Below are 57671 nucleotides of genomic sequence, written 5' to 3'. Positions count from 1 at the left end.
CGTCCGAACGAACCCTGTCGTCGCTGACGGGAGCAGCTGGCGGGGCAGCAGCGGCGGAAATATGTGCATCGCGGTCCTTGATCGTCTGCCGGTGCGCCAACTGCTCTTCGCGCCACAGTCGCTTATATTTACCTCTGCCGCTGATCATCAGACCGAGCACCAGCCCGAAGAACAGAGCGATGACGATGAGTAAAATCTCATTGAGAGTAAAAGCCATGCCCGACCTCCTTTCCCCATCGTAACGAGCCGCACAGTGGAAAAGTTGCCGGGATCGGTCGTGCTCCGGAGTGCGCGTAAAAAAAGTGAGAAAGGGGGTTGCCCAATCATCCGACCCCCTCTATCTGCCGCTCCACAACGCGCCCGTAGCTCAGCTGGATAGAGCATCAGACTACGAATCTGAGGGTCGGACGTTCGAATCGTTCCGGGCGCACCATTTTCCTTATGTAGGAAAATCAGTCACTTGCTGTTGGATATGAATGACATGTCCTAATGGACCGCAGCAGATAGCGGGTCCCGTGCAGCAGGGGCAATCATCCCCGTTAGCCGGTCGGACTTTTCGCCAGCCTGATGATCGCGTCGATGTCGACATGCTGCTCCAGCTGTGCGGCGATTTCATCGAGCGCACGTTCGACTGACGCGTCATAGTCGCCCAAGGATGATTGTGTGCCGAGGGTAGCCAGCAGTGTGGAACGCAACTGGGTGCTGGCGAACAGGCCATGGACATATGTGCCCATCACCCGACCGTCATCGCTGATCGCGCCGTCCCCGCGATCTCCGTTCAGCATGGCGAAGGGGCGGGCGCAGTCGGCACCATCCGTCAAGCCGACATGCATCTCATATCCGGCAAATGTGCTGCCAAGCGCTAAGCCGTTGACCCGCTCCAGCGCTTTGCTGCCGGTCAGGCGCGTTTCAATGTCCAGCAAGCCCAGCCCTTCCACTTCTTCTGGCGGTCCTTCAATGCCATCGGGATCGATGATACGCCGCCCCAGCATCTGATAGCCGCCACAAATGCCCAGCACGGCTTTGCCCTGCCGGTGGTGTGATCGGATGTCGACGTCCCAACCTTCTGATCGAAGAGAGCGCAGGTCGGCGATGGTCGCCTTTGATCCGGGCAGCACGATCAGCGTGGCTTGGGCCGGGATCGGCTGACCGGGCGGCACCATGACGAGGTCGATGTCCGGTTCGAGCTTGAACGGGTCCAGATCGTCGAAATTCGCGATCCTGGGTAGGATCGGGCAGGCAATCATCATGCGCTGGCCCTGTCCCTGGACTTTGCGTTCAAGCACTACGGCGTCCTCGCTGGGCAGGCGGGCGGTGGCATTGAGCCAGGGCACAACGCCGAAGCCGCGCCAGCCCGACAATTGCTCGATTTGGCGGTAGCCGTCTTCGAACAGGGCGGGATCGCCGCGGAATTTGTTGATCAGGAAGCCGTGGATCATCTTCGCATCATCAGGGTCGATGACAGCTTTGGTGCCGACGATCGCGGCTATGACGCCGCCTCGGTCGATATCACCGATCAGGATTACCGGGACATTGGCTGCACGTGCGAAGCCCATATTGGCGATATCGCCAGCGCGCAGGTTGATTTCGGCAGGAGATCCAGCGCCTTCCACGACAACGATGTCGCATTCCGCCTGTAGCCGTTGGTAACTTTCCAGCACGGCATCGAGCAGCTGTCCGCGCGCCGTCCTGAAATTGTTCGCGCCCAATGTGCCCCGCACCTTGCCATGCACGATCAGTTGAGAGGTGCGATCGGCCTGTGGTTTTAGCAGCACGGGGTTCATGTCGCTATGCGGGGGGACGCCCGCCGCGAGCGCCTGCAAGGCCTGCGCTCTGCCAATCTCTCCGCCATCGATGGTGACGGCGGCGTTGTTGGACATATTCTGTGGCTTGAAGGGGCGGACACTGTAGCCACGCCGCACAAGTGCCCGACACAGGCCAGCGACCAGCACCGACTTGCCTACGTCCGATCCGGTTCCCTGGAGCATGATCGCGGTCATCGCGCGCTCCTGCATGGAGGCCGGGCCGGGGTCAACGAGTCACTGTCGATCTTGTCGGGCGGTCAGGCGGAATAGCGGCGCTGAAGCTCAACCGCGTCCAATATCTTGCCGCCCGCCATGAAAACGGTTCCGGTGCAGGCCAGCGCGAGGAGATGACCGCCAGTGCCGGGATATTGCTGCAAATAGACAAGGCCGCGCTCGGTAGCGCCCAGCGCAAGCGCGTAGATGACGAGAAACGCCTCGAACTTGGTCTTGATCGTGAAAAGGCGTTTGATCCGGTCCATAACCGCCATGCTTGGTCAATATCTGACTAAGGCATTAGGTCGCCTGAAAGTTGCAGATGGTCAACAAGCGTTAACCACGATTGTTCTATCCGGGCGATCAGGCGGGTGTCGGCAAGGTCGCCCGGCGCGATTTCTTCGGGCCAATATTGGCTGATGATCGCGGCGATCTGATCCAGTTTCGCTTCGTTGACAAGGAAGCGGGGATCGACATTGGCGGGGTCGGCGACGACGCGCAGGCGAAGGCATGCAGGTCCGCCACCGTTCGCCATGGACTGATGCACATCAACGGGGATGATTTGGCGGATCGGCCCATTGCCCGCCACCAAGCCTTCCAGCCAGTTCCATACGGCAGGAACGTCCCGCGCTTCGGAAGGCAGGATCAGCGCCATGCCTCCTTCAGCTATGGTCACAAGTTGAGCGTTGAACAGATAGCTGCGGATGGCGTCGGCCAGGCTCACCGCGCTGGCTGGCACTTCGATAATCTGGACGGAAGGTAAGCGCTCCCGCAGATCCGTGTAGAAGCGATCCTTCCGTGCGAAGGCTAATTCGTGCGTGAAGAGCACGTGTTCGTTGGCGACGGCCACGACATCGTTGTGAAAGGCCCCTGCGGCGATCGCTTCTTCCGATTGCATGACGAACAATGTTTGTGCCGGGTCGAGCTGATGGAGCCGGGCGACTGCTTTGCTCGCTTCCAAATGCTGACGTGCTGGAAACTGCGCTGTTGCCGGGCCGTAGACGAATATTTCCACCCCCGGCAGGTCGTGGCTTTGGCACATCCGCATATGGTTGGCGGCCCCTTCGTCTCCGAAAGGCGGAGGGATGGGCGAATGGACGGTGAAGGCATTCTGGTCGGAAAAGGCTACGCGCAACTGCTTGAGCGTTTGCGGCCATTCATGGCTGCGATGCGGCATAGTGACCAGGTTTGCGACCGTCAGGTGAGTGCGCCCGTCAACCGTGTCGGCTGCTGGCGATACAGTCGCGGCGTTGGCTGCCCACATGGATGAAGCGGACATGGCCGCCGCGCGGATATGTGGATCGGCATTGGTGATGTCGGTGCCAAGGGCGGAAAGCCATCCCGCGTCGGGCCGCCATTGGGGTAGAAATATGCCCTGGGTCAGGCCCAGCCCGATGTTCGTCCGCATCTTTTCCACGCCCTGCAGCGCGGCGTCACGCGGCCGCGATATTTCGCCTGCATTTTTGGTCGAGGCGAGGTTGCCTATGCTAAGCCCCGCATAATTATGGCTGGGGCCGATCAGGCCGTCGAAGTTGATTTCCCTGACGGTCATGCCCGCGCCGCCATGGAGAATATATCGCCTGGCCCTATTCCCAAAATCTTTGCGCTGTTCTGGTCCAGCGAGATTGAACCATCATCCCCCTTGTTGATGAATCCGTAAGTGCAGCGATAGCTGGCCAGCCGCCCGGAGGTGACCAACATCTTTTCCCCGCCGGATTCGTGAATGGCGGACAGAGTCACGTCTTGCGCATTCACGATGGTCCTGAGCGAGTTGATCTCCCCCACCATGGTCGGGCCGCCGTCGAAAATGTCGATATAACCGGGATTGGCGAACCCTTCTGTTTCCAGCATGCGCATTGCCGCGCGGCCATTGGGGTGGGGCAAGCCGATGACCGCCCGCGCGCTATCGTTCAGCATGGCGGTATAAATGGGCGCTCGCGGCATCAGATCGGCGATGAACTGGTTGCCATGGATCGCGTTGAATTCGTCCGCTTCCTGAAAACTCATGCCAAAGAAGCGGCCTGCCAGCCCGTCCCAAAAGGGCGATCCACCTGCCTCGTCGATCACGCCTCGCAGTTCCGCGATGATGCGGTCGCCAAAGCGGGATCGGTGGTTACGGATATAGAGATAGCGGCTGCGCGCGAGCAGCAGGCCCAGCCCCTCAGCCCGTTCGCGCGGGTGCAGGAACAGGCCGCCGACTTCAGTCGCGCCTTCCAGGTCAGTGACCAGTGACAGGGTTTCGGCACGGAAAGTGCGTGACAATTCCCGGCTGTGCTGGGTCAGGGCGCCCAGCCGATAGGAATAGAAGGGCCAGTTGCGCCCGACCACAGCGAATATCTGACAAGTCCCGCGAATCTGCCCCGTCGCGCCATTTTCCAGCACCATGACGATCAATTCATCTTCGACACCGTCGCCTTCCCGCGCCAATGCCCGTTCGGTGCGTTCGAGCTTGGCGGCGAGCGCGCCACGGTCGGCTGGGAGATTGGTGAACCCTCCGCCCGTCAGCTTCGCCATCTCGTAAAGCGTCTGCAAATCGTCGGCACGCGCGGTTCGCATGAAAAAGCTCAAACCATCCCTCCTGCAGAAAAACGGCCCTGTGCGATGCGCTGCAAGGTGAGGGCGGATAGCTGAGCCCGCTCACTCAGGCTGGAGACGATCAGATATTCCGCGTCGCTGTGAATGTTTCCGCCGCGCACGCCCATCGTGTCCACGACCGGCACCCCGCAGGCGGCGATGTTATTGCCGTCGCACACGCCACCCGTGTCGCGCCAGCTGAGCGGAAGGCCCAGTTCCGCGCCGCATTCCCGCACAAGGGAAAATAAAGCGGACGCGCGCGCATCCATCGGTTTGGGCGGGCGTCCAAAACCGCCGTGAATGTGGATCGCTACGTCATGTTCCCGTGCCACCTGTTGGGCCAGTTGTTCCAGACTGTCCCTCGCATTTCGCTCATCCTGTGGTGATCGGGGGCGGAAGTTTGCCCGCAATATAGCATGGTCGGGAACGACATTATTGGGCGCGCCGCCATCGATCCTGGCCGGGTTGCAGGTAAAGCCCGTGCCACTGGCCCCTTTAAGCCGCAGCGCCAGATCCGCCGCCGCCAGCAAAGCGTTGCGTCCATCTTCGGGATTGCGACCGGCATGGGCGCTGCGCCCCGTCACGATGAAAGAGAAATTGCCGCTCCCCGCCCGCGCACCGGCCAGGGTCCCGTCGGGAAGGCATGGCTCATAGGTCAGGGCGGCCAGCTTTCCCTCAGCAGCCCGGCGCAACAACCCGGCAGAGGAGGGGCTGCCCACTTCCTCATCGCTGTTGATCACAATGTCATAGCCGATCTTTTGCGCATCGGCAGATGTCTCGAAAGCCTGCAACGCCGCCAGCATCACTGCCAGCCCACCCTTCATGTCCGCTACTCCCGGACCGTTCAGCAGATCTCTATCGATCCAGCGACAGGACTGAAACGCATGGTCGGACGGAAATACCGTATCCATATGGCCGGTCAACAGCAGCCGGACCGGCGCGTCTGGCCTCACCATCAGGTGGAGGTGACTGCCATGCTCAATCGTTTCCGCGCGACCATCGGGGGCGATGATCTCCACCGGCTCAGGGGTTATCAGTTCAATTTCGCCGGGAAGGACGGCGAAGCTATCCGCCAGCAGGCCTGCCATCGATGCCAGGCCATACAGGTTGCGCGATCCGCTGTTCACGCCCGCCCATCGCTGCACCAGCGCGAGCATGGGGAAAGCGGCGGCGCGTTCCAGAAGCTTTTGATCGGACGGCAAAAGGTCCTTCATGGTGAGAACCTATCAGACCATGGGCTGCGCCTCCAGTCTTGGGCAGCAGTCGATCCGGTCAGAAATCATAAGTCAGTGTCAGGCGGCTCAACGTATCGAAATCGCGCGCGGACAGCAGTGTTTCGGATTCATATTGGACGGTATAGGACAAGGCTGCGGACCACCGCGTGGTGACCTTTGTCTCTATCGATGTGAGAGAGTTCAGCGTGTAGACGTCCCTTTCGGCATAGCCCGAAGCCAACTGTTTCAGGGTCAGACCGGGCGCCAGTCGCCACACGACGTCCATCGATGCACGAGCGCCGAATTTGGTTTCCCGCTCGCCACTGACATATTTAGCGTGGCGCACCGATGGCCCGATATCCACCGCCAAGTCCAGCGGGTTGCTCACGATCAGCTTGTAACCCACGCCGACGGACGCTGTGTAGCGTTCGTCATAGCCGATTGATGTATCGCGTTCGAACTGCGCCAGACCATAGGAAAATCCGCGCGGGTTGAATTCGAACCGGGGTTCGTAGCTGGCGGTATAGCGTTCGCGTGACGTGACGCCGTTGGCCCGGCGATAATCCGCACTCGCGCTCAGCTTGTGCGACCATTGCAGACCGGTGCGCTTGAGCGATAAATTGGCGCTCAAGCCGATCTCACTGGTCGATCCGGTGGATCGGAAACCTCCGGCCTCCAGCCGTCCCGTCCAAAGCTCTGAAAAACGCGCTTCCCGTACGATCGCGTCGTGCGTCGTCTTGGTCCGTTCCTTCCAACTGTTGACCATGCGTTGAATTTCGTCGGCGGAAGCGGGATTTGTCTGTTTGGCGACCTTGGCGACAGTTGCGATTTCGCTTTCATTGCCGTTGGCGATGGCGGCTTCCAGCATTTCGCGCACCGAAGATGGCAGCAACGCAGGGGCATTTGCCCATGCCGGGACCGGAATGAGCAGGAGAGGCAGAATCAGACAACGGTGCATGACAAAATGAGCGCAGCCGGGAAGGCGCGCCAAATCAACCTTTCTCAGATCAACGTCCTGAATTCCTGCAGGATGTCGCGATATAGCTTGCGTTTGAACGGCACGATGATGTCGGGCAGCATTTCAGGATCGACCCACCTCCAATCCCGAAATTCGGGGTGTTTGGTCTGGATGTCGATATGGTCGTCGCTGCCCAGGAACCGGGCCAGGAACCAGACCTGTCGCTGGCCGCGAAATGCGCCGCCCCATAGCTTGCCGATCAATTCCGGCGGCAAGTCGTAGAAATGTTCATCCCGCGCCTTGGCGATAATTTCGACGTGAACGCCGTCGATGCCGGTTTCTTCTCCCAACTCACGCAGGGCGGCCGCCTTTGCATCTTCGCCGTCATCGATGCCACCCTGCGGCATCTGCCAGGCCTCGACCTTGTTATCGAGCCGTTGGCCGACGAAAACCTTGCCCTCCATATTGACCAGCATCACTCCGACGCATGGCCTATATCCCAGTTCTGAATCGTTCGGCATCGACGCCATGACGTCCCCTGATCGTTGCTTCCGGCGAAGGTCGCCCCGTCGCCATATCGTTGAATGCCGACGATAGGCGGGGAACCGCCATTCTTCCAATAGCCAAAATCTGCGTCGGCCATGTGCGGAAGGGTTTTCGCGCCGAATTGGGGAGAGGGCTGGACTTACGCGGGACAGGTGGCATCTGTGGGGGATGTCCGATCCCGTCATACTCTGGTTCCGTCAGGACCTGCGCCTGGCCGACCAGGCCGCCCTCACCGCCGCGATGGCGGAGGGGCCGGTTATCCCGGTCTATATTTTGGATGATGCAGCGCCGAAGGCATGGAAGATGGGCGGCGCGCAACGCTGGTGGTTGCATCACAGTTTGGCGAGCCTTGCGCGTGACCTGAAAGAACGCGGATCGCGGCTGATCCTGCGTCAGGGCGGAAGTGCGGACGAGTTGGAACGGCTGGCGCGGGAAACCGGGGCCCGCCGGGTTCATGCCCTGTCGCATCTGGAACCATGGTGGCGAAATGCCGAAAGGGCCGTCGCTCGCAAGCTCGATCTGGTGCTTCATGATGGGGGTTTGCTCCTGCCGCCGGATCGCCTGAAGACCGGGGGTGGCACGCCCTATCGCATCTATACCCCTTTTTCCCGCGCCTTGATGGAGCATATGCCCCCTGCCAGCCCGACACCGTCACCTTCACGGATCGACGGTCCAGCAAAATGGCCGGTCAGCGAAACACTTTCCCAATGGAAGCTGCTGCCCATCCATCCTGACTGGGCGTCAGGATTCGGCACTGAATGGACGCCCGGTGAAGCGGGGGCGGTCGATCGGCTGAATGACTTTGTGGATGAGGTCGGCGACTATGACAGGGCACGAAACCTGCCGTCCTGCGAGGGCACATCACGGCTGTCGCCCCATCTTCACTTTGGCGAAGTGTCGCCTGCCCGCACATGGCATCAGATCAGCGGCGCGAGCGGCGATGCGACGACATTCCTCAAGGAGCTGATCTGGCGGGATTATGCCCATGTGCAGATATGGGAGATGCCGGAATATGGGTCGAAAAATGCGCGGGTCCACTTCGATCGCATGCCTTGGCGTGACTTGCGTGAGGCGGGAGCGGACCTCACCGCCTGGAAACAGGGACTGACGGGATATCCCATCGTCGATGCGGGCATGCGCCAGTTGTGGGCAACCGGATGGATGCACAATCGCGTGCGGATGATCGCTGCCAGCTTCCTGATCAAGCATCTGCTGATCGACTGGCGTCATGGCGCTCGTTGGTTCTGGGATACGCTGGTGGATGCAGATTATGCCAACAACAGCGTGAACTGGCAGTGGGTTGCGGGCAGCGGCGTGGACGCGAATATCTTTTCCCGGATCATGGCGCCGCTCGTTCAGTCTCCAAAATTCGATGCGGCTGACTATATCAGGCAATGGGTGCCCGAACTGGCGCAATTGGATGACAAGGCCATTCATGATCCCGATTTCCACAATGTCCGCCCTTCGGACTATCCCCCGAAGCGCGTGGGGCACCAGGAAGCGCGCGAGCGAGCCTTGGCGGCCTATCGGAGCGTCAAGGGGTGATTGCGCGGCGGGCAGCCAGCGGGCAGAGGTGACAGGATGAACGCTATCGATCCCCGACGCGGCAGGCGCGCTTTGTCCCTCCGTCAACTTTCCGGGCAAAGGCGCGGGCGTTGGGCTGCGCGCATGGCAGGGTCGCTATTGCATCGGTTGCTGGACCGGGTTGATGCAGGGCTTGAGGCGGGCAGGATCGAAGCCGTGCTGCCTGACGGCACGGTGCGGATATTGGGGGGGCGTGGCCCTGGCCCGGCATGCGAAGTGCATCTTGTCCGTTGGCGAGCTTTACTGCGACTGGCCCTGGGCGGATCGGTGGGATGGTATCAGGCCTGGGCGGCGGGAGAGTGGACCAGTCCCGACCCCGTTCCATTGTTTGAGTTGTTCATGGTCAACGCCGTCGCGCTGGGCAATGTCGCGCGGCCACGGGGGCCGGGCCGCTGGATCGGCATGGCCGTGCATTGGGCAAGGCGCAACAGCCATAGCGGATCGCGCAAGAACATCGCCTATCATTATGATCTGGGCAATGATTTCTACCGCCTTTGGTTGGACAGAAACATGCACTATTCCAGCGCCTTGTTCATCGACCCTGACAGCCGTATCGAAAGTCTGGAGCGTGCCCAGCAGCGCAAGGTGGACGCTATTCTGGACCGATTAAACTTGCGCGACGGCGCCCGGTTACTGGAAATCGGCTGTGGCTGGGGCGGTTTGGCCGAACAGGCGATGGATCGCTACGCGATCCAGTATGACGGCGTGACATTGTCGGTGGAACAGGCGGAATATGCGCGTGATCGGTTGGGGCCGGGGGCGAATATTCTTCTGACCGATTATCGCGATGCGTCCGGCCAATATGACGCCATTGCCAGCGTGGAAATGGTAGAGGCTGTAGGCCAACGCTACTGGCCCACCTATCTGGCAGCGATCGATCGGTTGCTGAAGCCGGGCGGCAGGGCTGCGATCCAATATATTCTGATCGATGACGCGATTTTCGACCGCTATGCGCGCGGCGCCGACTTCATCCAGACCTACATCTTTCCCGGCGGCATGCTGATTTCGGAAAGCCGATTCCGCGCGCTAGCAGAGCAGAAGGGGCTTGAATGGCATGACGTTAATTATTTCGGGCTGCACTATGCCGAAACATTGAAACGCTGGCGGGACCGTTTCGACCGGGCGATCGATCAAGGGCTTTTGCCGGTCAGTTTCGACCAGCATTTTGTCGCCCTGTGGCGCTATTATCTCATGTATTGCGAAGGCGGCTTTCGTAGCGGCACCATCAATGTGGCGCAGGTGACGCTGGTCAAGCCCGGCTAACGATCAATCTAAGCGGCAGCGATAGCCGTTGGGATGATCGGCCAGTACCAAGTCGACAATCGCCTGTCCGACCACTTCGGGTCCCTTCAGCTTTGCCGGATCTTCGCCAGGATAGGCGCGCGCGCGCATTACGGTGCGCGTCGCGCCCGGATTGACGATGTGGGTGCGGATCGCGGAGATATTCTTCACCTCCTCGCCATAGGCGCTGACCAGCGTTTCAAGCGCCGCCTTAGACGCGCCATAAGCCCCCCAATAAGCGCGCGGCGCGGTGGCGACGGTGGATGTGAGCGCGACTACCCGCGCGTCGCTGCTAGCCCGCAGCATGGGGTCAAATGCCGCTATCAAAGCCTGAGGCGCTGCAATGTTGAGCGTCAGTTGCTTGGCAAATTCCTTGGTGTCGATCGCCGGGACGGCCGCCAGGCTCCCCAGCGTGGCGGCGTTCAGCACCAATATGTCAAGCGCCTGCCAGCGGCCTGAAATCGCCTGAGCCAGGCGACCGATGCTTTCGCCGTCGATCAGATCGAGTGGGGCGATGGTCGCACTGCCGCCAGCGGCGTGGATGGCCTCCTCCACTTCCTCAAGACCCCCAGCGGTGCGGGCGGTCAAGATGACATGTGCGCCCGCCGCGCCAAGCGCTTGCGCCGTCGCTGCGCCAATGCCCCGGCTGGCGCCAGTGACGAGGGCGAGCTTACCGGAAAGAGGAAGGGTGGACATGAGACATCCCTTTTACCCCTCGGCTGCCGTGGGGCCTGATCGTGAAGGTGGGAGGAAATGGCGGCCATCGTATCAGGCCGCCGTCGAGTTATCGCCGGTCAGACGACCCGTTCGGCGAGGAGTTCAAACTGGCTCTTTACCGCGACCTCGTCCTGATCGGTGAGTGTGGTTGGATAATCGCCGGTAAAGCAGGCGTCGCAATATTGCGGTCGGATGTCCGCGCGCTTGGCTTCGCCCAGAGCCTTGTACAGGCCATCGATCGAAACGAAGGACAGGCTGTCGGCGTGTATGAAATCCTGCATGCCGCCAATGTCTAGCCGATGGGCGAGCAACTTCGTGCGTTCGGGGGTATCGACCCCGTAAAAGCAGCTGTGCTTGGTCGGGGGGCTGGCGATGCGCATATGTACTTCGCTTGCGCCCGCTTCGCGCATCATCTGCACGATTTTCAGGCTGGTAGTTCCGCGCACGATCGAATCGTCGATCAATACGACACGCTTGCCCGCGATCAGCGCGCGGTTGGCGTTGTGCTTCAACTTCACGCCCAGGTGACGGACCTTGTCACCCGGCTGGATGAAGGTGCGGCCAATATAGTGCGACCGGATGATACCCAGCTCGAATGGGATGCCCGATTGTTGCGCATAGCCGATGGCCGCGGGGACGCCGCTATCGGGGACGGGAATGACCAGATCGGCATTGACCGGGTTTTCGATCGCGAGCTGTGCGCCGATGGCCTTGCGAACCGAATAGACGCTGGAACCGTCCACGATCGAATCGGGACGGCTGAAATAGACATGTTCGAAAATGCAGGGGCGGGCATGGTTTTCGCCGAAGGGACGATGGCTGCGCACTTCCCCGTCATGGGTGACGATGACCAGTTCGCCGGGGTCGATTGAACGGATATAGTCCGCACCGACCACATCGAACGCCACGGTTTCCGACGCAAAGATGGTCGTATCACCCAATTTGCCCATGACCAGCGGCCGTATGCCCAGCGGATCACGGCAGGCGATCATGCCTTCCGGGGTCATAACTATGAGCGAATAGGCGCCTTCGATCTGTTTCAGGGCGTCGATGAATTTGTCCAGCAACGTCCTGTAGGTGGACGTCGCAACCAGATGGATGATGACTTCGGTATCGGAGGTCGACTGGAATATCGAGCCGCGGCGGATGAGTTCGCGGCGCAGTTTCATCGCATTGGAAATATTGCCGTTATGAGCGATTGCGAAACCGCCGGAATTGAGTTCGGCATATAGCGGCTGCACGTTGCGAAGCGAGGTTTCGCCAGTGGTCGAATATCGCACATGGCCACAGGCCGCGCCGCCCGGGAGGCTGCGAATCACATCATCGCGGTCGAAATTGCCCGCGACATGTCCCATTGCGCGATGGGTGTGGAAATCATGTCCATCCCAGCTGGTGATTCCAGCTGCTTCCTGCCCGCGATGCTGTAGGGCGTGCAGCCCGAGGGCGGTGATGGCCGAAGCAGTTTCGGCCTGAAAGACACCAAAAATGCCGCATTCTTCACGCAGCTTGTCATCATCGAACGGGTTTGTTGTAAACATGGGTGCGAGCGGGTCCATTGCCGATCCTGACCGCAGCAACAGCGGTGTGTGGCGCGCATATAGTGACTCGATACGGATTTGTCGCCTGCCTGTCACAAAAAAGCGCCGGATGGCCGTCCAATGAATATATTTTCCACGATATGCGACGTTTGAAAGCGCCACTGGCATTGATGCCGGGGGGGCGCTAAAGAGCCTTCAAATGCATCGCTTTGCCAATCCCGCCCGGTTCCTGAACATCGCACGGCCCCTTACCGGCTGGCTTTTCTGGCTTGGCTTGATCCTGCTTTTGACCGGCGCGTTCTGTGGATTGTTTGTGACGCCGCCCGACTATCTTCAGGGCGAAACGGTGCGAATTCTCTACATCCATGTGCCCGCGGCGTGGCTGGGCATGGCCGGATGGGGAGGGATCGCCGTGGCGGCCCTCATGCAACTGGTATGGCGCCATCCCTTGGCAGCGGTCGCAGGTCAGGCCATCGCGGCACCGGGGGCGTTGTTTACGGCCATCTGCCTGGCGACCGGATCGATATGGGGACGGCCAACCTGGGGCACGTGGTGGGAATGGGATGGCCGCATGACCTCCATGCTCGTGCTGCTTTTCCTATATCTGGGTTACATCGCGCTTGCCAGCGCCAGCGCGCGACAGGCGCAGGGCGGCGTCAGCCCCACGACAGCTATTTTCGGGTTGGTGGGCGCGATCAACATCCCAATCATCAATCGGTCGGTGGTCTGGTGGAACAGCCTGCACCAGGGACCAAGTATCACCATGCGCGGGTCCAGCATCGACATGGCGCTGCTATGGCCGCTTGGCCTGACGCTGGTTGGGTTTACCCTGCTCTTTGGTGCCATTGTGCTGATGCGGATGCGTACCATCCTGGCGGAGGCCAAGGTCGAAGCCCGCATGCAACGGATGGCGCGGGGATAGCATCATGAATCAGTGGGCCTTCGTCATCGGCGCATATGCGCTGACATTTTCAGCCACATTGCTGCTGTGCCTGCGATGCTGGCGCACGATGCGCAGCGCCGAGGCGGCTGTGCAGAAATTGTCGGAGCGGTCATGAAGGCGAAGCATCAACGGTTGACTCTGGCGCTGGCCGCGCTCGTCGCATTGGTCGGCGCGGCGCTGTTGGCAGCGTCCGCCCTTCGTGACGAAGCGGCCTATTTCTACGCACCCGCAGATGTGCGGACTAAAGGTGTCGAACCTGGAAAGGCGGTCCGGCTGGGCGGCATGGTCGTGAAAGGCAGCCTCAAGCACGCTGCCGACGGCGTCACCATCCAGTTCGAAGTCACGGACGGAAAGGCGACGGTGCCCGCGTCCTTCAAGGGAATATCCCCGGATCTGTTTCGCGAAGGTTCTGGCGTCGTGGCGGAGGGGGCGTTCGATTCGGCGGGTACTTTCGTCGCAACGAACCTGCTCGCCAAGCATGACGAACGCTACATGCCTCGCGAACTGGAAGGCATGAACTATAATGAAACGACCCGTCAGATGAAGGCAGAGCAGTGAAGCTGCGTGCAGCTATTGCAGCTCGGCACGTCCGGGACCAGCGCGCATGATCGCTGAGGCGGGGCTGATCGCGCTTTGGCTGGCATTTGCGCTGGCATTGCTTCAACTGGCGCTGGTGGGTTTCGGCCTGGCGGGCGGCAAGCAGGAGCTTCTGGGTTCCGTCCGGCCGATTGCCGTGGCGCAAGGGGGGCTTATCACCTTCGCCTTTGCCCTGTTAATCGCGCTGTTCCTGCGGTCGGACATGTCGGTGTTGCTGGTTGTGAACAACAGCCATTCGATGAAGCCATGGCTCTACAAATTTGCTGGGACTTGGGGCAATCATGAAGGGTCCATGCTGCTGTGGGTGACCGTGATGGGCGTCGCGGGGGCAGCGATCGCGTTGTTCGAGCGGGCATTGCGCCAGGACACGCATATGGCGACGCTGGGCGGGCAGGCGGCGATCAGCCTTGGGTTTTACGCGTTCCTGCTGTTTGCCTCCAACCCCTTTGCCCGGGTCGATCCAGCGCCTGCTGACGGCCAGGGGCTGAACCCGCTGCTGCAGGACCCCGGTCTCGCCTTTCATCCCCCGACGCTTTACCTGGGCTATGTCGGGCTGTCGGTTGCATTTTCCTTCGCTATTGGCGCGTTGCTGACCCGACGGGTTGATGCGGCGTTCGCTCGTGCCATGCGGCCATGGGTATTGGGCGCATGGATACTCCTGACGCTGGGCATCACCGCTGGCAGCTATTGGGCCTATTATGAGCTTGGCTGGGGCGGATGGTGGTTCTGGGACCCGGTAGAGAACGCGTCGCTCATGCCATGGCTGGCCGCGACGGCTCTGCTGCACAGCGTTACGGTGCTGGCGACGCGCGACGCGTTGAGGGCGTGGACTGTGATGCTGGCGGTCATCGCCTTTTCCATGTCGATGGTTGGCACTTTTCTCGTCCGGTCGGGCATATTGACGAGTGTCCATGCGTTCGCCGTCGATCCTGAGCGTGGGACATTCATCCTCGTGCTGCTGGGTTTCTACATCGGCGGCGCGTTGGCCCTGTTCGGCTGGCGTGTGGGCGCCGTGCGGGAAGGTGCGCCGTTTGAACTGGTCAGTCGCGAAACCATGCTTGTGGTCAATAATCTGTTGCTGACGGTGATATTGGGCCTGGTCCTGATCGGCACCCTATATCCTCTGATGACCGAAGCATTTGGTCACAAGGTGTCAGTGGGCGCACCCTATTTCGACCGGATCGCCGGACCAATCGCACTTGTCCTGATGTTGGGCATGGCGGTCGGGCCGTTGACGCGATGGCGTCGGGATCAACTGGGCGCGGTTGCCCGCCGCCTGATCGTCCCGGCGGGGATTGCCATCATGGCGGTCGCGCTGTTGGCGTGGATGGCATGGGGGCGGATTGGCGTCCTGCCGTTCTTTGGACTGGTGGTCGCTCTGGCTGTCGGAGCGGGCAGCTTGGCGCCCCTATGGAAGCGTAATCTTCGTCGGACCCCGCTTTTCACCTATGGGATGGTGATGGCGCATCTCGGCTGTGCAGTCAGTCTGGCAGGCATGGCTAGCGATTCTGCCTTTACCGTCGAAAAGCTCGCTGCGGTAAAGGCCGGTGATCGCGTGCAGGCGGGCGACTGGACGCTCCGGCTCAACCGGATGTCGCCCATAGCAGGGGACAATTGGACGGCGTTGCAAGCTGATGTCAAGGCCGTGCGCGGCGGCGGCGCGCCTGTCATGCTGCATCCCCAATCTCGCTTTTTCGCCTCCGCGTCGACCACCACCACGGAAGCGGCGTTATTGACGCGTTGGAACGGCCAACTTTACGTAGTGTTGGGCCAAGAGGCGGATGATGGCCGCTGGCAGTTGCGCATCTGGTGGAAACCGTTCGTCACCCTGATCTGGCTGGGCGGCATGATGATAGCCTTGGGTGGCGCGTTGGCGCTGATCGGCCGGGAACGGCGCGGATGGCTGCTCAAATGGCGGGAAAGGGCGGCGGCGTGAGGAAGCTTTTGATCTGGCTGCCCCTTGGCCTGTTCCTGGCATTTCTCGCGCTATTTGCCAGCGGTCTTCTGAAACCGGACGATAGGGTGATCACGTCCAAGCTGGTCGGCAAGGCTCTGCCCGCATTTTCACTCCCGGCGGCGGCGAGTGACAGGCCGGGCCTTGCCAGCAGCCAGTTGGCGACGGGCCAGCCCAGACTGCTGAACATTTTCGCCAGCTGGTGCCTGCCATGCGCCGCCGAAGCGCCGCAGCTTATGGCGCTCGCCCAGCAGGGGGTAGACATAGACGCGATTGCCATTCGTGACGCGCGTCCCGATGTCGACCGCTTCCTCGCCCGTTATGGCAATCCCTATTCCCGTATCGGCCTGGACGCGCGCAGCGGTGTGCAGATCGCAATGGGATCGTCCGGCGTGCCCGAAAGCTTTGTTATCGATGGCAAGGGGCGTATCGTTTATCAGCATGTCGGCGACATACGCGCGGACGATGTCCCCATGATCCTCGAACGGCTGAGGGATGCGCGATGAGGATGCTGGCTGTCCTGATCGCGATACTGTTCAGTGTGCCGGTGCCGGTAATGGCGCAGTCGGCACTTCCGCCAGCGCCCTATGCCAATCGGCAGATCGGCGATCCGGCGCAGGAACGCAAGGCAAAGGCGCTTATGGAAACGATCCGGTGCCTTACCTGTCAGAGCCAGTCGATTGCCGACAGCGACGCCAGTATGGCTGGGGACATGCGGTCCCAGATACGCGAGCGGATCATGGCGGGTGAAGAACCAGAACATATCCGTGCTTGGCTGATCGAACGTTATGGCGATTGGGTAAGCTATGAACCAACGACCAATCCCATTCTTTGGCCACTATGGGCCGCGCCGATCCTTCTGATTGGGCTGGGCTTGTTGTTGCTGCGCGGGCGTATCAGGAGGAAACGGCAGTGACGGGATGGATCATCGCCTTTGCGCTGGCCCTGTCTTTGATGCTCATGCTCTTGGCGGTGGGACGTATGCCACGAGCTACGTGGGAAATTACCGCCGCTGTGTTGTTGCTGGGGCTAGCCGGTTATGCCTGGCAGGGAAATCCCGGTCTTGTCGGTGCCCCGCGTCATGGCGCCACTCCGGGGCCCGAAAAATTCAACGAGGAACTGGCTGAGCGGCGGCGCGGTCTGGCGGAGCGCTATGGCCCCGCTGGTCAGTGGCTGCTCTTGTCCGACGGCCTGGGCAGGCAGGGAAAAACGAAGGAGGCGGCTAATGTGCTGCTTTCGGGCCTCAGGCAGTCGCCGGATGACGCCAATCTTTGGCTAGGCCTTGGCAACGCGCTGGTGGCCCATGCCGACGGCGTGGTGTCGCCCGGTGCGGATTTTGCTTACCGCCGCGCGATGGCGATCGATCCGCAGGCACCGGGACCGCGCTATTTCTATGGCCTCGCACTTGCGGGCATGGGGGAGTTGCAGGCGGCCAAGGACATCTGGATCCCATTGGTGCAGAGCGCGCCCGATGGGTCGGGGATCAAGGCGGAACTGCAATTCGCCATCGCCCGCATCGATATCCTGCTCGCGGCCAGGCCTGCGGGCCAGTAATGGGACATATGTGCGACGTTGCACGGGCATTTTACCCATGATAGGGCGCGCCCACTTTGCGAGCTTGGCCAACGACATGGTCAACTCCTCCTCGCTCGGGTGTCGGTAGCTTATGACGGTTCGGCGTTCCCCCTATGGTTGATACGACAGTGAACGGTCCTGCGCATCCCGGGGAAGAGGATGAGCACGGGCATAGCCATGGGCATACGAAGCAAAAGGCCACGGTTAAACTGGTGGTAGGGGCCATCGGTATCGTTTTTGGCGATATCGGCACCAGCCCGCTTTACGCTTTCCGCGAAACCTTTGCCGGCCATCATCATCTGGCACTGGATGCCGACCATATTCTGGGCGTCATCAGCCTGATGTTCTGGTCGATGATGCTGGTAGTGACATTGAAATATGTCACGATCATCATGCGGGCGGACAATAAGGGCGAAGGCGGCAGTCTGGCCCTGTTGGCGTTGATCAACGGCCAGACGAAGACACAGATATGGTCGCGCGGCATCATATTGCTGGGCGTGTTCGCGACCGCGCTTTTCTATGGCGACTCCATGATTACCCCTGCGGTGTCCGTGTTGTCGGCTGTCGAAGGGCTGGCGGTCTATAACAGCAGCCTTAAACCGGTCATCCTGCCCGCCGCTGTCGTGATCTTGCTTGGCCTGTTCTGGATACAGGGACTGGGCACCAACCGGGTGGCGACGCTGTTCGGCCCGATCATGCTGCTGTATTTCGTGACGATTGCGACGCTGGGCGTCATCAGTGTGGCGCAGACGCCGGGCATCCTATACGCGTTCAATCCCTATTGGGCGGTCATGTTTTTCGTGACTGACCCGTTGCCCGCTTTCCTGGCGCTGGGCGCCGTGGTGCTGGCGGTGACGGGGGCGGAGGCGCTCTATGCCGACATGGGGCATTTTGGCCGCAGCCCGATCCGGGTGTCGTGGCTCATATTTGTCCTGCCGGCCCTCATGATGAATTATATGGGGCAGGGTGCGCTGTTGTTCCGCGAAGGCGCTGCGGCGCTCGAGAGTCCCTTCTATCATCTGGCACCACAATGGGCGCAACTTCCGCTGGTCGGGCTGGCGACGATGGCGGCGATTATCGCCAGCCAGGCGGTCATTTCCGGTGCTTTCTCGGTCACCCAGCAGGCGATCCAGTTGGGCTTCATGCCACGCCTGCGCATAGCGCATACCAGCGCGTCCACCGCCGGACAGATATACATCCCCCTGATCAACTGGGGGCTGATGGTCATGGTCATCCTGCTGGTGCTGGTGTTCCAGACGTCGTCCAACCTCACCGCAGCCTATGGAATCGCGGTGACGGGAGCGATGTTTATCGACAACCTGCTGCTGACGGTGCTGCTATACAGATTGTGGAAGTGGCGCTGGTATTATGCCGCGCCGCTGCTGGCGGTATTCTTCCTGGTGGATGGCGCATATCTTGCCGCGAACTTCACCAAAGTGCCCGATGGCGGCTGGTTCCCGCTACTGATCGGCTTTGTAATTTTCACTTTGCTGACGACCTGGTCGCGCGGGCGCAGACTGGTGCAGGATCGGTTGCGTGAAGCCGCGATGCCCATCCCGGTGTTCGTTGCGTCCGCAGCCAATAGCGCGGTGCGGGTGCCCGGCACCGCCGTTTTCATGACCTCCACATCAAATGGAGTCCCTCACGCACTGTTGCATAACCTTAAGCATAACAAGGTGTTGCACGAACGGGTGATCCTGCTGACCGTCAAGATCCGAGATGTGCCGGTCGTGGAAGATGACGGGCGCTGCAAGTTGGAGGATCTGGGCAGGGGCTTCTTCCGCCTCGTCCTTCAATATGGTTTCATGCAAGAACCAGACGTGCCTGCCGCGCTCAAAAATGTGTCGGGTTGTGGGCAGGCGTTCAAGATGATGGACACCAGTTTCTTCCTCGCGCGCCAAACGTTGCTGCCATCGGCAAATCCGGGCATGCCGCTGTGGCGGGAAAAAATATTCGCCTGGATGCTGCGAAATGCGGAAAGTGCGATGGAATTTTTCCGTCTGCCCACCAACAGGGTTGTGGAACTGGGAAGCCAGGTCGAGATTTGATCAGTAAAAAGGGGCGCGAGCATCAGCCGCGCCCCATGTTTTTTCCGTTCAATAGCCCGATCAGGCGGCGTCGCGGTCTTTGCTGACGTCGATAAGCTGACCGCCATTAACGGCGATCTTCTTGGGCTTCATCGCTTCGGGGACCTCACGAACAAGTTCGATGGTCAACAGCCCATCGGCCAGATCGGCCTTTTCCACCCGCACGAAATCGGCCAGCTCAAAGCGGCGCTCAAAACTGCGGTTGGCGATGCCGACATGCAGGAACTTGCTGCGGTCATTCACCGAATCGTCTTTCCGACCGACCACCTGCAGCAGATTTTGCTGAGCGGTGATGTCGATTTCCTCGGCCCGGAATCCTGCGACCGCCAAGGTCACACGATAGCGGTCTTCCGACAGGCGTTCGATGTTGAACGGAGGATAATTGTCGCCCTGCTGCAACCGGGCATTATTTTCGATCAGGTCGAAAAGACGGTCGAAACCCACAGTAGAGCGGCGATAGGGGGTTAGGTCAAAGCTACGCATTGTCATCATCTCCATCAGAGCAAAATGATCATGCCGAATCCTCAAAAGGCATCCGGCGATACGATGCCCGGCCCCATTTGGCGGTCGAGCTACAGCGATATGGTTGGGCCGTTTTCGGTTTCAAGGTGATGCAATCAGGCATCGACAGATTTATCACGCTGGAATCAAAAGTGCCCGGATCGTGTTTTCACGATCCGGGCACTAATGGACGATTTCTCGTCTCCCCCTATGGTCTGCCTCAACCGCTTTTCAGCCCCCTAAGCTCAAAGCGGGATGCAGGATCCCTGAACCACGGCCATTTTTACCTGTGCTTCGATGACGTTGCTATGGCTACTGAGCGCGGCTGTCACGGGCTATTTCCGGGTTGAATGATTTTCCTCAAGCCCCTGTGGCTCGACTGCAACATTCTGTGGCGCTTGCCGTTACCCGATAGCCTGCTAGACGGGCAGGGTACATCCTTCCTTAAAGGGCCGTTCGCGCCGCATGATATTATCTCGTTATGAACGCATGATCGCCAAGCGCTATCTGCTGCCCGGCAAGGGCGAGGGCTTCATATTCCTTGTCGCAGGAATTAGCCTTGCTGCGGTGATGCTGGGCGTTGCGGCACTTATCATCGTGATGAGCGTGATGAACGGCTTCCGGGCGGAGCTGTTCGACAAGATCGTGGGCCTGAACGGACATGCCGTGGTCCAGGGCTATGGCGGGCGCCTACCCGATTGGCGGGTGGTGCTGAAGGAAGCGAAGGCGACGCCGGGTGTCACCAGCGCGACGCCGCTGATCGAACAGCCACTGCTAGGCAGCTTTCAGGGAAGAGTGGAAGCGGTGCTGGTGCGCGGGATGACCGTGAATGACATCCGCACCAACTCTACGCTCAAGGCGAAAGTGCTGGCGGGGAATTTCGATGACCTTGTCCCCAATGGCAGCAAGATCGCCATCGGATCGCGGCTGGCCGAAAATCTGGGCGTGCAGCTTGGCGACAGCCTGACCATCATCAACCCGGCTGGCCGCTCGACCCCTTTCGGCACCGTGCCCCGGCAAGTTGCCTATCAGGTCGCGGTAATTTTCGAGGTGGGCGTCTATGATTATGACAAGGCATTCGTCGTCATGCCGATGGAGGATGCACAGACCCTCCTGATGCTGGGCGATGTCGTCGGCATGATCGAAGTGGAGACGGTGGACGCCGATCGAGTTGGCGCCATCCTTCAGCCACTGGCCGGGAAAGTCGCCGGGCGTGCCGTGGTCACTGACTGGCGACAGATGAACGCTTCCCTGTTCGAAGCGCTGGCGGTCGAACGCGTCGCGATGTTCGTTGTGCTTTCGATCATCGTGCTGGTGGCGGTGTTCAACATCCTGTCGTCCCTGATCATGCTCGTCCGCGCCAAGACGCGCGACATTGCGATCCTTCGGACGATGGGGGCCAGCCGCGTAGGGCTGGTCAAGATCTTCATGACTGTGGGTGTTACCATCGGTTCGCTGGGCATGGCCGCTGGCATGGTGCTGGGCTTTACATTCCTGTTCTTCCGGCAAAGCGTGGTTAATGCGATTCAGTTCGTCACCGGGCAAAATCTGTGGGATCCTTCGATCCGTTTCCTGACGGAACTGCCCTCCAAGCCTGACCCCGTGGAGATTGTTACCATCTGCCTGATGGCGCTGATCTTCAGTTTCCTCGCCACGCTCTATCCGGCTTTCAAGGCGGCCAATACCGATCCCGTGCAGGTGCTGCGCTATGAATGACATATTGAAGGTTTCCGGGCTGAGGCGCAGTTTCACGCAGGGCGGCGTCACCATCGACGTGCTGCGGGGCATCGACCTCACCGTAGGGAAGGGAGAGATCGTGGCGCTGCTCGGGCCGTCGGGTTCGGGCAAGTCCACGCTCTTGCAGGCGGTCGGACTGCTGGAAGGCGGGTTTGACGGGTCGATCCGCATCGATGGAGAGGAAGCGGCCAAGCTGGACAATGACGGTCGCACCCGCCTGCGCCGTGACGCGCTGGGCTTTGTCTATCAATTTCATCATCTACTGCCGGATTTTAACGCCGCCGAAAATGTCATCCTGCCCCAGGTCATTCGCGATCGGGAAATGGAGTTCGCACGGGCACGCGCCGAATCGCTGCTGACGTCGCTGGGCCTTGGCCATCGGCTCGATCACCGGCCCAGCCAGTTGTCCGGGGGCGAACAGCAGCGCGTCGCCGTCGCCCGCGCGCTGGCCAACCGTCCGGCGCTGGTGCTGGCGGATGAGCCGACCGGCAATCTGGACGAGCGCACCGCCGATATCGTTCTGGCTGAATTTCTCCGTCTCGTCCGCGAAGAAGGGTCCGCCGCTCTGGTGGCGACGCATAATGAGCGGCTGGCGGAAAAGATGGACCGCGTCGTCCGTCTGCATGAAGGATTGCTGGAGGAGGGATCAGCCCAGCGCTGATGTGCCGTCGCGCACCGCCGCAACGACGATCTGGTCGCGCCCCTGCGCCTTGGCGCGCAGCAGGGCGGCGTCCGCCGTCTGTACCAATGTTTCGGCGCGGCCGTGAACGGGAAACACCGCCAGCCCGAAAGACGCGGTGATCGGCCCAACTTCCTGACGCCGATGTTCCACGCGCAGGTTGCGGATTTGATCCTGCACCTGCCGCGCTCGCGCCATCGCCTGATCCACATTGAATCCCGGCATCAGCAGCACGAATTCCTCCCCACCCAGACGGAATGCATATCCATCCTCGCGCAACGCATCGTTCAACACGCCACCCACGGCCCGCAGCACCTCATCGCCCGCATCATGGCCGTGGCTGTCGTTGAAGCGCTTGAAATGATCGATGTCGACCATCAGACAGGCCAATGGCGAACTGGTGCGTTCAGACCGGCTAGTTTCATCAGCCAGCGCCATGTCAAATCGCCGCCGGTTGGCCAAGCCGGTCAGGGCATCGACCATGGCCATTTCGCGCAGGGCATCGCGCAACCGCAGATTGGCCAGGGCAAGGCCAATATTTTCAGCCAGCATTTCCAGATATTTTTCGGCTCGTTCCCGCTGTTCGGGGAGCACGGTTTCAGGTTCTTCGAAGTAGAGCAGCCCGATGCTTTCGCCCTGAACAGACAGGGGAACGCAGATGGTGGGCCTTATCAGACCCTCGCCAAGGTGTTCGCAGGGAATGTCGATCATCTCACCGGTGGGTTTGTGCATCTGCCCACGACGTAGCGCCCAGCAGGCTCCAGGCGAAAATTCCGTGACCGATGCGGCGGGGGATAGCCATTCGCAGGCTTGGCGCATGGCATTGCGCCGCGCGTCATGGATATACAGCCGCCCTGCAAAACCGGTAGCGATTTCTGGTGCGAAGCGGCGCACGACCTCGACCAGGTCGCCGGTGCTGTCGCAGCCCTGAAGCCGTTGCGTCATGCGGGAAAGCAAGTCGCGCATGATCCGGTCGGCGTCGCGTTCCTGCTCCAGCCGCTGCCGTTCAAGGCCGTTTTCGCGGAAAATGCGGATGGCCTGCGCCATGTCGCCTATTTCATCCACCTGGCGAAAATCCGGCGGGATCGCCTCAAAATCATGGGCGGCAAGCCGCGTCACGACATCACTCAACCTGACGACAGGGCGAAGGATGCGTTGCTTGAGGATGAAATAGAGCACACACAGGAACAGCAGTGCCGTCGCGCCCAGCATGATTTCGGACATGCGGCGCCATTGCCGGGCGGCTTCCGTCGCGCGCAGCACCGTGGCTTCGGTGCGTTGATCGAGGATATATTGGAATCTGGCGACCTGCGCCGCGGCATTGTCCAGTTCCCGCCCATATTCATTTCCGAACAGGATCGCGCGGGCGGTTTCGCCATTGCCCGATTGGGCGGCGGAAATGGCGGCTTCCTGCTCCTCGGTCAGCCCGTCCACCAATTGGAGCGCCTGATGAAGAGCGTTTAGCTCATTCGGGCCCGCCCCGACATCCCGGAAATGCGCAATCCGTTGTTCGACTGATCGCAAGGCCGCCTTTTCACGGCGATAGGCGATCACATGGGTCGGGTCGCCGGTAATGGCGTAAGCCCGCGCCTGTTCGGTCTGCCGATAGCTGTCCTCCAGCAAGGCGCTGGTCATCTGGTCCAGCGCCGCCCTCTGTTCGACTGCGGCGCGCTCGGCCTGCTCGGCACTGGACGCCATGAGCATGGTCGCGCCGGACGCCAAGGTCAGCGCCACGGTGGCTCCATAGGCCCAGTTGGTGATTGTAGATAACCGCATGACTTAGCGCTCTAGACCCAAGAAGTTTTGGCTTGCTTAACCGATTGCTCCATTCAGGGGGAGGGGGACGGCGGCGCCAGGGCGTGACTTTCAAAGTTAAGCGGCCGGAAGACCTCGTTACTCACAGCTTTCTTGAGGTTGGGACTGGCGTCGGACCACTTTCCGCGGCTATCAAAGCGACATGCCTCATGCCGGTTTCGTACCCCTTCGCATCTTTTCCTCTTTCACCATGCTGGAAGGCGCGATCGAGCCGAAGAAGATCGCCAAACAAGCCCGCACGCTGGGGTTTCCAGCCGCTGCCATCACCGACCGCAATGGACTTTACGGATCGATGGCTTTTTCCGACGCCTGCTCGAGCGAAGGTGTGCAGCCGATCATCGGGGCCATGCTGGGCGTGTTGCGCCCAGGCCGTCCGACCAATGCCCCGGCCGTGCATGACTGGCTGGCGCTCTACGCGCAGGATGATGTGGGCTACGATAATCTTTGCGCCCTCGTTTCCATGGCGCATCTCGACCGGCCTGTTGACGAAGCGCCGCATGTCACGCTGGAGGCGCTCGTCGGGCGGACTGATGGACTGATTGCCCTTACCGCCGGGGGAGAGGGCGCGGTTGCTCGCCTGTTTGCGGAGGATCAGCCCACCGCCGCCGCCGCCTATTTGGACAATCTGACGACATTGTTCCCCAACCGGTTATATATTGAAATCTGCCGCCGGTCCGATCCGATCGAAGAGATGGCCGAACAGCATCTCATCAACCTCGCCTATGAATCCGGCCTTCCGCTGGTCGCGACCAATCCTACCTGTTTTACCGAGCCGCATTTTCATGAGGCACATGACGTGATGCTGTGCATCGCCGATGGTGCTTATGTCGAAACGCCAGATCGGCGGAAGAGCTGCCGCAATGCGTGGATGAAGCCAGCCGCGGAAATGAGCCGCCTGTTCGAGGATCTACCCGAAGCGCTGGCCAACACATTGCTGGTGGCGCAGCGCTGCGCCGTGGCGGCCCCTAAACGCAAACCCATCCTCCCAAGCCTGGCAGGGGACCGTGAGGGAGAAGATCGTCTGTTGCGGGAGCAGGCGGTAGCTGGTCTCGAGGCGAGGCTGGAAAAAATGGGTGTCGTGGATGAGGATGCGCGCCGACCCTATTTTGAACGGCTAAAGTTCGAGACGGACATCATAGTCCAGATGGGCTTTCCTGGATACTTCCTGATCGTTGCCGACTTTATCCAATGGGCCAAGGCACAGGATATTCCGGTGGGACCTGGGCGTGGTTCGGGCGCAGGTTCGCTGGTCGCCTGGGCGCTGACGATCACCGATCTCGACCCGCTGCAACTGGGATTGCTGTTCGAACGGTTCCTCAATCCCGAACGCGTTTCCATGCCGGATTTCGACATCGACTTTTGCGAAACGCGGCGCGGTGAAGTAATCCGCTATGTGCAGCAGAAATATGGCGTCGATCACGTCGCGCAGATCATTACCTTTGGAAAGCTGAAGGCTCGCGCTGTCCTTAAAGATACCGGTCGCGTGCTCCAGATGAGCTACGGCCATGTCGATCGCCTGGCCAAGCTGGTGCCCAATCATCCGACCGATCCATGGACATTGGAACGATCGCTAAATGGCGTGGCTGAGTTCCGCGCGGAATATGACAATGATGGGCAAGTCAAACGGCTGATCGATTACGCGATGAAGCTGGAGGGTTTTCCCCGCCACAGTTCCACCCATGCCGCAGGCGTGGTCATCGGCGACCGTCCCTTGTCACAACTCGTGCCGCTTTACCGCGACCCCCGGTCCGACATGCCCGTGACGCAGTTCGATATGAAATATGTCGAGGGTGCGGGCCTGGTGAAGTTCGACTTTCTGGGGCTGAAGACGCTTTCCGTGCTGCAAAAGGCTGTTCAACTGCTGACGGCGCGGGGCGTTACGGTGGACCTGGACAGCCTTAGTTGGGATGACCCCGCCGTCTATGAACTGCTGCAGCGCGGCGACACGGTCGGGGTGTTCCAGCTGGAATCCGAAGGCATGCGCAAGACGCTTGCGGCGGTTCGCCCAACCAATTTTGGGGACATCATCGCGCTGGTGTCCCTCTACCGGCCGGGCCCCATGGACAATATTCCGATGTTCGGCCGACGTAAGAACGGCCAGGAAGACATCATATATCCGCACATTCTCCTGAAGCCTGTCCTTGAAGAAACCTATGGTATCTTCGTCTACCAGGAGCAGGTGATGCAGGCTGCCCAGATATTGGCGGGCTATTCTCTGGGTGACGCTGACCTACTGCGTCGCGCCATGGGCAAAAAGATTCAGGCGGAAATGGACGCCCAGCGGGCCCGTTTCGTCGAAGGCTGCGCCAGGAGCGACATCCCGGCGGCCAAAGCCAACGAACTGTTCGATTTGATCGACAAGTTCGCAGGCTATGGCTTCAACAAGTCGCACGCTGCCGCCTATGCGTTGCTCGCCTATCAGACCGCCTGGCTCAAGGCGCATTATCCAGCAGAATTCTATGCCGCATCGATGGCATTCGATATTCACCTGACCGACAAGCTGACCGTGTTCGTTGACGACATGCGCCGCATGGGGCTTTCTTGCCTTGCCCCGGACATCAACCGTAGCCTGGCTGACTTTACCGTCGAGCCTATCGAGCAGGAAGGCGATGATCCACGTTTGTGTTTCGCGGTCCGTTATGCGCTGGGGGGGCTCAAGGGCGTTGGCGAAAAGGCGATGGAGCAGCTTGTCGCGGAGCGCGATGCGGCGGGACTGTTCAAATCCCTCGACGATTTTGCCGATCGCATCGAACCGCGCCTGCTGAATCGGCGTCAGCTGGAAAGCCTGGCTGCGTCCGGCGCGTTCGACTGCATCCATCCCGACCGCGCGGGCGTCCATGCCGCCGCCGACACGATATTGAGCGTCGCCGCGAGCGCTGCGGATGCGCGGGAAAGCGGGCAGGGGGGGCTGTTTGGTGACGTGGAAACGCCCCATGCCGATGTTCGCATTCCGCCGCACCAGACATGGTCAACCGCTGACCGCATGGCGCAGGAAAAGGAAGCATTCGGCTTTTATTTCTCCGCCCACCCGGTCGATCGCTTCCGGCATCTGGCTGAGGCGCGGGGGGCCAGAAGTTACGGCGCGATTTGCACCGAACCAGTGGCGGAAGGCGGGCGCGCCAACGCCGTGATGGCGGCCATGGTCGAAGAGGTGCGCTGGCGCGAAACCCGGCGCGGGGCGCGCTATGCTGCCGCGACCTTTTCCGACAGCAGCGGACAGTTTCAGGCCAGTTGTTTCGAAGAGGAAGCGTGCAAGGCGATCGAGATCATGGCGCGGGAAGGCGATTGCGCACTGCTCATGGTCGAGCTTGACCGACTGCCCGGCGAAGAAACGCCGAGGGTCACGATCAGGAGCGTGGAACCCTTCCATCAGCTTGCCAGCGCGTCGCGCATGAGGCTGGTGATCGACGCCAGTGACGCGAGCGCGGTGGACGCCCTGGCGCAACTGCTGGTGGCGGCACGCGGGGGTAGGAGCGAAGTCTTCCTGCGCGCTCCGGTGAGTGGCGGACGGGCGGCGAGGCTGTTCCTGGGCGACGACTATCTGATCGGGGCGGATCAGGTCGATGCAATTGCGCTGTTGCCGAGCCTGGCGGTTCACTCGTTCGAACGGATGGAGGCGAAGGCGGATGGTTACCGTGCGCAGAACCGCCGGGCGGGCCTGAGGCTGGTGGCGAGTTGATCTGAAGAAGCTGGACGTAGACGTGGGGCGTTTGGCTTAATGCACCAAGTTCGATACCAGATCGCCTGCGCACATCATCAGACAAGCTGCGATGCGCAATGGCGCGAACCCTGCGATGTCGCTTAGTAATAGCTAAAGCCCCGCGCGGCACGGCGCGAGACGATGTCTCAATTCTATGGAAATATTGGCTCCCCGAGTAGGATTCGAACCTACGGCCATTCGATTAACAGTCGAATGCTCTACCGCTGAGCTATCGGGGAGCAGCCCGGCTTTCGCTGGGCAGGCCGCGCCTATAGCAGTGGGATTCTTGGGATGGCAAGGGTCGATTTGCAGATTTTTTCAGGCGATGAACTGTTCCGCTGCAATGCGGTCGTCCAACGTGTGTTCGGGATCGAAAAGCAGCGTCAACGGCGTGGCGCGATCGATCTGCACTTCCACCTGCTGGACATCGCGCACTTCCCGTTGATCGGCCACGGCGCTGACGGGGCGCTTGACGGGATCGAGGACGCTGAAGCGAATCTTTGTGTTCTCGGGGAGGATCGCACCGCGCCACCGTCGCGGACGAAAAGGGCTGATCGGTGTCAATGCGACCAGGCTGGAACCCAGCGGCAGGATCGGCCCATGCGCCGACAGATTATAGGCGGTCGATCCCGCCGGGGTGGCGACCAACACTCCGTCGCAGACCAGTTCAGGCAGCACGGTACGATCGTTGACCTGCACTTCCAGCTTTGCGGTTTGGCGAGTTTCACGCAGCAGCGATACTTCGTTGATCGCGGGAATGGAAAAGCGCTCGCCATCGACAGTATCCACCGTCATGCGCAGCGGATGGACCTTGAACGATTTGGCGGCATTCAGCCTTTGTTCCAGCCGTTCAAGTCGCCATTCATTCATCAGGAAACCGACCGTCCCCAAATTGATGCCGAATACTGGCAGGATATGGCGGCCCTCCAGCATCGCGTGCAGGGTCTGAAGCATGAAGCCGTCCCCGCCCAACGCGACAAGCATGTTCGCTTCGCTGACCGGCACGAAATCATAGGCTGCGCGCAACCTTTCTTCCGCCGCCTTGGCTGCCTGGGTAGGGGACGCGACCAGCGCGCGCCTGGGCTCCACGCTCATCCGCCGGTCACGCTCATATGCCTTTGAACAGCGGCGGGAGGGGCGTCCGCGCCAATGCGGAAGTCATGACGTGCGGGTTTCAACCGTAGGGCCTGATCGATCAAGGGTTCCACCGCCGCCATGCCGCCCTCTCGAAACGCGGCTTTCAGGTCGACATGATCATCACGGCCCAGGCACATGAAAATCTTGCCCTCACATGTCATGCGCATGCGATTGCAGTCGGCGCAGAAATTGTTGGTGAGCGGTGTAATCAGGCCTAGTCGCACATCCATCCCTTCAACCGCGAAATAGCGCGAAGGGCCACCCGTGCGATAGGCGATGGGCGTCAATTCGATATGCTGGCGCAGTTGATCCACGACTGAGGTAAGAGGCAGATAGTGGTCGGTCCTGTCCTCGCCCGTTTCGCCAAGCGGCATGGTTTCTATAAGCGACAGATCGAATCCCTGACCGTCGCACCACCGCAACATCGGCAATATCTCGTCATCATTGATACCCTTGAGCGCCACCATGTTGATCTTCACGGACAGGTCCGCCGCGCGCGCGGCTGCCAGACCATCCATGACCGGCTGGATGTTTCCGCGGCGCGTGACATAGGCGAACCGTTCGGGATCAAGACTGTCCAGACTGACGTTGATCCGCCTGATCCCCGCGTCGAACAAAGCGTCCGCCTGTTCCGCCAGCATCGTGCCGTTGGTCGTCAGCGTGAGTTCGTCCAGCCCGTGACCCACATGGCGACCGATCCTGCGGACCAGATCTAGGATGTCCCGCCGAACCAGCGGCTCCCCGCCGGTCAGCCGAATCTTCCGCACGCCGCGTGCAATGAACATGTCGGCCAGCAATGCAATCTCTTCCAGAGTAAGCAGCTGGTCGCGGGGCAGGAAGGTCATGCGATCCGCCATGCAGTATCGGCAGCGCAGGTCGCACCGATCCGTCACCGAAATCCGCAAATAGCTTACCCGGCGGCCAAGCGCGTCAATCAACGCCGCGCGCGGTAGATCGACCATGTCCATGACCCGGTAGCTAGGGCATGCACTTGCGCCGTGCAAGCGCCAGCGGTTGCGGGGAAGCTGGCAGGTGAGTAACGGTTGACGAAGACAAGGTGGCAATGGGCCGCGTTGGGGAGTGTCGTTAGTGAGCGGTCACACTGCAGCCGACGGGCAACGCAGTCTTTTCATCCTGTCGCCCGGTGATCGGGATGGCCTTTCTCATGCCGTCAAGCAGGCGGGATGGCGCGCCATTGCCGCCCGACGGGCGAGTGACGCCGCCCGCCGCCTGCGTCACAGCGATGCGCAAATTGCATTGATCGACATGCGAAGGCCCGGCGACATGGATGTCGGCGCGATCTCATCTATCGCCCCTGCGGTAAATGCTGGGGGCGGCGCGTTGATCATATTGATCGACGGCGGTGACATGGGAGCCGTGCCGTCCCTGCTGGAAACGGGCGCGACCCATTTCCTGGCCGCCCCCTTTTCTGACGATGAGCTTCGAGCGACGTTGGCGTCTGCCCAGCGGCTGGTTGATCGTGTGGGGGGAGGAGCGGCATATAGCCAACGCGCCCAGCGCATCCGTCGCGGCGATGCCTTATTCTGGGAGATGGACAGCAATGGCCGCGAAATCCGCCTTAGCGACAATCTGGCGCGGCATTTGGGCACCGATCGGCTGCTGATCAGCCCGGCTTCCTTCATTCGGCATCTTCCGCGATCCGAAAGGCGACCGGTCATGGCGACGATCAGGACGATGATGCGCTCGGGCAGGATCGAATCCTTCGCTCATGCCGCGCCGGGCGGCGGTGACGATCGGCTAGTGCATCATCTGCGTAAGGTTGATGGGATGTTGGCTGCCGACGTGGAATGGCTGACCGATGTCCAGAGGTTCGACGCCATAGAGCGTGACGAATTGACCGGTCTTCGTTCCCGGCAAGCGGCGGTGGATTGGCTGGACCATCGCGCAGGGGTGGCAACCACCGTGCTGCTGTTGTCCATCAGCCAGTTCGACCGCATGAATGCCGCCTATGGCCAAGTCGTGGGGGATGCTCTGCTGGGACGAATCGCGCGGCGAATCGAACGCATGACTGCGGAGGTGGCCGAAGGTGCGATTGTTGCGCGGATTGCCGGAACGGAGTTTTTGATCGGCCTGACCGGGGACGCCGCCGGGAGTGACCCCGCCACATTTCTGGCGCGTCAGTTGATCGGCGCGGTTGGACGTCCATTCAGCGCGGGCGATCATGTGATCCGGCTCACCGCTCGCTGCGGCATTGCTCAGTCGCGGACCCAGGACGACGCCACCCAGTTACTTCGCCGCGCTGGCACAGCACTGGCCGACGCGCGTCAGGGCGGAGGGGAGGGCATTCGCATCTTTTCCGCTGAAAAGCGCAGCCGCCAGGTCGATGTTGATCAACTGGAAACCGACTTGCGCCTGGCTCTCCATCGGGGAGAGATCGCCATAATTTTCCAGCCGCAATATCCCGTCGATGGCGAAGTGATGATTGGCGTGGAGGCGCTGGCCCGCTGGAATCATCCGCAATATGGGCCACTGGGGGCCGGGATGCTGTTCGCTGCGGCGGAGCGATCCGACTATATGCTGCCCCTGTCTGCCCATATTCAGGCAGAAGCGTTGCGGCTGGCTGCGGCCTGGCCGCCCGCTCTTGATTCCCTTCGCCTTTCCATCAACGTCACTGCGGAAGACATTGCCCAGCCCGGCTTCATGGGACGGTTCCTTAGCCTCGTGGAAAGCAGCGGATTTCCTCGGTCGCGGTTGACCGTCGAGATTACCGAAAGCGGGTTGATCGAGGATGTGGAGGGCGCAACGGCGCTGCTCACCGCCCTACGCGCTGAAGGGCTTGCGGTCGCCGTCGATGATTTCGGCACCGGCTATTCCAGCCTTGCCTATCTTAAAAGCCTGCCGCTCGATTATCTAAAGATCGACAGCGGATTAGCGCAGGATATCGCCGGAACCTCGCGGGACCGTATCATCGTTCGGGGCGTAATCCATATGGCAAAATCGCTGGGCCTGCGCGTGATCGCGGAGGGGGTGGAGACGCAGCAGCAACTGGAACTGCTCGCGCGCGAAGGATGCGATTATTATCAAGGGTTCTTGCGGTCGGCGGGCATTTCCTCCGACGATCTGATCGCCCTGGCATCGCAATCATAGCCGCCGTCCGGGGACATAGGTCCGTGCGTTAAAAACCCAGGGCCAGTCGTCCGATAAGGCTGGGTCCCGCATGACGGCTACCCGTACCTGCTATGCTGCTGTCCGCATAGCGGACGCCTGCGGTCCAACGCTCCTTCAGGTAATCAATGCCGAACCCATAATCCCAATAGCTTCCGTCGGGGCGCAGTCGCGCTGCCTGCAATGGATCTTGCACGTCGCCGGATGATCGCCCAACCCGTGCCGAAAGGGTGAATGGCGTGCCCGGCACGCCTGCCGTCGCGGATGCGGACAGATAAAGATTGTCGCCCCCGATCGCCGACTGGCTAGGCGCGTAGCTAGCGAACAGGTCGATGCTCGCAGGGCCGATCAGGAAGCCAGCACCGGCACCTAATTCCCCGTAACCCTGATCGGATGCGCCAGGAAACATGTGGTAGCGCGCTTCGCCCGAAAGACGCCATCCGCCGACCTGTTGGATAAAGGTCGGACCGACGTCGATCACCGCGTCCGCGTTCCCGTGCCGGTTGCTGCCCCAGAGTGATACCGCTGATGCGTCCAGGCTCAACCCCTCAGCGACGGGTGCCGAAATCGTTCCGCGCACAACCGGATCGCCTTCGCTCCAGCTTAGGCCCCTCCGTCGCTCATCACTGGCAATTTCGACCGAGCCGGAAACGCCGCTGGCATATTGGGCGAGGGCGGGGGTAGCGCTGGTGGCCGGAATCACTGCGGCCGCCAGCGCCAGGCGCATCCTAGTTCGAGGCAAGATTACGTATAGCATCAAGCTCCGCCAATAACGGAGCGCGATCCTTTTCCGCAACCGCAATCAGATGTTGGCGAATGTCGCTTTCCTTTTGGGCGAGGGTAGGCCTGCCGGCCTGACCTCCGGGTGTGCATGCGCCATGCTGGCTCCCCGAAAAGCGTTTGTCATTGGAAACGGTGCGGGCCAGCGCGGGACCGTTGCTAAGCGCACGATCAACAATGATCGTCGCGGTCCACTGGCACCGCTGCATGCTCATGCGCGTGGGGGCCTTAGCGCCCACCGTTCGGGTCTCTATCTCGGTGCGCGCGGAGTAGGTGGCCTGCATCGCTTTTCCGCCATGATCGATTTGCACGCTATGCGTGGCCGCCGTCGCCGCCATGGCGATGAGGGTCAAACTCATGTCATTCTCCTGCTCGATGCCGGGCTTTGGCGCTCGGTCATCGGCGCTGGATGTAGGGTCTGACTGTTTCTGTCCTTTTTCCAGGCTTTAACAAAGCCATGCTGAAGTCGCCATTTGGTCGATCACGCCGCGCCGAAACGCGGAAGGGTGACGACTTATCCCGCGGCCTTCGCCAGTCCCTTCGAAAGTTGTAGCGCTCCGTTCAACCGCGCCGCCGGATCGGCCCAGGCGCGGTTCAAGACCAGCTTGCTGTCGGGCCGCAGGCGCGCCACTCCGTTCAACCGCTGGACATAGGCCACGAGAGCTTCTGGACGGGGAAAGCGGTCCTCAAAGAAGCTGACTAGCGCGCCTTTGGCTCCTACATCGATCTTGGAGATATTCGCAGCCACGCAATTCTGCTTGATCTCGATGATCTTGAACAGGTTTTGCGTTGGCGTGGGCAGTTTGCCAAAACGGTCGATAAGCTCTGCCGCGAAAGCTTCCAGTCCTTGCCGGTCCTCGACTTCGTTCAACCGGCGATATAACCCCATGCGCAGGTCCAGGTCCGGCACATAATCTTCCGGGATAAGGATCGGTGCATCCACTGTGATCTGGGGTGAGAAACTGTCCCGCTTCTCCACTCCCGCACCGCCGGCCTTGGCTTCCAGGATCGCATCCTCCAGCATCGACTGGTATAGTTCGAACCCAACCTCCTTGATGTGACCGGACTGTTCATCGCCCACCAGATTGCCCGCACCGCGAATGTCGAGATCGTGAGAGGCCAGCTGAAACCCGGCCCCCAGCGTATCCAGATCGGACAGCACCTTCAGCCGCTTCTCTGCCGTATCGGTGATCACGCGGTTCGCTGGCGTGGTGAAATAGGCGTAGGCCCGCGTCTTGGACCGGCCGACCCGCCCGCGAAGCTGATACAGCTGGGCCAGTCCGAACCGATCCGCGCGATGGATGATCAGCGTGTTGGCAGAGGGAATATCAAGGCCGCTCTCCACAATGGTGGTCGACAGCAGCACATCGTAACGCTTGTCATAAAAGGCGGACATGCGCTCTTCGACATCGGTGGCGCTCATCTGCCCATGCGCGACCACGGGGCGGACTTCGGGAACCTCCGTGCGCAGGAATTCCTCCACTTCGGTCAGGTCGGCAATGCGCGGCACGACGAAAAAGCTCTGCCCGCCGCGATAATGTTCGCGTAGCAACGCCTCACGGATGACCACCCCGTCCCAGGGCATGATGTAGGTCCGCACCGCCAGGCGATCCACTGGCGGGGTTTGGATCACCGACAATTCACGCAAACCCGACATCGCCATTTGCAAGGTGCGCGGGATCGGCGTTGCTGTCAGTGTCAGCACATGGACGTCGGTCTTGAGCGATTTCAGCCGCTCCTTATGCGTCACGCCAAAGCGTTGCTCTTCGTCGACGATGACCAGCCCCAGTCGCTTGAACTCCAGGCCCTTCGTCAGCAGCGCATGGGTGCCTACCACGATGTCGATCGTGCCATCGGCCAGGCCCGCCTTGACGGCCTTTGCTTCCTTGTCCGGCACCAGCCGCGACAGGCGACCAATATTCACGGGAAAGCCACGGAAACGCTCTTCGAAATTCATATGATGCTGCCGGGCGAGCAGGGTGGTGGGGCAGATCAGCACGACCTGCATCCCCGCCATCGCCGCCACGAATGCGGCGCGCAAAGCCACTTCTGTCTTGCCGAATCCGACATCGCCGCAGACCAGCCGATCCATCGGCCGCCCCGCGCCCAGGTCTTCAACCACGTCCATGATGGCGCGGTCCTGATCTTCTGTTTCCTGATAGGGAAAGCGGTCCACGAACGCCGGGTAACCGGCGCCATCGGGTTCCGCCACGGTGGCTGCCCGCAAGGCGCGCTCCGCCGCCGTCTTGAGCAATTCGCCCGCAATCTCACGGATGCGTTCCTTCATCCGCGCCTTGCGACGTTGCCACGCTTCGCCGCCCAGCTTGTCGAGGCTTACGCCCTCGCTGTCGGACCCGTAGCGAGAGAGAACCTCCAGATTTTCAACCGGTACATAGAGCTTGTCGCCACCAGCATATTCCAGCGCCACGCAGTCATGCGCTGCCTTGGCCACCGGGATTTGCGTCAGCCCCTCATAGCGCCCAATCCCATGGTCCAGATGCACGACCAGATCACCGGGAGATAGCGTCGCCAATTCAGCCAGGAAGGCGTCCGCACTTTTCTTTCGCTTGGCTCGGCGCACCAGGCGATCGCCCAGCATGTCCTGTTCGGTCAGCACCGCCACGTCGGGCGCGGTGAAGCCATGGTCCAGTGGCAGAACGGTCAGCACCGTGCTCCCGCTGGCTGCGATTCCCAGCGCCTCCTGCCAGCTGTCTGCCGCGGCGACCCGTTTCAGTCCATGATCAACCAGCAACCCGGAAAGCCGTTCGCGCGCGCCACCGGAATAGCTGGCAATGACGACCTTTTTCTTTGCCCGCTGGAGCGATGCGATATGCTTGCCTACCGCCTCATAGACATTGGCGTTCTGCGCCCGCTCTGGCGCGAAATCGCGAGGGCCATCGACCGCGAAATCGAGGACCGATGCAGTTTCCGGCTCCTGAAATGGAGTCGTTGCGTGCATCGGCCATGCCTGCACGATGCGGTCCCATTCCTGTGCATCCAGATACAGCGCCGACGGCTCCAAGGGGCGATAAGCGCCCGGATCGGAGGATTTTGCCTGCACCCGATTGGCGTGATAGTCCCGGATAGCTTCGAACCGACCCTCCGCCGCTCCGACGACGCCATGATCCAGCACGATGACGGTATCGTCGCTCAGATGGTCGGTCATCGGCACCAGCCGTTCCTCGAAGAGCGGTAGCCAATGTTCCATCCCGGCCAGCCGTCGCCCGTCGCTCACCGCCTGATACAGCGGATCACCCGTCGCCGTGGCCCCGAACGTCTCCCGATAACGCCCGCGAAAGCGCTTGACTGTCTCCTCATCCAGCAACGCCTCCGACGCCGGGAGCAGGGTAAACCCATCGACACTCCCGCTGGTCCGTTGATCGGCGGGATCGAAACGCCGCACCGTCTCAATTTCGTCCCCGAAGAAATCCAGCCGCAGCGGCTGTTCCTCACCGCCGGGGAACAGGTCGACAATGCCGCCGCGAATGGCAAACTCGCCCCGGTCGTGCACGGTGTCAGTCCGTACATAGCCGTTCGCCTGCAGCATTTCGGCCAGCCGCGAAATCGCAATCCGTTCCTTGGGGGCGAGCTTTGCCACGAGTTGCCGTACGCGAAAGGGGGTCAGGGTCCGCTGCGTCAGGGCGTTGAGCGTGGTTAGAACGAGTTGCGGCCCCTTGGGTAGCCCCTGCAATCCATATAGCCCTGCCAACCGCGCTGACGCCGTCCGCAACGACGGGCTGGCCCGATCATAGGGCAGGCAGTCCCACGCCGGAATTTCTACAATCTCAATTTCTGGCGCGAAATAATGCGCCGTGTCGGCAACGGCTCGCATCAGTTGCTCATCGGGTGCCACAAACAAGGTGCGCGAAGGGGCAGCCCTGGCGATATCCGCCAGCAACCAGGGTTGAAACCCTGCTGGAACCCCGGAAAGGGTGAGGGGAGAGGACGCTTTGAGGATTTTCAGAAGATCGGTCAAACTAACAACATCCGTTCGGGCTGAGCTTGTCGAAGCCCTGCACTTCTTTCCGAAGAAAAGTGAAGCCCTTCGATGAGTTCAGGGCGAACGCGGAGAGAGCGCGTCTATTTCCGCCCAATCTCCACAAAATCCATCTTCGCGAATCTGTCCCACATGGGGCCTCGCCATTCATCGGGTAATGGAATTGTCCCCAAGGCCCAAGCCATGATGTCGGCGTCCTGTTCCTCGATAAAATGTTCGAACCAGTCGATCTCTTCCTGCCCCCACTCCGCATGGTAACGATCGAAGAAGCCGCCGACCGCCAGATCCGCTTCCTTGATGCCACGATGCCAGGCCCGGAACTGCAGACGGCGGATGCGAGGATCTTCGTTCACAATTTGTTCCTTGGCAGTACATGCGAGATTTGCCGATCGGATGTTTGCGCATCGTCCCGGCTGGGCTAGATGCATGCAGATAGCCATGCGACCAGATATCCTCAACCCACTCTTCGCAGAAATCGAAGCGCTCAAGGGCGTAGGTCCCGCATTGGCCAAACCGCTGGAACGCCTCGGGCTGGCCCGCGCCGTCGATGTCGCGTTTCACCTGCCGGTCAGCTTCGTCGATCGCCACATGGTCGATGAACTGCGCCTGTCCGATTCAGGTCGCGTGATCGGCATAATAATCACGCCGACTGACTACCGGGCCTCTGGCAGCGCGCGTGCGCCCTTCCGCGTGCATGCGCAGGACAGATACGGGAACAGCGTCGCGCTGGTCTATTTCGGTCGCAACAGCGCCTGGCCCCGCAAGCTGTTGCCGCTGGGCGACCCCAAATTCGTTTCCGGCAAGTTGGAAGCCTATGGCGACAATCTTCAGATCGTCCACCCTGACTATGTTCTGCCGCCTGAAGAAGCCGCCACCATCCCCGCGCGAGAACCGGTTTACGGTCTGTCCGAAGGCCTGACCAACAATCGAATGCGCGACCTTGCGGCGCAAGCGCTGGTCCGTGCGCCCGACCTGCCCGAATGGATCGAACCCAGCCTGCTCGCGCGCAAGGGCTGGCCCACGTGGCGTGAAGCGCTGACTCGTATTCACGGCGATCCCAGCGACGCCAAGGCGCGGGAGCGCCTGGCCTATGACGAGATATTTGCGGGCCAGCTTGCTTTGATGCTGGTTCGGCAGTCCTCCCGCAAACGCCGGGGCATGCCGATAGCCGGAGATGGCCGGTTGCGCGCCATGCTGCAGCTGCCCTTCGCCCCCACAGGTGCGCAACGCCGCGCGTTCGGGGAGATTGAAGGCGACATGGCCCAGCCCGTCCCCATGCTCCGCCTACTTCAAGGCGACGTAGGCTCTGGCAAGACCCTCGTGGCGCTGATGGCGCTGCTCAATACGGTCGAAGCAGGTGCCCAGGGTGCGCTCCTGGCGCCCACTGAGATACTCGCCCGCCAGCACTATGAAACACTCCGTACAATGGTGTCCGGCCTTCCCGTCACCATCGCCATCCTGACCGGCCGGGAAAAGGGTAAGACCCGCGAGTCCACATTGATGGGCCTGGTGGATGGCAGCATCGACGTTCTTGTCGGCACCCATGCTATCTTTCAGGAAGCTGTTCGCTACAAGAATCTGGCGCTGGCGGTTATTGACGAGCAGCATCGCTTTGGCGTCGCCCAGCGCATGATGCTTGCGTCAAAAGCCGAACGTACGCCCCATCTTCTGGTGATGACGGCAACGCCCATCCCGCGCACCCTGACGCTGACCTATTATGGCGAGATGGACGTGTCCCGGCTGGACGAGATGCCGCCCGGCCGTCAGCCGATCCAAACCGTTGTCATGTCCGCCAATCGCTTGGACGAGGTGGTGGAAGCACTTGCCCGCCATGTTGAAGGTGGCGGCCAGGCCTATTGGGTCTGTCCGCTGGTGGAAGAGAGCGAAACCAGCGATCTTGCCGCAGCTGAAGCACGCGCTGAAATGCTACGGCTTCGCTTCGGAGAGCTAGTTGGCATCGTTCATGGCCGCATGAAAGGCCTGGAAAAAGATGCCGCCATGGACGCCTTTGCGACAGCCCGAACCCGGATACTGGTCGCCACCACGGTCATAGAGGTTGGCGTGGACGTGCCCAACAGCAACCTTATCATAATCGAAGGCGCGGATCGCTTTGGCCTTGCCCAGCTTCACCAGCTTCGCGGGCGAGTAGGGCGAGGGCAGAACCACAGCGTTTGCATCCTCCTCCGCGGCGGTGCGCTATCCGAAACCAGCCGCGCGCGTCTCGCGCTCATGCGGGAAACCAATGACGGCTTTCGCATAGCCGAAGAAGACCTGCGCCTGCGCGGAGCGGGAGAAATATTGGGCACCCGTCAGTCCGGTGAGCAGCAATTGAAAATCGCCACGCCCGAACATCTTTCCGCGCTGCTCGATCCAGCCCGCAACGACGCCCGCCTCTTGATCGACCGTGACGGCGGCCTTAGCGAAGCCCGTGGTTCGGCCGCAAGAATCTGTCTCTATTTGTTTGAGCGTGACGCGGCGGTCGGGCTTCTTCGCAGCGGGTAGTATCTAGAAATAACGCTTTACCAGGCCGTCTGCCGAGGTGGAATGAGGGAAAGCATCGCTTCATAGATTTGCGCTTCGACTGGCTGGAGAAACTCCACGCCGACACGATTGTCTTCGGCCCAGCGGACTTCGGCCCGCACATCCTTTACGATCGGTAGCCAGACCGACAATCGCTGGCCGACCATCAATTCGGCTTCCGCCCGGCACATGAGGCCAAGGGGTGAGATATTGATGATCCGCACGCCGTGCGATTGGCCGCCGATCAGGATGTGACTGACCATATCGACGAGGACGCGGGGCGCTCTCCGTTGATCTATTGAAGGATCGCGCGACTTTGCGACATGGGCGAGGCTGGCGAGCACCGAAGACATGAGGAGCAAACTAGAACAAGGAGGGCTATCACTTCCTTACTATCTATGGTTGACACACCTTTAACATTCATATTTTCAATCGGTTACCAGGCCGTGTTTCTTTGCTCCAAAGCTGACCTTGTCACCGACCTTGAGCGTCATCGCCGGGTCGCTGACGACCGCGCCATTCACCTTTATGGCTCCCTCGGCCAGCTTGCGGCGCACTTCCTTGTTCGATGCGGCAAAGCCGAGCGCGGTGGTGCCCTGTACGATATTCAGTCCGTCGGTGCCGATGCTGACTGTCGGTAGATTCGCACCTGATGCGCCTTCTTCAAATGTCTTGCGCGCCGTCTGAGCCGCCATGGTCGCCGCGTCGGTGCCACGGCAAAGCGCTGTCGCCTCATTGGCCAGGATTTTTTTGGCCTCATTAATTTCCGCACCCTGGAGCGCAGCAAGCCGGTCGACTTCATCCATCGGCAGGTCAGTGAACAGCCGCAGCCTGTTAGCTACGTCAGCGTCGGCCGTATTCCGCCAAAATTGCCAATAGTCGTAGCTGGAAAGCTGGTCCTCGTTCAGCCACACAGCGCCACCCACCGTCTTCCCCATTTTGGTCCCATCGGCGTTTGTCAGCAGCGGGGTAGTAAGGCCGAACACCTGGGTCCCATCGACGCGCCGGGCAAGTTCGACGCCGTTTACGATATTGCCCCATTGATCCGACCCGCCCATCTGGAGGCGGCATTCCGACCGCCGCGACAGTTCCAGAAAATCATAGGCTTGCAGGATCATATAGTTGAATTCGAGGAAGCTTAGCGATTGTTCGCGATCCAGGCGCATCTTGACCGAATCAAAGCTGAGCATCCTGTTGACCGAAAAATGCTGGCCGATGTCGCGCAGGAAGGGGATGTATTCCAGGCGGTCGAGCCATTCCGCATTGTCCAGCATGATGGCATCGGTCGGTCCGTCGCCGAACGTCAGGAACCGTTCAAATACGCGTTTGATGCTCCCGACATTTTCCGCGATACTCTCGGTGGTCAGCAGCTTGCGTGCTTCATCCTTGAAGCTTGGATCGCCGATCTTGCCGGTTCCGCCGCCCATCAGGACGATTGGCTTGTGCCCTGCCTTTTGCAACTGCCGCAGCATCATGATCGATACCAGATGGCCGACGTGCAGCGACGGGGCGGTAGGATCAAAACCGATATAGCCTGGCACGACCTGTTTGGCGGCGAGGGCATCCAGGCCCTCCGCGTCGGTCAACTGGTGGATATAGCCGCGCGTTTCGAGCAGGCGGAGCAGATCGGATTGGTAGCTGGTCATGACGCCGCGTCCTCTAGCATCGGGTTCCCCGCACGAAAAGGCCCGATAGCCGGAGGCAGTTCATGCGGCGCTTGTTGAAGCTGCCCACTTCTTCCTACAAGGAGCAATTAGGCAAAGTTGCAGGAATGTGGGGAAGAATGACCAAAATGCTCGCCATCGGCCTCATGTCAGGCACCTCGCGAGACGGCATCGACGCGGCCCTGATCGAAACCGACGGCGACGCGGGTGTTGAAGCGGTTGCTTTTCATGCCAAAGCTTATGCCGACGGGTTTCGCCTGCGCCTTTCCGAAGCATGCCAGCGCGCCATGGCTATGGATCGGCCCGGTTTCGAACCGGTCATTCACGCGGTTGAGGAAGAACTGACCGCCATGCATGTTGACGCGGTGGCTGATTTGCTTGGCCGTAGCGGGCATGTAGCACAGGATATTTCCGTCATCGGTTTCCATGGCCACACGGTAGCGCACCGCCCGGATCGGGGATGGACGTGGCAAATTGGTGATGGCGCAGCACTCGCGGGCGCATTCGGGATTCCGGTGGTCGGGTCTCTGCGCAGCGAAGATGTGCGCGCCGGGGGGCAGGGCGCTCCTTTGATGCCGGTCTACCATCGTGCGCTTGCGCAAATGCTGCCCAAGCCTCTTGCCATCCTGAATCTGGGAGGGGTCGCCAACATTACGGCCATCGGGTCCGACGGCGCACTGGTGGCATTCGACACCGGCATGGCGAGCGGTCTGATCGACAACTGGATGCAGACGCATGGCGATGTTGCCTTCGATGCGGATGGGCAAGCGGCGGCGCGCGGCGCGGTCGACGAAGCGCGGCTGGCCGATATGATGGCCGATCCCTGGTTCGGTTTGGCACCACCCAAGAGCATCGACCGGGAGGCATTTTCCATCGACGCCGTTCGCGGCCTGGAACTGGACAATGGCGCGGCGACGCTCACCGCCTTTTCGGCGGAGGCGGTGGCGAGAGGGATGGAGCATCTGCCTGAACGGCCTCGGTGCATCTATGTCGCGGGAGGAGGGCGCCATAATGCTACGCTGATGACTATGCTCCGCGCCCGCACCGGCATCGACGTGCGTTCGGTAGATGAACTGGGCTGGGACGGAGACGCGCTGGAAGCGCAGGGGTTTGCCTATATGGCCGTGCGCCATCTGGAGGGATTACCGATCAGTTTCCCTGGCACGACGGGCGCGCCCCATCCCTTGCGCGGCGGAGTGTTGTTCCCACCTGCCTGATCGTCAGCGCTTGCGGGTCAGTTCCCGCATCGCCCCATCGATACCCTCGATCGTCAGGGGATACATGCGATCGCTCATGATTTCCCGCATCATCCGGTTCGATTGGCTATAGTCCCACTGGGCGCGGGGAAGCGGATTCAGCCACACAGCGGCCGGGTAGGTATGTAGCAGGCGGGTCATCCAGACCGACCCAGCCTCATCATTCATATGCTCTACCGATCCGCCGGGATGCATGATCTCATAGGGGCTCATGGTCGCGTCGCCGACCAGGATCACCTTATAATCATGCCCATATTTGTGAAGTATGTCCCAGGTGGGCAGTCGTTCTGTAAAGCGGCGGCGATTGTCCTTCCACACCCCTTCATAAAGGCAATTGTGGAAGTAAAAGAACTCCATATTCTTGAATTCGCTGGTGGCTGCGGAAAACAAGTCCTCGCACAGGCTGATGAACGGGTCCATGGATCCGCCTACGTCGAAAAAGATCAGCAACTTGACCGCGTTGTGCCGTTCCGGCCTCATGCGGATGTCCAGCCATCCCTGACGAGCCGTGCCACGGATTGTTTCCTCCAAGTCCAACTCGCTGGCCGCGCCTTCGCGCGCAAAACGACGAAGGCGGCGCAGCGCGACCTTGATGTTGCGAGTGCCCAGTTCCTTGTCATTGTCCAGATTCTGGAACTCGCGCTTCTCCCAAACCTTGATCGCGCGCTTGTGCCGACTTTCGCCGCCGATCCGGACGCCTTCCGGGTTGTATCCGCCATGGCCGAAAGGCGACGTGCCGCCCGTGCCGATCCATTTGCTACCGCCTTGATGGCGTCCCTTCTGCTCCTCTAGCCGTTTTTTGAGCGTGTCCATAATTTCGTCCCAGGACCCCAGCGACTTGACATTCTCCATCTCTTCCGCCGACAGATATTTTTCTGCGATCAGCCGTAGCCAGTCTTCCGGGATTTCCGCCTCGATTGTCTCAGCGTCCAGCACGCCCCTGAACACGCGGGAAAAGACCTGGTCGAAACGGTCGAGCAGGCCTTCGTCCTTCACATAGGTGGCGCGGGCGAGGTAGTAGAATTCCTCCGGCTTCCAAGCGATCACGTCGTGATCAAGCGCTTCGAGCAACAGCAAATGCTCCTTGATGCCAGCTGGAATGCCAGCTGCGCGGAGCGCATCCAGAAAATTGAGCATCATGACGTGGCCCTTGTCTGACAGTCAGCCATGGGATGCAAGCAGGATGGGACTGGCAAACAACGCGATAATTGTTGCGTCGCATCAAAAATGCGGCACTATCCCCCATATCAGCGGGGTAAGAATTCTTTGGACAACAGCGATTTATTGACCGGCCTGGGGGAGAGATCAGGTGATCTGGCGTTGCAATGCAGCGAAACTGCTGGCTTTCTAGGTGAGCTCACCCTTCGTATCCGCGACGATTCTACTCGCCTAGTCCAACTGCAGTCCAATATGGAAATGCTGGCGGCCAGCCAGAATGAAAGCGTCGCCGCCGCGCAGGAACTCAGTCTCACCGCACGGCGCGCTGGACGCATCATTGCGGAGGGACATGAGGCGATCACCCTTTCGCTGACGCAACTCAGTGGCCTTGTCGAACATGTCACGGGTCTGGAAGGGCATTTACGACAATTTCTGGGCGTCATTGAAACGGTCGGAGGCATATCGGATCAGTTGGCGGGGATTGCACGCCAAACCCGCATGCTGGGCGTCAACGCGGCGATAGAAGCCGCGCGCGGCGGCGAGGCGACTCAGGGCTTTGCGGTCGTCGCTGAAGAAATCCGCAGACTGGCTGGTCAGGCCGGGGATTCAGCCGCTTCGGTAGGTGAAAAACTGGGACTGCTGGATCGGGACGCCCGCCATCTTATCAATGGGGTAGAGGCTAATATTGTTCGCGGTCGGGACGTGCGCGCACATATCGATACGCTCAATAAAACTATGGCTGAAATCGCGTCCCTGGTCGCCCAATTCGGCGAAAGGTCGGATGCGATCATGACGTGCACCAACGAAGCGGACGGCGACGTAGCAGCGCTTCGCCAGGGGCTGACGACTTTCAGCGGATCGGCTGTCGAAAGCGCATCACGCGTGGAAGCGGCGCGCGGCCAGTTGGAAACGTTGGAAGGCATGGCGAACGACATGCTGAACGCGGCGGCACATGGTGGTAACAAGACCCGCAACAGCCGCTATATCGCTTTCGCGGAAGAAGGCGCCGAAGAAGTGGTGGAGCTGATCAGCTGGGCGATGGACGGGGGTGAGCTCACTACAGCGGGGCTGTTTGACACAGGCTACCGTCCGCTTCCCGGTTCTGATCCGGTCCAATATGAAAATGGCTTTACCGCCTTTGCTGATCGTTTCATCCAGCCGATACTGGACCGCAGGACGGAGCAGGATGATGCCATCGTCGGCTGCTGCCTCATCGACATGAACGGCTATTTGCCGACACATATCAGCGCGCGCAGCCTTCCACAGCGACCGGGCCAAGCGCGATGGAACATGGAGCATTCGCGCAACCGGCAGATTTTCATGGATGGCCAGACTCGCCGCGCTTTGAATGGGGAAGGGGACTTCTTCCTCTTTACCTACCGGCAGGATCTGGGGGAAGGCCGCTATCGGGCGCTGCGAAGCGTATTTGTGCCGCTTTCTTTCCGGGGTCGACGCTGGGGTCTCTACGAAGTCGGATATCTGATCTGAGGACCAACAGCTGTCGTGATCAGCGGGCCTTCGCGCGGGGCTGCCGCACGGTAACGTCGCCATTGGCGGCATGGTCCATTGTCCTGCTCGCCTGAGCGATCCTGGGGTCCTTGCCATCCAAGATAGCTGCGATTTGCTTCGCGCCGGGAAGGCGGTCATAGACGCCGTAAATGTCGGTTTGCCCGATGGAGTGGATCGACAGTCGAAAGCCCTTGTCGCCTGTCGAGCGGTCGAAAGCCAGCACGGTGCCCATATCATCGACAGGAACGATGACCGATCCATCCTTCACGCCTTGTGCCTGCAACATTTCATAAGAACCATCGGCAGTCTCAATCCGGTTTCGTACGCAGAACCGCTCACTGCCTTGCTGCGGAATATGTCCCCCCTGCCCACATGCGGCATAGTTCGCAATGCGGCTGCTGTGGATCAAAGCTACATCGTCAAAGCGCAGGGATGACAGCATGGCGTCAATTCCGGCCAATACCTCATCGCGGCGCTCGGTCGGACCGGTGATGCGGATTTTCGCGAGCCATCGTCCCGCATGCACAAAAGCGGCTGCGGTGGTGAGCGCGCCATCGGCTGCATCATCATAGACTGCGCGGATCGCTCCATTATTCTGCCCCGCAACATCCACCGCCTCATATGCGGAAAGTCGGGTTTTCGCTCCGAACCTGTCCATGATTGCCTTATCGGTCATGTACGCTGCCAGAGACGCGTCGGCATAGCTGGGCAAATAGATGTAGAGCGTGGCTTGAACTGCGCCATCCTGCGAAAGAAACTGGGCGTAATTGTCGACGCCGCTGCCGCCGCGCGACGCCTCACCGCTCTTTGCGAGGGACAGGCTGCCGGCATTCTGAGTAATGCTGATGCCTGCGGTCCCGGAACGCAGCATGCCATCAACGGCCATCCAGGCCTCCGGGACTGGAGTGGAGGCTGTGGCTTGGCCCGCCATGGGAAAAGCAGAGGCGAAGGCCGCCGATATCAACGACAAAGCATGAATCCGCACCGGCATCCTTCCTGATCCAGATCGTTTTCGTGCGATCTTGTTTCTGGCAGGCAGGATGACGAGCAATCGGGGCTGGTGCAAGTAGCCCGTCAGGATAGCAGTGAGATTTTCACAGGTTGGCAGGGCGACCAGTGGCGTCCTCTACCGCCTGCTCCTTTATCGACCCTGACGCCGGGCCATGAAAGCCAGCCGTTCGAACATCATGATATCCTGCTCATTCTTAAGCAGTGCGCCGTGAAGCGGCGGGATAGCCTTGGTCGGATCACGGTCTTGCAGCACGTCCAGCGGCATGTCCTCTGCCAGGATCAGCTTTAGCCAATCCAGTAATTCGCTGGTTGAAGGCTTTTTCTTCAGGCCTGGGACTTCACGGATTTCATAAAATATTTCCAGCGCCCGGCTGACCAATATCTTCTGAATGCCTGGAAAGTGGACATCGACGATGGCCTGCATCGTGTCCCGGTCCGGGAACTTGATATAATGGAAGAAGCAGCGACGCAGAAAGGCGTCGGGCAGTTCTTTTTCATTGTTCGACGTGATGACAACGACAGGCCGGTCCTTCGCGGCGACGGTTTCGCCCGTCTCATAGACGTGGAATGCCATGCGATCGAGTTCCTGCAACAGATCGTTGGGAAATTCGATGTCGGCCTTGTCGATCTCGTCAATCAGCAGGACTGGCAGGGTGGGGGATGTGAATGCCTCCCACAGCTTGCCCTTGCGGATATAATTGCCGATTTCGTGAACGCGAGGATCGCCCAACTGACCGTCGCGCAGGCGAGCGACGGCGTCATACTCGTACAGGCCCTGATGCGCTTTGGTGGTAGATTTGACGTTCCATTCGATCAGTGGCGCATCGAGAGCCTTGGCGATTTCCTGTGCCAACACCGTTTTGCCGGTGCCGGGTTCCCCCTTTATCAGCAAGGGGCGGCGCAGCAACACCGCAGCGTTGACCGCGACCTTCAGATCGTCGGTCGCAACATAATCTTCAGTACCTTCAAACCGCATCGCTTCGTCCGCTTATCCTGTTCGTCACCGACCTAGGGAAAGCGGCACGCGCCCGCAATGCGTTTGTCTAGGCCGTTGCGCTACGCTGTCACCGCTTGTGGCGGCGTATCTCCGCCCGTGCCTTCAACAGGTCCCATAGGCCACGCTGTTGAGTCAGCAGCTGCCGGGCGCCGAACTGGATTGCCCGGTCGGTTGCGCTATCGCCGCCAATGGTGCGCGCAAGGGCAATAGTCTCTGCCCGGTCAGGCAGTTCGCAGGCATAGGGTTCCAGCCCCACGCGGATCGCCGCTACGTCCAACCCGTGACGAACCGCGCGCCAGTCGAGGACCAGCGCGATGGCGGCGCCCATGGCGCATCCGCGCCTGTCCGATTGGGCGAGCATGTCGAGGGCGTGGCGCTGTTGACTGACGACCGTTTCGCAATCGCTTTGCCCGGCAGTGCTGGGGGCGGGACCGGTCGCAACGGTGACCTGGGTCATATAGGTGCGTTCCCGCGCGAACGCTTCTGCCGCCTGGGCAAGCCATGCCTGGCCCGCACTGTCCGCTGACCGATTCGCGGCGTGATCGATGACGCCCGGATGGCGGCCGTGCAGCAGGCAGAGATAATGCGCCGCGTCCGCCAGGTCGGCCAGCGTCAGTACGGCGTTGCGGTCAATGCCTGCGCGGATGTTATCTGCATGGGCGTGGCTCGCTGTCCCGTCTGCTGTGACCAGCGCTTCCATGACTTGGGAGATATCGCCCGCGGGAACGCGCGCTGCTGTTTGGCTCATGATCAATTCCTGTGCGGCGCGACCCTTTGCCGCCGAAACAGAAGAATAGGAAATCGGGGTAAAAGAGCGGTTTACGCGACAAAAAAAGAGCGGCCCTAAAGCCGCCCTTTCGGATCATTCTGCCGCTTGCCAGCCACTATTGGTCGAGGAAGCTGCGCATCTTGCGGCTGCGGCTGGGGTGCTTCAACTTGCGCAGCGCCTTCGCTTCGATCTGGCGGATACGTTCGCGCGTCACGCTGAACTGCTGGCCCACTTCCTCCAATGTATGGTCGGTGTTCATACCGATGCCAAAGCGCATGCGTAGCACGCGTTCTTCACGCGGGGTGAGTGAAGCCAGGACGCGAGTGACGGTTTCCTTCAAATTGGCCTGTATTGCCGCATCCACCGGGATGATCGCATTCTTGTCCTCAATGAAATCACCCAGGTGCGAATCTTCTTCGTCGCCGATCGGCGTTTCGAGCGAAATCGGCTCCTTGGCGATCTTCATCACCTTGCGCACCTTCTCCAGCGGCATGGATAGGCGCTCGGCCATTTCCTCTGGAGTCGGCTCACGGCCCTGTTCGTGCAGGAATTGGCGGCTGGTGCGCACCAGCTTGTTGATCGTTTCGATCATATGGACCGGAATACGAATGGTGCGCGCCTGATCCGCGATCGAACGGGTGATCGCTTGCCGAATCCACCAGGTCGCATAGGTGCTGAACTTGTAGCCGCGGCGATACTCGAATTTATCGACTGCCTTCATCAGGCCGATATTGCCTTCCTGAATAAGATCAAGGAATTGCAGGCCGCGGTTCGTATATTTTTTAGCGATAGAGATGACGAGGCGAAGATTTGCCTCCACCATTTCCTTCTTCGCGATCCGCGCCTCACGCTCGCCCTTCTGGACCATGTTCACGATACGGCGGAATTCAGATAGCGACATGCCGGTCGCCTGGGCGATCTCACTCACCTCATTACGGATGCGTTCGACGGCACGGCTTTCGGCCGCCGCGAAGGCCGCCCACTTCTTGTCGATACCGGCCGCTCGGTCCATCCAGCCATCGTCCAGCTCATGGTTCACATAGCGGTCAAGGAAATCCTTGCGGCTGACCTTGTGGCGCTCGGCCAGGCGCAGCATCTGCCCGCCCAGCGCGGTCAGGCGGCGGTTATAGGCATAAAGCTGATCGACGAGATATTCGATCTTCTGCTGATGAAACTGGACGCTTTCCACCTCTGCGGTCAGCTTTTCACGCAGTTCCTGATACTCGTCCTCGCTCTTCTGGCTCAGGCTCTCGCCGGTTCCCATCGCGGCCATGCGCGATTCCTGAACCTTTGAAAACGCTCGAAAAATCTCGGTGATGGTCGCGAACTTCTCCAGCGCCATCGGCTTGAGCGTCTCTTCCATCTGGGCGAGTGAGAGGGTGTTGTCCTCCTCTTCTTCCTCTTCCACACGGCGCGCGCGGCGTTCGGTCAGGCCATCCTCGTCCTCATCGGAATCGGCGGCTTCCTCTTCCGGCTCTTCTTCTTCCTTGAAGCTGGGTCCAGCGGTCTTTTCGCTGATCTCGCCATCATCATCCTCAGCGCCTTCCTCCAGATTTTCGGGGGCAGGGTCCTTGGATAGCATCGCGTCGAGATCCAGTATCTCGCGCAGCTGCATTTCACCATTATTGAGGGCGGTCGACCATTCAATGATCGCATTAAATGTCGTCGGGCTTTCGCACAGGCCCAGAATCATCGTGTCGCGACCGGCCTCGATCCGCTTGGCAATAGCGATTTCACCTTCGCGACTGAGCAGCTCGACCGCGCCCATTTCGCGCAGATACATCCGTACGGGATCGTCCGTCCGGTCTACGGTTTCTTTCTTCTTTTCGGTGACAAGCTTGGGCGCGCCGTCATCGTCGCTCGAATCATCCTCGGCGTCTTCAGCATCCTCGCGCTCGCGCTGCTCTTCGCTGTCCTCGCTGGCTTCTTCATTCTCGACGATATTCACGCCCATTTCATTGAGCGCGGCCATGATGTCTTCAATCTGTTCGGAGGACATCTGGTCCTGCGGCAGGGCATCGTTCAGCTCGTCATAGGTGATGTAGCCACGCTTTTTGGCGCGAGCGATCAGCTTTTTGACTGACGCCTCATTCAGATCAAGCAGCGGCGCATCGCCGCTATCCATATCCTCGCCCGCACCCTTGCCTGTTGCCTTGCTCGCCATTTATTCGCCTTAGCTCTCGTCACCCCGCACGGCGGGGCAAATCATCAGATAATATCTTCGGACTGCGCCAGTTCCGCCAAGCGCTGGTCATGATCCAACTTCATTCGGTGGACACGCTGCTGCTCGGCGAAGCTCTCCTCGTTGAGGTCTTCCCTTGCTCGTCTGGTAGCTTCCGCCAGCGCCGCCTCCAACTCCGGTCCCTGTGCCATCACCCGCATAGCCTCTTCCAGATCGCGCTGAACGCGACCCGAATCGGCCTTCGTCCTGTGGGAGGTGAATGTGAACGTGTCGGCCCGGAGCATTCCCTTCGCCATATTATACACTTCACCTTGGCCCAATATGGTAAGGAGGCCATCGGTTTCAACTGTTTCTTGCGAGAAGGACGCAGTGATCATCGCGCGCGTCAGTGCGTTCAGCAGCGGATCACCGATATGGAGCGCGGCCAACAGTTCCCGATGCACCGCAATTTGATCGGGATGGCGGAGGAGACTGGCGAGGACCGCGCGCAGCAGACGTTGCTCCATCCCGCTGACGCCGATCGCTCGCGCCTCGCTGCCTGCAGGGGGCAGGGGAGCCTTCCAGTTGCCGCGCCGATCCTTTTGCCAGCCTGGGCGCGATCCGCTTCCGCGCGCGCCCCGCGGGCCGCCGGATGTGGTCCGCGCGAAGAACAGTGCATCATATCGCTGCCGAAACACCTGGACGTAATGTGCGCGAACATCGGGATGAGCGATGGTGTCGGTTATCGCAGACAGCCGCTGCTTCAGAGCGGCCCGTTGTTCCGGCGTGTCCAGCGGAACGGCGTTTTGTTCATGAGTCCACAGCCGATCGACCAGCGATTCGGCCGAGGCGAGCACGGCTTCCATGGCCGCCGATCCTTCCGCCCGGACCAGATCGTCCGGGTCCTTCCCGGCGGGCAGGGTTGCAAAGGCCAGGCTCATGCCGGGGCGCAGCAGCGGCAGGGCGCGGGTAGCAGCGCGCATAGCTGCCTTCTGCCCGGCGGCATCACCATCGAAGCAGAGGATAGGCACATCGACCATCTTCCACAGCCGCTCGATCTGATGCTCCGTCAGCGCCGTGCCCAGCGGCGCCACCGCCTCGCCAAAGCCCGCCTGCGCGAGCGCGATCACGTCCATATAGCCTTCGACCACGATCACCCGCCCGCTCTGGCGGCTGGCAGGGGAGGCGCGATCGATATTGTAAAGCGTCCGCCCCTTGTCGAAGAGCGGCGTGTCTGGCGAGTTCAGATATTTAGGCTCGCCAGTCCCAAGTATCCGTCCGCCAAAAGCGATCACCCGCCCGCGAATGTCCCGGATCGGCAGCATCAGCCGCCCCCGGAAGCGGTCGTAAGAATCGCGCTCGCCATCCGGGTCGATCAGCAACCCCGCCTCGATCAGCATCGGATCGCCAAACTCGCTCAGCGCGCCCTTGAGCTTCCCCTTCGAATCCGCCGAGAAACCAAAACCAAAAGCCCGCCGCGTCGCCTCACTGACCCCACGCCGGACAAGATAATCCCGCGCCTCCGCACCCTCGATCCCGCCAAGCTGCGCCTCGAACAAAGCCTGCGCCGCCGCCATGACGTCATGCAGTCCCTTCGCCTGCTCGGCCCGCTTCGCCGCACGCGGATCGGGCGCGGGCACATCCATGCCCGCCGCCGCAGCCAGTTCCTTCACCGCCTCCATGAAGGGCAGGCCGCGCTGGTCCGTCATCCACCGGATCGCGTCCCCATGCGCCCCACAGCCAAAGCAGTGGTAGAAGCCCTTTTCATCATTGATGGTGAAGCTCGGCGTCTTCTCATTATGGAAAGGACAGCACGCCTTATACTCGCGCCCAGCCTTCTGCACCTTCACCGTCCGCCCGATCAGCGTAGACAGCGAAGTCCGCATGCGCAGTTCATCAAGAAAGGCGGGGGAGAGGCTCATAGCCTCTTCTTGTCAGCTAAGCGCAGCCTTAACCAGCCCACTGGCCTTGCTCATATCGATCACCGACCCATGCCGATCCTTCAGCACGGCCATGACCTTGCCCATATCCTTGACGCTGCTCGCGCCAACTTCCGCCTTGATGCCTTCGATCGCGGCGCGCGTTTCATCCTCGCTCAGCTGCTGGGGCAGGAAGCTTTCGATCACGCCCAGCTCGGCCTGTTCCTTCGCGGCCAGCTCGTCGCGCCCGCCGCTCTTGAACATCTCGATCGATTCGCGCCGCTGCTTCACCATTTTCTGGAGCACTTCGACAACGACCGTATCGTCATCCGGCACGTTCGACGCCGTACGCAGTTCGATATCCCGATCCTTCAGCTTCGCCATGATCAAACGCACAGCGGCCAGGCGTTCCTTGTCCCCCGCCTTCATGGCTTCGACCTGGGCGCTCTTAACCTGCTCGCGAATCATGGCGATACGAATCCTGTTCTGCCGGAAAAGACCAGATATAACGCCAAAAGAGATTTTTTACAGTGGTTGACCGCGGGGCCTCACAGGCATAGGTGACCGGCCGTTTAACCCGCTGCAGACGGGTTCCCGCTAAAAGCATAAAGGACGCTACGACCATGGCTGATGCCAAGACCCTCACCGTGCCCAAAGGAGCGACAGGGGTATTGGTTTTCGCCGACGGATCCGCCGTCTTTGGCCGCGGCTTCGGCGCTGTAGGCGATGCAGTGGGCGAACTCTGCTTCAACACCGCCATGACCGGCTATCAGGAAGTGATGACCGACCCCAGCTATGCCGGGCAGATCGTCACCTTCACCTTCCCGCATATCGGCAATGTCGGCACGAACCTGGACGACGTCGAAGCGGACAACCCCTTCGCATTGGGCTGCGTCGTGCGGCAGGACGTGACGGAGCCCAGCAACTTCCGTAACGTCGAACCCTTCGACCAGTGGATGAAGGAAAACGGCCGCATCGGCCTTTCCGGCGTGGACACCCGCGCGCTCACCCGCAGGATCCGCCTGAGGGGCGCGCCCAACGTCGTCATCGCCCATAATCCGGAAGGCAATTTCGACCTCGCCGCCTTAGCGGACAAGGCCGCCAGCTGGCCCGGCCTTGAAGGCATGGACCTCGCCATCGAAGTCACGGGGAAGGAAAGCCGCCTCTGGAAGGATGGCGTGTGGAAGCTCGGCTTCGGCTACGGCAAGGATGAGGCCGCTGATGAACGTCCGCATGTCGTCGCCATTGACTATGGCGCGAAGAACAACATCTTCCGCAACCTGGTAAAGGCGGGCGCTCGCGTCACCGTGCTTCCCGCCACCGCCACTTACGAGCAGGTGATGGAGCAAAAGCCCGATGGCGTGTTCCTCTCCAACGGCCCCGGCGATCCGGCCGCGACTGGCGAATATGCCGTGCCCGTCATCAAAAAAGTGCTGGAAGCTGACAAGCCCGTCTTCGGCATCTGCCTCGGCCACCAAATGCTGGCGCTCGCCGCCGGTGCCAAGACCATCAAGATGCACCAGGGGCATCGCGGCGCGAACCACCCGGTCAAGCGTCTGTCCGACGGGCTGGTCGAGATCACCTCGATGAACCACGGCTTTGCAGTCGACAGCGACACACTGCCCGCCAATGTGAAGCCGACCCATGTGTCGCTCTTCGACGGCAGCAACTGCGGCATCGAACTGACGGACAAAAAGGCTTTCTCGGTACAGTATCACCCCGAAGCCTCGCCCGGCCCGCAGGACAGTTTCTACCTGTTCCAGCGCTTCGTTGAGGGGCTTAAGTGAGCCAAAACCTCCCCCCGGTTGACGAAGCCCGCCTCGCGGCAGAGTGGGAGGCGGACAAGGAAGTCCTCGCCAACCTCGCTGCCAATGGCGACGTGGCGCGTTTGTCGCGCCCGGTCGATGTCAGCTTCAAGGGCAGCGAAAAGGATTTCGAGCGCGTTCTCGCCATCGCCAGCCAGTTCGGCTTCGTCGAACTCGACCGTGAAGAGGATGAAGATGGCGACCTGTTCCTATTCCTCGAATGCGAGCAACCGGTCGATGAACAGTCGATCCGCGCCCTGACGAAGAAGTGCCTCCAGATCGAAATCCTCTGCGGCGTCGAATATGACGGCTGGGGTTGCGAGGCTCGGACGGGGGGCGTGCATTGATGGCCAGAAATGAATACGTTGAGGGGGAGTACGCTGATGAAGGCTACTTTCTCGACCCACAAGATGGCGCAACCGCAGTTGGACAGGCGATCACTGCAAATAGCTCAGCATGGACAGGTCTTACACGAACCATTGTTGATGCTCGAAATGCCGCCGTTATAAGCAAATTGATTACTAAGGCGCTGGACGAGTTACCCGGTGAGGAACGCGGCAATGTCGAGGTCATGCAGGCCGCTGCATATCTAAAAGCTGCTCAGGAACTGGTCAACGCACCTGAACCACCGTCAGAGTTGATCTGGCAACTCATCAGCAGGGCTGCTGATGTCGTCGGCCTTATCGGCCTATTCTACACGATTTTTTCGCAGGCTACCCACTAATGCCCAAACGCACCGACATCTCCTCCATCCTCATCATCGGCGCTGGCCCGATCATCATCGGCCAGGCTTGCGAGTTCGACTATTCGGGCACGCAGGCGGTGAAGGCGCTCAAGGAAGAGGGCTATCGCATCATCCTGGTGAATTCCAACCCGGCCACCATCATGACCGACCCGGAATTTGCCGACGCCACCTATGTCGAGCCGATCACGCCCGAAATCGTGGCGAAGATCATCGAGAAGGAACGCCCCGACGCGGTGCTGCCGACCATGGGCGGCCAGACGGCGCTCAACACCGCGCTCGCGCTCTTCAACGACGGCACGCTGGAAAAGTTCGGCGTTCAGATGATCGGCGCCGACGCAGAGGCCATCGACAAGGCGGAGGACCGGATCAAGTTCCGCGACGCCATGGACAAGATCGGGCTGGAATCCGCTCGCTCGCGCATCGCCCACACGATGGAAGAGGCGTTGGAGGCTCTGGAATTCACCGGCCTTCCCTCGATCATCCGCCCCAGCTTCACCATGGGCGGCACCGGCGGCGGCATCGCCTATAATCGCGAAGAGTTCGTCAATATCGTGCGCGGCGGTCTCGACGCTTCCCCCACGACCGAGGTCCTGATCGAGGAATCGCTGCTCGGCTGGAAAGAATATGAGATGGAAGTCGTGCGCGACCGCAACGACAACGCCATCATCATCTGCTCGATCGAAAATGTCGATCCGATGGGCGTCCACACCGGCGACTCCATCACTGTCGCGCCCGCGCTGACGCTGACGGACAAGGAATATCAGATCATGCGCAACGCGAGCATCGCGGTGCTGCGTGAAATTGGCGTGGAAACAGGCGGTTCGAACGTACAGTTCGCAGTCAATCCGAAGGACGGTCGCCTGATCGTCATCGAGATGAACCCGCGTGTCTCCCGCTCTTCGGCGTTAGCGTCGAAAGCGACTGGCTTCCCGATCGCCAAGGTCGCGGCGAAGCTCGCCGTCGGCTACACGCTGGACGAGATCGAGAATGACATCACCGGCGCGACCCCGGCCTCGTTCGAACCCACCATCGACTATGTCGTGACCAAGATCCCGCGCTTCGCCTTCGAAAAGTTCAAGGGCAGCGAGCCGCTGCTCGGCACCGCGATGAAGTCGGTGGGTGAGGTGATGGCGATCGGCCGCAACATCCATGAATCGATGCAGAAGGCGCTGCGCGGCCTCGAAACCGGCCTCTGCGGCTTCGATGAGGTCCAGCATCTGGTCGGCGCGCCCAAGGACGACATCGTCGCGGCGCTTGCCTCACCGACGCCTGACCGTCTGCTCGTCGCCGCGCAAGCCCTGCGCGAAGAGCTAACCGTCGCCGAAATCCACAACATCGCCAAGTTCGATCCGTGGTTCCTGGAGCGGATCAAGGAAGTCATCGACGCGGAAGCCGAAGTGCTGGCGAATGGCCTGCCGCAGGACGCAGACGGCATGCGCCGCCTGAAGGCGATGGGCTTCTCCGACCAGCGCCTCGCCCATCTGGCGCTCAAGTCCGCCAATCTGCGCGGCATGGAACGCGGAATCGCACGCGGTTCGGGCCTGATCCACGAAGCGGTCAAGGCGATGACCGGCGGCGTCACCGAAGCGGAAGTACGCAGCCTGCGCCACAAGCTTGGCGTGCGTCCGGTCTTCAAGCGCATCGACACCTGCGCCGCAGAGTTCGAGGCGAAGACGCCCTACATGTATTCGACCTACGAAGCGCCGCTCTTCGGCGAGGCGGAGAATGAGGCGCAGCCCAGCGACCGCAAGAAGGTCGTGATCCTGGGCGGCGGTCCCAACCGGATCGGGCAGGGGATCGAGTTCGACTATTGCTGCGTCCACGCCTGCTTCGCGCTGTCGGACGCGGGCTATGAGACGATCATGATCAACTGCAACCCGGAAACGGTTTCGACCGATTATGATACCTCCGATCGCCTCTATTTCGAGCCGCTGACTGCCGAGGACGTTCTGGAAATCCTGAGCGTTGAAATGTCGAACGGCACCCTTGCGGGCGTTATCGTCCAGTTCGGCGGCCAGACCCCGCTCAAGCTCGCGCAGGCTCTGGAAGATGCGGGCGTTCCCATCCTCGGCACCTCGCCCGATGCGATCGACCTTGCAGAAGACCGCGAGCGTTTCGCGGCCCTCATCGATAAGCTCAAGCTCAAGCAGCCCGCCAACGGCATCGCCCGCAGCCGCGAGGAAGCGATCGCGGTCGCCAACCGTATCGGCTACCCGGTTCTGATGCGCCCGTCCTACGTCCTTGGAGGCCGCGCCATGGAGATTGTCGACGGCCAGGCCCAGCTGGAGGAATATATCGCCACCGCCGTCCAGGTGTCCGGCGACTCTCCGGTGCTGATCGACCAATATCTGCGCGACGCGACCGAAGTGGACGTCGACGCGCTCTGTGACGGCGACGATGTGGTCGTGGCAGGTGTGCTCCAGCATATCGAAGAAGCGGGCGTCCATTCCGGGGACAGCGCCTGCTCGCTGCCGCCCTATAGCCTATCGGACGAAGTGATCGCGGAGATCGAACGTCAGACGGAAGTTCTGGCTCGTGCCCTGTCGGTGCGCGGCCTTATGAACATCCAGTTCGCCGTCAAGGACGGGGTCGTTTATCTAATTGAGGTTAACCCCCGTGCCAGCCGCACCGTCCCCTTCGTCGCCAAGGCCATCGGCACGCCCATCGCCAAGATCGCGTCGCGCGTCATGGCGGGTGAAAAGATCAAGGATCTGCCGAAGATCGATCGCCACGCGATCTCGCATGTTGCAGTCAAGGAAGCTGTATTCCCCTTCGGCCGCTTCCCCGGCGTCGATCCCGTTCTCTCACCGGAAATGAAAAGTACCGGCGAAGTCATGGGTATCGATAGTAATTTTGCGACCGCCTTTGCCAAAGCACAGATCGGCGCAGGTACAATATTGCCGACCAGCGGTACGGTGTTCGTGTCGGTCAAGGACAGCGACAAATCGGTGGTTCTCCCAGCAGTGCATAAGCTGGCGGGGCTGGGCTTCATCATCGCCGCTACCGGGGGCACGGCTCGATATCTGGAAGAGCAGGGCATATCCGTTCAATCGGTGAACAAGGTGGCGGAAGGTCGTCCGCACATCGTGGATAAAATTA

General features: G+C 60.7%; 48 protein-coding genes and 2 tRNA genes (2 of these 50 only partly in view). 22 read left to right on the top strand and 28 right to left on the bottom strand.

Annotated features, from left to right (window positions below; translation table 11 throughout):
• Window positions 1-217, bottom strand: the 5' end (the start) of a protein-coding gene (locus ACI3KQ_RS06050; RefSeq protein ID WP_404955761.1) for a hypothetical protein. The gene continues 233 nt to the left of window position 1, outside the view; the window shows 217 of its 450 coding nt (coding positions 1-217); its start codon is at window positions 215-217; its stop codon lies off the left edge, out of view.
• 139 nt (window positions 218-356) lie between these two features.
• Between ACI3KQ_RS06050 and ACI3KQ_RS06045 the strand changes: the two genes are divergently transcribed.
• Window positions 357-433 (top strand) — tRNA-Arg (locus ACI3KQ_RS06045).
• 106 nt (window positions 434-539) lie between these two features.
• Here the strand turns inward: ACI3KQ_RS06045 and ACI3KQ_RS06040 are convergent.
• From ACI3KQ_RS06040 to ACI3KQ_RS06010, 7 genes are all read right to left on the bottom strand, one after another.
• The gene (locus ACI3KQ_RS06040) at window positions 540-2000 is read right to left on the bottom strand and encodes a cobyric acid synthase (RefSeq protein WP_404955760.1); all 1461 of its coding nucleotides are present in this window, start codon (window positions 1998-2000) and stop codon (window positions 540-542) included.
• A gap of 62 nt (window positions 2001-2062) precedes the next feature.
• Entirely contained in the window at window positions 2063-2284 is a 222-nt protein-coding gene (locus ACI3KQ_RS06035) for a hypothetical protein (RefSeq protein ID WP_404955758.1), read from the bottom strand.
• A gap of 26 nt (window positions 2285-2310) precedes the next feature.
• Window positions 2311-3570, bottom strand: coding sequence for an N-succinylarginine dihydrolase (locus tag ACI3KQ_RS06030; protein ID WP_404955756.1), 1260 nt, complete (start codon window positions 3568-3570; stop codon window positions 2311-2313).
• Window positions 3567-4586, bottom strand: coding sequence for an arginine N-succinyltransferase (locus tag ACI3KQ_RS06025; protein ID WP_404955755.1), 1020 nt, complete (start codon window positions 4584-4586; stop codon window positions 3567-3569). Before ACI3KQ_RS06025 ends, ACI3KQ_RS06030 begins: the two co-directional genes overlap by 4 nt.
• Window positions 4583-5806, bottom strand: a complete 1224-nt coding sequence (locus ACI3KQ_RS06020; RefSeq protein WP_404955753.1) for a hydrolase — start codon at window positions 5804-5806, stop codon at window positions 4583-4585. The genes ACI3KQ_RS06025 and ACI3KQ_RS06020 overlap by 4 nt, the downstream gene beginning before the upstream one ends.
• A 58-nt stretch (window positions 5807-5864) precedes the next feature.
• The gene (locus ACI3KQ_RS06015; protein WP_404955751.1) at window positions 5865-6764 is read right to left on the bottom strand and encodes a YdiY family protein; all 900 of its coding nucleotides are present in this window, start codon (window positions 6762-6764) and stop codon (window positions 5865-5867) included.
• Window positions 6765-6808: 44 nt separating this feature from the next.
• The gene (locus ACI3KQ_RS06010) at window positions 6809-7294 is read right to left on the bottom strand and encodes an RNA pyrophosphohydrolase (RefSeq protein ID WP_404955749.1); all 486 of its coding nucleotides are present in this window, start codon (window positions 7292-7294) and stop codon (window positions 6809-6811) included.
• A gap of 184 nt (window positions 7295-7478) precedes the next feature.
• Between ACI3KQ_RS06010 and ACI3KQ_RS06005 the strand changes: the two genes are divergently transcribed.
• Together ACI3KQ_RS06005 and ACI3KQ_RS06000 are read left to right on the top strand one after the other, a co-directional pair.
• Window positions 7479-8855, top strand: coding sequence for a cryptochrome/photolyase family protein (locus ACI3KQ_RS06005; RefSeq protein WP_404955747.1), 1377 nt, complete (start codon window positions 7479-7481; stop codon window positions 8853-8855).
• A gap of 36 nt (window positions 8856-8891) precedes the next feature.
• Window positions 8892-10157: a class I SAM-dependent methyltransferase gene (locus ACI3KQ_RS06000; RefSeq protein ID WP_404955745.1), complete on the top strand. Its 1266-nt coding sequence runs from the start codon at window positions 8892-8894 to the stop codon at window positions 10155-10157.
• A gap of 3 nt (window positions 10158-10160) precedes the next feature.
• Here the strand turns inward: ACI3KQ_RS06000 and ACI3KQ_RS05995 are convergent, their stop codons facing one another.
• Both ACI3KQ_RS05995 and purF read right to left on the bottom strand, forming a co-directional pair.
• The gene (locus ACI3KQ_RS05995; protein ID WP_404955743.1) at window positions 10161-10871 is read right to left on the bottom strand and encodes an SDR family NAD(P)-dependent oxidoreductase; all 711 of its coding nucleotides are present in this window, start codon (window positions 10869-10871) and stop codon (window positions 10161-10163) included.
• A 98-nt stretch (window positions 10872-10969) separates the two neighbouring features.
• Window positions 10970-12430, bottom strand: a complete 1461-nt coding sequence (gene purF, locus ACI3KQ_RS05990) for an amidophosphoribosyltransferase (RefSeq protein ID WP_404955741.1) — start codon at window positions 12428-12430, stop codon at window positions 10970-10972.
• 199 nt (window positions 12431-12629) lie between these two features.
• Here purF and ccmC point away from each other — a divergent pair, with 199 nt between their 5' ends.
• From ccmC to ACI3KQ_RS05950, 8 genes are all read left to right on the top strand, one after another.
• Window positions 12630-13352, top strand: a complete 723-nt coding sequence (gene ccmC / locus ACI3KQ_RS05985) for a heme ABC transporter permease CcmC (protein WP_404955740.1) — start codon at window positions 12630-12632, stop codon at window positions 13350-13352.
• A 4-nt stretch (window positions 13353-13356) separates the two neighbouring features.
• Window positions 13357-13488, top strand: coding sequence for a hypothetical protein (locus tag ACI3KQ_RS05980; RefSeq protein ID WP_404955738.1), 132 nt, complete (start codon window positions 13357-13359; stop codon window positions 13486-13488).
• A complete protein-coding gene (gene ccmE / locus ACI3KQ_RS05975; protein ID WP_404955737.1) occupies window positions 13485-13931 on the top strand; it encodes a cytochrome c maturation protein CcmE in 447 nt (148 codons plus the stop codon). The genes ACI3KQ_RS05980 and ccmE overlap by 4 nt, the downstream gene beginning before the upstream one ends.
• Before the next feature lie 46 nt (window positions 13932-13977).
• Window positions 13978-15906 (top strand): heme lyase CcmF/NrfE family subunit, encoded by a 1929-nt coding sequence (locus tag ACI3KQ_RS05970; protein ID WP_404955735.1) that lies wholly within the window; start codon window positions 13978-13980, stop codon window positions 15904-15906.
• The gene (locus ACI3KQ_RS05965) at window positions 15903-16430 is read left to right on the top strand and encodes a redoxin family protein (RefSeq protein WP_404955733.1); all 528 of its coding nucleotides are present in this window, start codon (window positions 15903-15905) and stop codon (window positions 16428-16430) included. Before ACI3KQ_RS05970 ends, ACI3KQ_RS05965 begins: the two co-directional genes overlap by 4 nt.
• Window positions 16427-16840 carry a cytochrome c-type biogenesis protein CcmH gene (locus ACI3KQ_RS05960; RefSeq protein WP_404955731.1) on the top strand — a complete coding sequence of 138 codons (414 nt, stop codon included), beginning with the start codon at window positions 16427-16429 and terminating at the stop codon, window positions 16838-16840. The genes ACI3KQ_RS05965 and ACI3KQ_RS05960 overlap by 4 nt, the downstream gene beginning before the upstream one ends.
• Window positions 16837-17478 (top strand): tetratricopeptide repeat protein, encoded by a 642-nt coding sequence (locus tag ACI3KQ_RS05955; RefSeq protein ID WP_404955729.1) that lies wholly within the window; start codon window positions 16837-16839, stop codon window positions 17476-17478. Before ACI3KQ_RS05960 ends, ACI3KQ_RS05955 begins: the two co-directional genes overlap by 4 nt.
• 134 nt (window positions 17479-17612) lie before the next feature.
• Window positions 17613-19547, top strand: a complete 1935-nt coding sequence (locus ACI3KQ_RS05950; RefSeq protein WP_404955727.1) for a potassium transporter Kup — start codon at window positions 17613-17615, stop codon at window positions 19545-19547.
• A 60-nt stretch (window positions 19548-19607) separates the two neighbouring features.
• On the opposite strand, the gene ACI3KQ_RS05945 is transcribed toward ACI3KQ_RS05950, so the two are convergent.
• Window positions 19608-20075, bottom strand: coding sequence for an Hsp20 family protein (locus tag ACI3KQ_RS05945; RefSeq protein ID WP_404955725.1), 468 nt, complete (start codon window positions 20073-20075; stop codon window positions 19608-19610).
• Between the two features lie 477 nt (window positions 20076-20552).
• Between ACI3KQ_RS05945 and ACI3KQ_RS05940 the strand changes: the two genes are divergently transcribed.
• Complete coding sequence (locus ACI3KQ_RS05940) at window positions 20553-21803, top strand: lipoprotein-releasing ABC transporter permease subunit (RefSeq protein ID WP_404955723.1); 1251 nt, start codon at window positions 20553-20555, stop codon at window positions 21801-21803.
• Window positions 21796-22485 carry an ABC transporter ATP-binding protein gene (locus ACI3KQ_RS05935; RefSeq protein ID WP_404955722.1) on the top strand — a complete coding sequence of 230 codons (690 nt, stop codon included), beginning with the start codon at window positions 21796-21798 and terminating at the stop codon, window positions 22483-22485. The genes ACI3KQ_RS05940 and ACI3KQ_RS05935 overlap by 8 nt, the downstream gene beginning before the upstream one ends.
• Here ACI3KQ_RS05935 and ACI3KQ_RS05930 read toward each other — a convergent pair.
• Window positions 22471-24279, bottom strand: a complete 1809-nt coding sequence (locus tag ACI3KQ_RS05930) for a diguanylate cyclase (protein ID WP_404955720.1) — start codon at window positions 24277-24279, stop codon at window positions 22471-22473. The genes ACI3KQ_RS05935 and ACI3KQ_RS05930 overlap by 15 nt on opposite strands.
• A 181-nt stretch (window positions 24280-24460) precedes the next feature.
• On the opposite strand from ACI3KQ_RS05930, the gene dnaE reads away from it, so the two are divergent.
• A complete protein-coding gene (gene dnaE / locus ACI3KQ_RS05925; RefSeq protein ID WP_404955718.1) occupies window positions 24461-27997 on the top strand; it encodes a DNA polymerase III subunit alpha in 3537 nt (1178 codons plus the stop codon).
• A 185-nt stretch (window positions 27998-28182) separates the two neighbouring features.
• On the opposite strand, the gene ACI3KQ_RS05920 is transcribed toward dnaE, so the two are convergent.
• The 3 genes from ACI3KQ_RS05920 to moaA all read right to left on the bottom strand — a co-directional run bounded on the left by ACI3KQ_RS05920 (window position 28183) and on the right by moaA (window position 30123).
• Window positions 28183-28257: transfer RNA gene (locus ACI3KQ_RS05920), tRNA-Asn, on the bottom strand.
• A 79-nt stretch (window positions 28258-28336) separates the two neighbouring features.
• Window positions 28337-29113, bottom strand: a complete 777-nt coding sequence (locus ACI3KQ_RS05915; protein ID WP_404955717.1) for an NAD kinase — start codon at window positions 29111-29113, stop codon at window positions 28337-28339.
• On the bottom strand, window positions 29110-30123 hold the full coding sequence (gene moaA / locus ACI3KQ_RS05910; protein ID WP_404955715.1) for a GTP 3',8-cyclase MoaA: 1014 nt from the start codon (window positions 30121-30123) through the stop codon (window positions 29110-29112). Before moaA ends, ACI3KQ_RS05915 begins: the two co-directional genes overlap by 4 nt.
• 121 nt (window positions 30124-30244) lie before the next feature.
• On the opposite strand from moaA, the gene ACI3KQ_RS05905 reads away from it, so the two are divergent.
• Window positions 30245-32263: a putative bifunctional diguanylate cyclase/phosphodiesterase gene (locus ACI3KQ_RS05905; protein WP_404955713.1), complete on the top strand. Its 2019-nt coding sequence runs from the start codon at window positions 30245-30247 to the stop codon at window positions 32261-32263.
• Between the two features lie 28 nt (window positions 32264-32291).
• Here ACI3KQ_RS05905 and ACI3KQ_RS05900 read toward each other — a convergent pair whose 3' ends face one another.
• The 4 genes from ACI3KQ_RS05900 to ACI3KQ_RS05885 all read right to left on the bottom strand — a co-directional run bounded on the left by ACI3KQ_RS05900 (window position 32292) and on the right by ACI3KQ_RS05885 (window position 37411).
• On the bottom strand, window positions 32292-33008 hold the full coding sequence (locus tag ACI3KQ_RS05900) for a TorF family putative porin (protein WP_404955711.1): 717 nt from the start codon (window positions 33006-33008) through the stop codon (window positions 32292-32294).
• A gap of 1 nt (window position 33009) precedes the next feature.
• Entirely contained in the window at window positions 33010-33420 is a 411-nt protein-coding gene (locus tag ACI3KQ_RS05895; protein ID WP_404955709.1) for a hypothetical protein, read from the bottom strand.
• 155 nt (window positions 33421-33575) lie between these two features.
• Entirely contained in the window at window positions 33576-37037 is a 3462-nt protein-coding gene (gene mfd, locus ACI3KQ_RS05890; RefSeq protein ID WP_404955707.1) for a transcription-repair coupling factor, read from the bottom strand.
• 104 nt (window positions 37038-37141) lie between these two features.
• Window positions 37142-37411: a succinate dehydrogenase assembly factor 2 gene (locus ACI3KQ_RS05885; protein WP_404955705.1), complete on the bottom strand. Its 270-nt coding sequence runs from the start codon at window positions 37409-37411 to the stop codon at window positions 37142-37144.
• A gap of 85 nt (window positions 37412-37496) precedes the next feature.
• On the opposite strand from ACI3KQ_RS05885, the gene recG reads away from it, so the two are divergent.
• Window positions 37497-39560, top strand: coding sequence for an ATP-dependent DNA helicase RecG (gene recG / locus ACI3KQ_RS05880; protein ID WP_404955703.1), 2064 nt, complete (start codon window positions 37497-37499; stop codon window positions 39558-39560).
• Between the two features lie 17 nt (window positions 39561-39577).
• Here recG and ACI3KQ_RS05875 read toward each other — a convergent pair whose 3' ends face one another.
• The gene (locus tag ACI3KQ_RS05875; protein WP_404955701.1) at window positions 39578-39931 is read right to left on the bottom strand and encodes a PilZ domain-containing protein; all 354 of its coding nucleotides are present in this window, start codon (window positions 39929-39931) and stop codon (window positions 39578-39580) included.
• A 75-nt stretch (window positions 39932-40006) separates the two neighbouring features.
• A complete protein-coding gene (gene tyrS, locus ACI3KQ_RS05870; protein ID WP_404955700.1) occupies window positions 40007-41224 on the bottom strand; it encodes a tyrosine--tRNA ligase in 1218 nt (405 codons plus the stop codon).
• 146 nt (window positions 41225-41370) lie between these two features.
• Between tyrS and ACI3KQ_RS05865 the strand changes: the two genes are divergently transcribed.
• Window positions 41371-42459: an anhydro-N-acetylmuramic acid kinase gene (locus ACI3KQ_RS05865; RefSeq protein ID WP_404955847.1), complete on the top strand. Its 1089-nt coding sequence runs from the start codon at window positions 41371-41373 to the stop codon at window positions 42457-42459.
• A gap of 3 nt (window positions 42460-42462) precedes the next feature.
• Here ACI3KQ_RS05865 and ACI3KQ_RS05860 read toward each other — a convergent pair whose 3' ends face one another.
• On the bottom strand, window positions 42463-43638 hold the full coding sequence (locus ACI3KQ_RS05860; protein ID WP_404955698.1) for a vWA domain-containing protein: 1176 nt from the start codon (window positions 43636-43638) through the stop codon (window positions 42463-42465).
• 87 nt (window positions 43639-43725) lie between these two features.
• Here ACI3KQ_RS05860 and ACI3KQ_RS05855 point away from each other — a divergent pair, with 87 nt between their 5' ends.
• Window positions 43726-45144 carry a methyl-accepting chemotaxis protein gene (locus ACI3KQ_RS05855; protein ID WP_404955696.1) on the top strand — a complete coding sequence of 473 codons (1419 nt, stop codon included), beginning with the start codon at window positions 43726-43728 and terminating at the stop codon, window positions 45142-45144.
• 19 nt (window positions 45145-45163) lie between these two features.
• Here the strand turns inward: ACI3KQ_RS05855 and ACI3KQ_RS05850 are convergent, their stop codons facing one another.
• From ACI3KQ_RS05850 to ACI3KQ_RS05825, 6 genes are all read right to left on the bottom strand, one after another.
• Window positions 45164-46156, bottom strand: a complete 993-nt coding sequence (locus ACI3KQ_RS05850) for a hypothetical protein (protein WP_404955695.1) — start codon at window positions 46154-46156, stop codon at window positions 45164-45166.
• A 150-nt stretch (window positions 46157-46306) separates the two neighbouring features.
• Window positions 46307-47152 carry an AAA family ATPase gene (locus ACI3KQ_RS05845; protein WP_404955693.1) on the bottom strand — a complete coding sequence of 282 codons (846 nt, stop codon included), beginning with the start codon at window positions 47150-47152 and terminating at the stop codon, window positions 46307-46309.
• Window positions 47153-47240: 88 nt separating this feature from the next.
• Window positions 47241-47921 carry a DUF6975 family protein gene (locus ACI3KQ_RS05840; protein WP_404955692.1) on the bottom strand — a complete coding sequence of 227 codons (681 nt, stop codon included), beginning with the start codon at window positions 47919-47921 and terminating at the stop codon, window positions 47241-47243.
• 136 nt (window positions 47922-48057) lie between these two features.
• Window positions 48058-50106 (bottom strand): RNA polymerase sigma factor RpoD, encoded by a 2049-nt coding sequence (gene rpoD / locus ACI3KQ_RS05835; protein WP_404955690.1) that lies wholly within the window; start codon window positions 50104-50106, stop codon window positions 48058-48060.
• 44 nt (window positions 50107-50150) lie between these two features.
• The gene (gene dnaG / locus ACI3KQ_RS05830; RefSeq protein WP_404955688.1) at window positions 50151-52025 is read right to left on the bottom strand and encodes a DNA primase; all 1875 of its coding nucleotides are present in this window, start codon (window positions 52023-52025) and stop codon (window positions 50151-50153) included.
• A 12-nt stretch (window positions 52026-52037) separates the two neighbouring features.
• Window positions 52038-52490: a GatB/YqeY domain-containing protein gene (locus tag ACI3KQ_RS05825; RefSeq protein ID WP_404955686.1), complete on the bottom strand. Its 453-nt coding sequence runs from the start codon at window positions 52488-52490 to the stop codon at window positions 52038-52040.
• Between the two features lie 155 nt (window positions 52491-52645).
• On the opposite strand from ACI3KQ_RS05825, the gene carA reads away from it, so the two are divergent.
• The 4 genes in view from carA to carB are tightly spaced (each overlapping or abutting the next) and all read left to right on the top strand, a layout consistent with a single transcriptional unit that may run on beyond the window.
• Window positions 52646-53809: a glutamine-hydrolyzing carbamoyl-phosphate synthase small subunit gene (gene carA, locus ACI3KQ_RS05820; protein WP_404955684.1), complete on the top strand. Its 1164-nt coding sequence runs from the start codon at window positions 52646-52648 to the stop codon at window positions 53807-53809.
• Window positions 53806-54174, top strand: a complete 369-nt coding sequence (locus tag ACI3KQ_RS05815) for a ribonuclease E inhibitor RraB (RefSeq protein WP_404955682.1) — start codon at window positions 53806-53808, stop codon at window positions 54172-54174. The genes carA and ACI3KQ_RS05815 overlap by 4 nt, the downstream gene beginning before the upstream one ends.
• Complete coding sequence (locus ACI3KQ_RS05810) at window positions 54174-54551, top strand: hypothetical protein (RefSeq protein WP_404955681.1); 378 nt, start codon at window positions 54174-54176, stop codon at window positions 54549-54551. The genes ACI3KQ_RS05815 and ACI3KQ_RS05810 overlap by 1 nt, the downstream gene beginning before the upstream one ends.
• Window positions 54551-57671, top strand: the 5' portion of a protein-coding gene (gene carB, locus ACI3KQ_RS05805; RefSeq protein WP_404955679.1) for a carbamoyl-phosphate synthase large subunit. The gene runs 215 nt beyond the window's last position; only the first 3121 of its 3336 coding nucleotides appear in the window; the start codon lies at window positions 54551-54553; its stop codon lies off the right edge, out of view. The genes ACI3KQ_RS05810 and carB overlap by 1 nt, the downstream gene beginning before the upstream one ends.

This window comes from Sphingobium sp. ZW T5_29 (genome assembly GCF_044987515.1).
GTDB lineage: Bacteria > Pseudomonadota > Alphaproteobacteria > Sphingomonadales > Sphingomonadaceae > Sphingobium.
The sequence above is the reverse complement of the archived record's forward strand: the minus strand, read 5'-3'. Positions and strand labels throughout refer to the sequence as shown.

Bases quoted from the DNA above. Each gene is read 5' to 3' on its own strand.
- ACI3KQ_RS05865 (WP_404955847.1), top strand. From the start codon at position 41,371: ATGCTCGCCATCGGCCTCATGTCAGGCACCTCGCGAGACGGCATCGAC.
- ACI3KQ_RS05930 (WP_404955720.1), bottom strand. From the start codon at position 24,279: ATGCGGTTATCTACAATCACCAACTGGGCCTATGGAGCCACCGTGGCG.
- ACI3KQ_RS05995 (WP_404955743.1), bottom strand. From the start codon at position 10,871: ATGTCCACCCTTCCTCTTTCCGGTAAGCTCGCCCTCGTCACTGGCGCC.
- ACI3KQ_RS05840 (WP_404955692.1), bottom strand. From the start codon at position 47,921: ATGAGCCAAACAGCAGCGCGCGTTCCCGCGGGCGATATCTCCCAAGTC.
- ACI3KQ_RS05940 (WP_404955723.1), top strand. From the start codon at position 20,553: ATGATATTATCTCGTTATGAACGCATGATCGCCAAGCGCTATCTGCTG.
- ACI3KQ_RS05970 (WP_404955735.1), top strand. From the start codon at position 13,978: ATGATCGCTGAGGCGGGGCTGATCGCGCTTTGGCTGGCATTTGCGCTG.
- dnaG (WP_404955688.1), bottom strand. From the start codon at position 52,025: ATGAGCCTCTCCCCCGCCTTTCTTGATGAACTGCGCATGCGGACTTCG.
- dnaE (WP_404955718.1), top strand. From the start codon at position 24,461: ATGCCTCATGCCGGTTTCGTACCCCTTCGCATCTTTTCCTCTTTCACC.
- ACI3KQ_RS06005 (WP_404955747.1), top strand. From the start codon at position 7,479: ATGTCCGATCCCGTCATACTCTGGTTCCGTCAGGACCTGCGCCTGGCC.
- ACI3KQ_RS05945 (WP_404955725.1), bottom strand. From the start codon at position 20,075: ATGACAATGCGTAGCTTTGACCTAACCCCCTATCGCCGCTCTACTGTG.
- ACI3KQ_RS06020 (WP_404955753.1), bottom strand. From the start codon at position 5,806: ATGAAGGACCTTTTGCCGTCCGATCAAAAGCTTCTGGAACGCGCCGCC.
- ACI3KQ_RS05915 (WP_404955717.1), bottom strand. From the start codon at position 29,113: ATGAGCGTGGAGCCCAGGCGCGCGCTGGTCGCGTCCCCTACCCAGGCA.
- ACI3KQ_RS06010 (WP_404955749.1), bottom strand. From the start codon at position 7,294: ATGGCGTCGATGCCGAACGATTCAGAACTGGGATATAGGCCATGCGTC.
- ACI3KQ_RS05895 (WP_404955709.1), bottom strand. From the start codon at position 33,420: ATGAGTTTGACCCTCATCGCCATGGCGGCGACGGCGGCCACGCATAGC.
- ACI3KQ_RS05950 (WP_404955727.1), top strand. From the start codon at position 17,613: ATGGTTGATACGACAGTGAACGGTCCTGCGCATCCCGGGGAAGAGGAT.
- ACI3KQ_RS05875 (WP_404955701.1), bottom strand. From the start codon at position 39,931: ATGTCTTCGGTGCTCGCCAGCCTCGCCCATGTCGCAAAGTCGCGCGAT.
- rpoD (WP_404955690.1), bottom strand. From the start codon at position 50,106: ATGGCGAGCAAGGCAACAGGCAAGGGTGCGGGCGAGGATATGGATAGC.
- ACI3KQ_RS05825 (WP_404955686.1), bottom strand. From the start codon at position 52,490: ATGATTCGCGAGCAGGTTAAGAGCGCCCAGGTCGAAGCCATGAAGGCG.
- carA (WP_404955684.1), top strand. From the start codon at position 52,646: ATGGCTGATGCCAAGACCCTCACCGTGCCCAAAGGAGCGACAGGGGTA.
- ACI3KQ_RS05810 (WP_404955681.1), top strand. From the start codon at position 54,174: ATGGCCAGAAATGAATACGTTGAGGGGGAGTACGCTGATGAAGGCTAC.
- ACI3KQ_RS05935 (WP_404955722.1), top strand. From the start codon at position 21,796: ATGAATGACATATTGAAGGTTTCCGGGCTGAGGCGCAGTTTCACGCAG.
- ACI3KQ_RS06000 (WP_404955745.1), top strand. From the start codon at position 8,892: ATGAACGCTATCGATCCCCGACGCGGCAGGCGCGCTTTGTCCCTCCGT.
- recG (WP_404955703.1), top strand. From the start codon at position 37,497: ATGCGACCAGATATCCTCAACCCACTCTTCGCAGAAATCGAAGCGCTC.
- tyrS (WP_404955700.1), bottom strand. From the start codon at position 41,224: ATGACCAGCTACCAATCCGATCTGCTCCGCCTGCTCGAAACGCGCGGC.
- ACI3KQ_RS06040 (WP_404955760.1), bottom strand. From the start codon at position 2,000: ATGACCGCGATCATGCTCCAGGGAACCGGATCGGACGTAGGCAAGTCG.
- ACI3KQ_RS05850 (WP_404955695.1), bottom strand. From the start codon at position 46,156: ATGCCGGTGCGGATTCATGCTTTGTCGTTGATATCGGCGGCCTTCGCC.
- ACI3KQ_RS05845 (WP_404955693.1), bottom strand. From the start codon at position 47,152: ATGCGGTTTGAAGGTACTGAAGATTATGTTGCGACCGACGATCTGAAG.
- ACI3KQ_RS05900 (WP_404955711.1), bottom strand. From the start codon at position 33,008: ATGCGCCTGGCGCTGGCGGCCGCAGTGATTCCGGCCACCAGCGCTACC.
- ACI3KQ_RS06015 (WP_404955751.1), bottom strand. From the start codon at position 6,764: ATGCACCGTTGTCTGATTCTGCCTCTCCTGCTCATTCCGGTCCCGGCA.
- ccmC (WP_404955740.1), top strand. From the start codon at position 12,630: ATGCATCGCTTTGCCAATCCCGCCCGGTTCCTGAACATCGCACGGCCC.
- ACI3KQ_RS05855 (WP_404955696.1), top strand. From the start codon at position 43,726: ATGCGGCACTATCCCCCATATCAGCGGGGTAAGAATTCTTTGGACAAC.
- purF (WP_404955741.1), bottom strand. From the start codon at position 12,430: ATGTTTACAACAAACCCGTTCGATGATGACAAGCTGCGTGAAGAATGC.
- ACI3KQ_RS06035 (WP_404955758.1), bottom strand. From the start codon at position 2,284: ATGGACCGGATCAAACGCCTTTTCACGATCAAGACCAAGTTCGAGGCG.
- ACI3KQ_RS05980 (WP_404955738.1), top strand. From the start codon at position 13,357: ATGAATCAGTGGGCCTTCGTCATCGGCGCATATGCGCTGACATTTTCA.
- ACI3KQ_RS05860 (WP_404955698.1), bottom strand. From the start codon at position 43,638: ATGATGCTCAATTTTCTGGATGCGCTCCGCGCAGCTGGCATTCCAGCT.
- ACI3KQ_RS05960 (WP_404955731.1), top strand. From the start codon at position 16,427: ATGAGGATGCTGGCTGTCCTGATCGCGATACTGTTCAGTGTGCCGGTG.
- moaA (WP_404955715.1), bottom strand. From the start codon at position 30,123: ATGGACATGGTCGATCTACCGCGCGCGGCGTTGATTGACGCGCTTGGC.
- ccmE (WP_404955737.1), top strand. From the start codon at position 13,485: ATGAAGGCGAAGCATCAACGGTTGACTCTGGCGCTGGCCGCGCTCGTC.
- ACI3KQ_RS06030 (WP_404955756.1), bottom strand. From the start codon at position 3,570: ATGACCGTCAGGGAAATCAACTTCGACGGCCTGATCGGCCCCAGCCAT.